The sequence below is a fragment of the Pseudomonas sp. K2I15 genome, assembly GCF_002204795.1.
Lineage (GTDB): Bacteria > Pseudomonadota > Gammaproteobacteria > Pseudomonadales > Pseudomonadaceae > Aquipseudomonas.
Genome location: NZ_NIXO01000019.1, coordinates 55,736 through 100,987, shown reverse-complemented (window position 1 = coordinate 100,987; position 45,252 = coordinate 55,736). Strand labels below are relative to the sequence as shown.

Here is a 45,252-nt window from a genome sequence, read left to right as displayed (position 1 = left end):
TACCTGCGCTACGGCGGCAAGGGCCCGGCGCTGATCCTGATTCCCGGCATCACCAGCCCGGCGATTACCTGGGGTTTTGTAGCGGAACGCCTGGGCCTGCATTTCGACACCTATGTGCTGGACGTGCGCGGTCGCGGCCTGTCATCCACCGGCCCGGAACTGGACTACAGCGCCGATACCTGCGCCGATGACATTGGCGCCTTTGCCGACGCCCTGAAGCTCGACAGTTATCACCTGGTAGGCCACTCCATGGGCGCGCGATTTGCCGTGCGCAGTGCGGTGCGCCATCCGCAAGGCGTCAACCGCGTGGTGTTGATCGACCCGCCGGTGTCTGGCCCAGGTCGCCGCGAATACCCGAGCAAATTGCCGTGGTACGTCGACTCGATCCGCCAATCATTGGTGGGCATGGATACGGAGGCGATGCGCGCTTTCTGCGCCACCTGGACCGATGAGCAACTGCAACTGCGCGCCGAATGGCTGCATACCTGCTACGAGCCGGCCATCGTTCGCGCCTTCAATGACTTCCATACCGTCGACTTCCATCAGGACCTGCCGCGCCTGGAGGCACCTGCCCTGTTAATTGTGGCCGGACGCGGCGGTGTAATTCAGCCCGAAGATGTCGAGGAAGTCCGGCAGTTACAGCCAACCCTGCAGGTCGCCCATGTCCCGAATGCAGGGCACATGATCCCTTGGGACGACCTTGAAGGCTTTTTCGCCGCCGTCGGCGACTTCCTCGGCCAGCCCCTGACTGCATAACGGAGACCACCATGCTCAAGCCTTACCGCATCGGCCAGATCGTGCCGAGTTCCAACACCACCATGGAAACCGAGATCCCGGCGATGCTCAACGCACGCCAGGCGATCCGCCCGGAGCGTTTCACCTTTCACTCCAGCCGCATGCGCATGAAGCAAGTGCGCAAGGAAGAGCTGGCAGCAATGGACGGCGAGTCCGACCGTTGCGCCATCGAACTGTCCGACGCCAAGGTCGACGTACTGGGTTACGCCTGCCTGGTGGCGATCATGGCCATGGGGTTGGGGTACCACCGCAACTCCGAGCAGCGCCTGCGCAAGGCCACCGCCGACAACGACGCCAACGCCCCGGTGATCACCAGTGCCGGCGCCTTGATCGAAGGCCTGAAAGTAATGGGCGCCAAGCGCATCGCCATCGTCGCACCGTACATGAAACCGCTGACCGAACTGGTAGTGAACTACATCCGCGAAGAAGGCTTTGACGTGGTGGACTGGCGTGCCCTGGAAATCCCCGACAACCTCGAAGTGGCCCGCCACGACCCGGCCAACCTGCCGGCCATCGTCGCCGGGATGAACCTTGAAGGCGTCGACGTGATCGTTCTGTCGGCCTGCGTGCAAATGCAGTCGCTGCCGGTGGTCGCCAAAGTCGAAGCCCAAACCGGCCTGCCGGTACTGACTGCCGCCATTGCCACCACCTACGCCATGCTCAAGGCCCTGGACCTGGAACCCATCGTGCCCGGCGCCGGCGCCCTGCTCTCCGGCGCCTACTAAGCACGCTTTTGTGGCGAGGGAGCTTGCTCCCGCCGGGGTGCGAAGCACCCCCAAAAACTGGGCCTGCTCCGCAGTCCAACGGGAGCAAGCTCCCTCGCCACAGGGTATGTGCATTGGCCATGATCGAGGACTGAAAGATGACCGAACAATCCGCCGACGCCAACTATCAGGGCGTCTGGGGTAACCGAATCGGCTTCGGCAAAAAATCCGCGCTGCTGATGATCGACTTCATGCAGGGCTACACCACCGAAGGCGCGCCGCTGTTTGCCCCCGAAGTGCAAATCGCCGTCGCCGAAAGCGTCGAACTGCTGGCCTGCGCCAGGCAACACGGGATTACCGTGGTGCACACCAATATCCGCTACCATCCCGGCCATTTCGCCGACGGTGGTATTTGGGTAAAAAAGGCCCCGGTGATGAAAGACATGGTCGAAGGCAACCCCATGGCAGCCTTCTGCCCCGAGGTCTTGCCCCTGGCCAATGAAGTGGTGATCACCAAACAATACGCCAGCGCGTTTTTTGGCAGCAGCCTGGCCCCGATGCTGCACGCCCAAGGCATCGACACCGTGGTGCTGGCCGGCTGTTCCACCAGCGGCTGCATCCGGGCCACCGCCGTAGATGCGGTGCAACATGGCTTTCGTACCATCGTCGTGCGCGAATGCGTCGGCGACCGCCACCCGGCGCCCCATGCCGCAAACTTGTTTGATATCGACAGCAAGTACGGCGACGTGGTCAGCAAACAGGAGGCAATGAGCAAGTTCAAGGAGCAATAACGCTTCACCAGGAACCGCGCCAAAGAGCGTGGTCCGGAAAAAACTGAGCGCCCACTTTGGAATGCAATCGAATGTGGGAGCGGGCTTGCTCGCGAAAGCGGTGTATCAGGTGTCACCTATGTAACTGACACATCGCTTTCGCGAGCAAGCCCGCTCCCACACTTGAGCATCTCCAGCAGAGCCACCTCAGTCTTCTGTCACTGCCTTTGGAAGTCGCTCTCACAGCACTCCGAAGTGCTGAAAAAAAGCGGCTGTATAAAAACCATAAGTCACCGCCAGGAGACACCCCAATGCCCATTGCGAATGCAGCGCCCGCGACTACCGTCGCCGACCCGGTCCACACGCTCTACCAAAAAATCACCTGGAAGCTGATTCCGTTCCTGTGTTTCTGCTACCTCGCCGCCTACCTGGACCGCATCAATATCGGCTTCGCCAAACTGCAAATGCTCGACCAACTGCACTTCAGCGAAACCGCGTTCGGCCTAGGCGCCGGTCTGTTTTTTGTCGGCTATATCCTCTTCGAAGTACCCAGCAACCTGATCCTGGAAAGGGTCGGCGCGAAGATCTGGATCGCCCGCATCATGATCACCTGGGGCCTGCTCTCGGCGTGCACCATGCTGGTCACCTCCACCACCCAGTTCTACATCCTGCGGTTCCTGCTGGGCGCGGCCGAGGCCGGGTTCCTGCCGGGAGTCCTGTATTACCTGACCACCTGGTTTCCCACCCACCGCCGGGGCCGCATCATTGCCCTATTCATGATCGGCCTGCCGCTCTCCAGCGTGATCGGCGGCCCATTGTCCGGCTGGATCATGGGCCACTTCGACAACATGGGCGGCCTGCGCGGCTGGCAGTGGTTGTTCCTGATCGAAGCGGTGCCCAGCGTGCTGCTGGGTATCTGGACGTTCTGGGCGCTGCCCAACTCCTACCAACAAGCCAAATGGCTGTCGCCGGAAGAAAAGACCCTGCTGGAAAGCGAACTGCGCAAGGACGACGCCGACGGTGCCGACAGCAAGCACAGCTTCCGCGACGGTTTCTTCAACCTCAAGGTGTGGATGCTCGGCGGTATCGACTTCTCGATCCTGCTCAGCGCCTATGCCATGGGCTTCTGGATGCCGACGTTCATCCGCAACGCCGGCATCACCGACACCTTCCACATCGGCATCCTCACCGCCCTGCCAAGCGTGGCCGCACTGCTGGGCATGCTGCTGATCGGCGCCAGCTCCGACAAACACCGCGAGCGCCGCTGGCACATCATCGTGCCGTTTTTCATCGGTGCAGCAGCAATGGCAACCAGTACTTTCTTCACCCATAACGTGGTCGCCACCGTGGCCCTGTTTGCGATTGCCTCGGCGGCGATCATTGGTGCGGTGCCGGTGTTTTTCAGCCTGCCGGCGACCTTTCTCAAAGGCACCGCAGCGGCCACCGGTTTTGCCCTGGCCTGTTCGCTGGCGAACATCGCAGGCCTGGTGAGTAACTCATTGATGGGGGTTGCGATTGACGTCACAGGCAGCAGTGCCGGAGCCTTGTGGTTTTTCGCCGGCTGCCTGATTCTCAGCAGCTTCCTGGTCATCGCCTTGCCGGCGAAACTGGTGAACCGTTAATAACAACAATTTCCTGGTCAGGTGGCCAACCGTCAACATCTTCCGCTGACCGCGCCGGAACTTGAGGGGCTGTGGTTTAATTGCGCGCTTTTGCCCAGCCCTTCAAGGAATCCATTGTTGATGAATCAGCCCGCCACCAAAGTCCTGGTCATTGGCTACGTCTGGCCAGAGCCCCGATCTTCGGCGGCCGGCGGGCACATGATGCAGATTCTGGAGAGTTTCCTGGCCCAAGGTTGGGACATAACCTTCAGCAGCCCGGCCGTCACCGGCGAACACAAGGCCGACTTGCCCGCCCTGGGCATTCGCGAATGTGCGATCGAGCTGAATAACAGCAGTTTCGACGAGTTTATCCAGCAGTTGGCACCCGATATCGTGCTGTTCGACCGTTTCATGATGGAAGAACAGTTCGGCTGGCGCGTGGAAAAGTCCTGCCCGCAGGCCCTGCGCGTCCTGGAGACGTGCGACCTGCAAAGCCTGCGGGATGCCCGTCAGCAGCGCCTCAAGGATTTCCTTAAAGCTCAACCCGACGCCGACGACTTCAGCCCTTTGTTCAGCCCGGACCTGGCGACCGAATTCGCTTACATGGCCGACACCGACGTGGCCAAACGCGAGATAGCGGCGATTTACCGCTGCGACATCAGCCTGATGATCTCCGACGTGGAAAGCCGCTTGCTGACCGAACACTTCAAGGTGCCGGCTGCCCTGCTCCACGGGTGCCCGCTGATGCTGACACCGCCCACCGAAGCCTTCGTGCCGTTTGAAGACCGTGCGCACTTCCTCAGTATCGGGAATTTCCGCCATGCGCCGAACTGGGATGCCGTGCTATGGATGAAGAACAGCGTCTGGCCGCTGATTCGCCAGCAACTGCCCGGTGCTCAACTGCATGTTTATGGCGCCTACACGCCGCCCAAGGCTACCGCCCTGCACAACCCGGCCCAGGGCTTTCATGTGATGAACTGGGCCGAGGACGCGTTGCAGGTAATGACCGCCGCGCGTATCTGCCTGGCGCCGCTGCGGTTTGGCGCAGGCATCAAGGGCAAGCTGGCCGATGCGATGCTCTGTGGCACACCGAGCGTCACCACACCGGTGGGCGCCGAAGCCATGGGTGAACCGTGGCCCGGTGTGGTCGAAAACAGCGCCAGCACCCTGGCCAAGGCTGCCGCCGCCCTGTATCAGGACCGCGAACGTTGGGTTCAGGCCCAGGAAGCGGGCCGCGAGTTACTGGTGCGCCGCTATGCACAGGACGTACACGGCCCGGCGCTGGTGCAACGCCTGGAGCAGTGCCGCAACGAACTGACCGAGCACCGCCGCAACAATTTCACCGGCAGCATGCTGCGCCACCACCTGCACAAAAGTACCCAGTACATGGCGCAGTGGATCGAGGCGAAAAACCGCAGCCTATAAACACCGACGCTGGCGAGGTGGCGCGCAAGGGGGCATTATCCTTTTCGCAACCACAATAAAGCGACTGCAGCATGACCCGAGCAGCGAGAATCACCGACCCGTCCTACGAGCTGATGGACGATCACAACGGTCTGTCCATCATCTATCGCCAACACGGCTTCCCGTGCCCGTTGGTGCGCTGGCATTTCCACAAGGAATACGAGCTGCACCTGATCGTCGCCAGCTCCGGCAAGGTGTTTATCGGCGACTACATCGGCAACTTCTACCCGGAAAGCCTGTTCCTCACCGGCCCCAACTTGCCCCACAACTGGATCAGCCAGGTGGCCGAGGACGAAGTGGTGCCCAAGCGCGACATGCTGGTGAACTTCACCGACGAGCTGCTCGATGGCGGCAGCCATATCTTTGCCGAACTCAAGACCCTGACGCCGTTGCTGGAGCGGGCGCAATACGGCATCGAATTTCGCTGCAAAAAGACCATCGCCCAGGCCATGACCCTGATGCAGCGCATCGAGGACGCCCAGGGCATGGCGCGCCTGGGGCACTTCTTCATCCTGATGGAAGTGCTCAGTGCCTGCGAGGACTACCAACTGCTCTCAGGCGTGACCACCCCACAACTGGCGGACGAACACAGCATCGACCGCACCAACCGGGCGGTGGACTACATCTTTGCCCACTACGCGCGGGAATTGTCCCTGGAAGAAGTAGCTGAATACCTCGGCATGAAGCCCACCTACTTCTCCCGCGTGTTTAAACAAGCCACGGGCCGCACCTTCATCGAATTTGTCAATCGCCTGCGCATCAGCAAATCCTGCGAGCTGCTGGCCGATGGCGACAAAGCCGTGACCGACGTGTGCTTCGAGTCGGGCTTCAACAACATCTCCAACTTCAACCGCCGGTTCCAGCAGCTCAAGGGCATGACCCCTTCCCACTACCGCCGCCTGGCGGTACAGCGCCTGACCGAACAAAACCTTGCTTAAAAACGCGCGCTCCTGTGGGAACCCGCTTGTGTGGGAGCGGGCTTGCTCGCGAATGCAGTGTGTCAGCCGGCGCAAATGTCGGCTGATTCACCGCCTTCGCGAGCAAGCCCCCACATTTGCATCGCGTTCACGCAGGAAGCCGATCGCACCCAGCGAATCGTTTCAGCGCTTTTCAGACCGAGTGCAAAAAAGTATCAGTAGCAGTGCTCCCAAGGATTTGTCAGCACGCCAATTGAAGGCTGTAATCAACGCACACTCTTCCAGCTCTCGTGGAAGACACAACAACAATAACTGTCCTTCTGTAGCCCCTGGGCGCAGAAATGGAGTGCGCGATGAAGTTCACAGCTAAAGCTCTGCTTGCCTGTACCTGTATGACCCTCAGTGCCGTCAGTCTTGGCGCGCAAACCCTGACCATTGCCACCGTCAACAACAGCGACATGATTCGCATGCAAAAGCTCTCGAAAACCTTCGAGACCGAGCATCCGGAGATCAAGCTGAACTGGGTGGTACTCGAAGAAAACGTCCTGCGCCAACGCCTCACCACCGACATCGCCACCCAAGGCGGACAGTTCGACGTGCTGACCATCGGCATGTACGAAGCTGCACTCTGGGGCGCCAAAGGCTGGCTGGAACCGATGAAGGACCTGCCTGCTTCCTACGACCTGGACGACGTTTTCCCGTCCGTACGTGACGGCCTTTCCGTCAAGGGCTCGCTGTACGCCCTGCCGTTCTACGCCGAAAGCTCCATCACCTACTACCGCACCGACCTGTTCAAGGACGCCGGGCTGACCATGCCTGAGCACCCAACCTGGACGCAGATCGGCGAGTTCGCCGCCAAACTCACCAACAAAGACAAAGAGCAGTATGGCCTGTGCCTGCGCGGCAAAGCCGGCTGGGGCGAGAACATGGCGCTGATCACCACCCTGGCCAACGGTTACGGTGCGCGCTGGTTCGATGAGAAGTGGCAGCCTGAATTCAACGGGCCCGAGTGGAAAGACGCGCTGAATTTCTACGTCGACAACATGAAAAAATCCGGCCCGCCGGGCGCTTCCAGCAACGGTTTCAACGAAAACCTGGCGCTGTTCAACAGCGGCAAGTGCGCGATCTGGGTCGACGCCAGCGTCGCCGGCTCGTTTGTCACCGACAAGACCCAAAGCAAAGTGGCTGACCACGTCGGCTTCACCTTTGCACCGCACGAGAAAACCGAGAAAGGTACTTCGTGGCTGTACTCCTGGTCCCTGGGTATTCCGGCCAGTTCCAAAGCCAAGGACGCCGCCAAGGTCTTCACCACCTGGGCCACTTCCAAGGAATACAGCCAGTTGGTCGCCAAGACCGACGGCATTGCCAACGTACCGCCAGGTACCCGCAAGTCGACCTACAGCGACGAATACATGAAGGCTGCACCGTTTGCCAAGGTGACGCTGGAATCGCTGAAAGTCGCCGACCCGAAAGACCCGTCGGCCAAGCCGGTGCCATATGTAGGCATCCAGTTGGTGACCATTCCTGAATTCCAGGCGATTGGTACCCAGGTCGGCAAGTTCTTCTCCAGCGCACTGACCGGTGGCTCGACGGTAGACAAAGCCCTGGCGGATTCGCAGACCTTCACCGAACGCGAAATGAAGCGGGCCGGTTATCCCAAATAACCCCCACTACCTGTAGGAGCGAGCTTGCTCGCGAAAAAGGTACATCCGACGCCGCAATGCGCCTGGAATACCTTCGCGAGCAAGCCCGCTCCCACAGGGGCTTTGCGTACCTGCCTCTAATCGGTCCTGATCACCATGAATACCACCACTGCCCAAGTGCAAACCGCTACGCCGGACAAGCCGCGTAAAAGCCGCCTGATCAACCCCGGCTGGTTCCTCGTCAGCCCCTCGGTGGCTTTGTTGCTGCTGTGGATGATCGTGCCGCTGGGCATGACCCTGTACTTCTCGCTGATTCGCTACAACCTGCTCTACCCCGGCGAAAACCAATTCGTGGGGCTGGAGAACTTCACCTACTTCATCACCGACTCGGGCTTCCTGCCCGGCGCCACCAACACCCTGTTGCTGGTGGGCAGCGTGCTGCTGATCAGCGTGGTGTTTGGCGTACTGATCAGCGCCCTGCTGGAAGCCAGCGAGTTCTTCGGTCGCGGCCTGGTGCGGGTGTTGCTGATTTCACCGTTCTTCATCATGCCCACCGTCGGTGCGCTGATCTGGAAGAACCTGATTTTCCACCCGGTGTCGGGAATTCTCGCCTACGTGTGGAAGCTGTTCGGCGCCCAGCCCGTGGACTGGCTCGCCCATTACCCGTTGCTGTCGATCATTATCATCGTGTCCTGGCAATGGCTGCCCTTCGCGATCCTGCTGCTGATGACCGCCATGCAGTCCCTCGACCAGGAACAAAAGGAAGCCGCCCGCCTGGACGGTGCCGGCGCCATCGCGATCTTCTGGCACCTGACCCTGCCGCACCTGGCGCGCCCGATTGCCGTGGTGGTGATGATCGAAACGATCTTCCTGCTCTCGGTGTTCGCTGAAATCTTCACCACCACCAACGGTGGCCCCGGCTACGCGTCGACCAACCTCGCCTACCTGATCTACAACCAGGCGCTGGTGCAGTTCGATGTGGGCATGGCCTCGGCCGGCGGCTTGATTGCCGTGGTCATCGCCAATATCGCGGCGATCATCCTGGTGCGGATGATCGGCAAAAACCTGACTGACAAGCCTTGAGGGCCGCGCCATGACGCTTCAACAATCCCGCCGCCTGCAAAGCGTGCTGCTCGGCACCCTGGCCTGGGCCATCGCGATCCTGATTTTCTTCCCGATCTTCTGGATGGTGCTGACCAGCTTCAAGACCGAAATCGACGCGTTCGCCACCCCGCCGCAGTTCATCTTCACGCCGACGCTGGAGAACTACCTGCACATCAACGAGCGCAGCAACTACTTCAGCTACGCCTGGAACTCGGTGCTGATTTCCTTCAGCGCCACCGCCTTGTGCCTGTTGATCTCGGTACCGGCCGCCTACTCCATGGCGTTCTACGAGACCAAGCGCACCAAGGGCACGTTGCTGTGGATGCTCTCCACCAAGATGCTGCCGCCGGTGGGCGTGCTGATGCCGATCTACCTGCTGGCCAAGACCTTTGGCCTGCTGGACACGCGCATCGCGTTGATCATCATCTACACGCTGATCAACCTGCCGATCGTGGTCTGGATGGTTTACACCTACTTCAAGGACATCCCCAAGGACATCCTCGAAGCCGCTCGCCTGGACGGCGCCACCCTGTGGCAGGAAATGGTCCGGGTGCTGCTGCCGATCGCCAAGGGTGGCCTGGCTTCCACAGTGTTGCTGTCGCTGATCCTGTGCTGGAACGAAGCGTTCTGGTCGCTGAACCTGACCTCGTCCAACGCCGCGCCGCTGACCGCGTTGATCGCCTCCTACTCCAGCCCCGAAGGCTTGTTCTGGGCCAAATTGTCTGCCGTGTCGACCCTGGCCTGTGCGCCGATCCTGATCTTTGGCTGGATCAGCCAGAAACAGCTGGTCCGCGGTTTGTCCTTCGGCGCCGTGAAGTAACGGCTCCTTCAAAAATATTTAGAAGCGGAGGCCCATCATGGCCAACCTGAAAATCAAGAATCTGCAAAAAGGCTTCGAAGGTTTCTCCATCATCAAGGGCATCGACCTTGAAGTGAACGACAAGGAATTCGTGGTGTTCGTCGGCCCGTCGGGCTGCGGTAAATCCACCCTGCTGCGCTTGATTGCGGGCCTGGAAGAAGTCAGCGAAGGCACCATCGAACTGGATGGCCGCGACATCACCGAAGTCACCCCGGCCAAGCGCGACCTGGCGATGGTGTTCCAGACCTACGCCCTGTACCCGCACATGAGCGTGCGCAAAAATATGTCGTTTGCCCTGGACCTGGCCGGCGTCGACAAGAAGATTGTCGAGAGCAAGGTCAACGAAGCAGCGCGCATCCTGGAGCTGGGCCCTTTGCTTGAGCGCAAGCCCAAGCAGTTGTCTGGCGGCCAGCGTCAGCGTGTAGCGATCGGCCGCGCGATTGTGCGCAACCCGAAGATTTTCCTCTTCGATGAACCGCTGTCCAACCTCGATGCCGCCCTGCGCGTGCAAATGCGCCTGGAGCTGTCGCGCCTGCATAAAGAACTGCAAGCCACCATGATCTACGTGACCCACGACCAGGTCGAAGCCATGACCCTGGCCGACAAGGTGGTGGTGCTCAACAGCGGCCGTGTGGAACAGGTGGGCTCGCCGCTGGAGCTGTATCACCAGCCGGCCAACCTGTTTGTCGCAGGCTTTTTGGGCACGCCGAAAATGGGCTTCCTCAAAGGCAAGGTTACCCGTGTTGACGCACAGAGCTGCGAAGTCGAACTGGACGCCGGCGGCCGTATCGCTCTGCCCCTGAGCAGCGCGACCTTGAGCCTTGGCAGCGCGGTGACCCTGGGCATTCGTCCGGAGCATCTGGAAATCGCCTCGCCGGGGCAAGCCACCCTGACCGTCACCGCCGACGTCGGCGAACGCCTGGGCAGCGACACCTTCTGCCACGTCATCACCGCCAGCAAAGAGCCGTTGACCCTGCGTATCCGGGGCGACATGGCCAGCCAATATGGCGAAACCCTGCAGTTGCACCTGGACCCGACCCAATGCCATCTGTTCGACGCTGACGGTGTTGCCGTGGCCCGTCCGCTGCGCGCCGCCGCCTGATTTCGCGAGAATTTCCTGATGAAACTGAACAAGCAAAACCTCACGCAACTGGCCCCTGAAGTGCAACTGCCCACCTATGCGGTTGCCAACACCAGCCAGGGCATCGCGCACATCGGCGTCGGCGGATTCCACCGCGCCCACCAGGCGTATTACACCGATGCCTTGATGAACACCGGCGTGGGCCTGGACTGGAGCATTTGCGGCGTTGGCCTGCGCGGTGAAGACCGCAAGGCCCGGGACGACCTGGCCGGCCAGGACTACCTGTTTACCCTGTATGAACTGGGTGATACCAACGACACCGAAGTGCGCGTTATCGGCTCCATCAGCGACATGCTGCTGGCCGAAGACGGTGCCCAGGCGCTGATCGACAAGCTGGCCAGCCCACAGATTCGCATCGTCTCGCTGACCATCACCGAAGGCGGCTACTGCATCGACGACAGCAACGGCGAGTTCATGGCCAACCTGCCGCAGATCCAGCATGACCTGGCCAACCCGGGCTCGCCGAAAACCGTATTCGGCTTTATCTGCGCCGCGTTGACCCAGCGCCGTGCCGCCGGGGTTGCGGCATTTACTGTGATGTCCTGCGATAACCTGCCTCACAACGGCGCCGTGACCCGCAAGGCCCTGCTGGCCTTCGCCGCACTGCATAACCCTGACCTGCAGGAGTGGATCAAGGCCAATGTGAGCTTCCCGAATGCCATGGTCGACCGCATCACGCCGATGACCAGCACCGCGCATCGCCTGCAACTGCACGACGAGCACGGCATCGACGACGCCTGGCCGGTGGTGTGCGAGCCGTTTGTGCAGTGGGTGCTGGAAGACAAATTCGTCAATGGTCGCCCGGCGTGGGAGACGGTGGGCGTGCAGTTCACCGATGACGTGACGCCGTACGAAGAAATGAAGATCGGCTTGCTCAACGGCAGCCACCTGGCGCTGACGTACCTGGGTTTTCTGAAGGGTTATCGCTTCGTCCACGAGACCATGAACGACCCGTTGTTCGTGGCCTATATGCGCGCCTACATGGACCTGGACGTCACGCCAAACCTGGCGCCGGTACCGGGTATCGACCTGACCGAGTACAAGCAGACCCTGGTGGACCGCTTCTCCAACCAGGCGATTGCCGATCAGTTGGAGCGCGTATGCTCCGATGGCTCGTCGAAATTCCCCAAGTTCACCGTACCGACCATCAACCGGCTGATTGCCGATGGGCGCGAGACCGAGCGTGCGGCGCTGGTGGTTGCGGCGTGGGCCCTGTACCTGAAAGGCGTGGATGAGAATGGCGTGATCTTCCGGATTCCGGACCCCCGTGCGCAGTTTTGCCAGGGGCTGGTAACTGAGGATGCGTTAATCAGCAAACGGCTACTGGGCGTGGAAGAGATTTTTGGTACGGCTATTCCCAACTCACCCGAGTTTGTGGCAGCGTTTGAGCGGTGTTTCGAGAGCCTGCGCGACCACGGCGTAACCAAGACTCTGGAACAACTGCTAGCCAATATCCACTGACGGAACCCAATCAAAATGTGGGAGCGGGCTTGCTCGCGAAAGCGGTCGATCAGCCAGTAATTAAGTGACTGATACACCGCTTTTGCGAGCAAGCCCGCTCCCACACTGACCGAGTTCTCCCTCCACAAAAAATGCTGAGCGACCTACCATGACCCAGCAAAACCTCTACCTCGGCATCGACTGCGGCACCCAGGGCACCAAGGCCATCGTGCTGGACGCCACCAGCGGCAAAGTCCTGGGCCTGGGCGCTGCCAGCCACACGCTGATCAGCGGCGCCAACGGGCGCCGCGAACAGCACACCCAGGAGTGGCTGGACGCCTTTACCGAAGCCACCCACCGCGCCTTGCAACAGGCCGGCGTGGACGGCCAGGACATCCTCGCCATCGGCGTTTCCGGCCAGCAGCACGGCCTGGTACTGCTCGATGACCAAGGCCAGGTGCTGCGCCCCGCCAAGCTGTGGTGCGACACCGAAACCGCGCCGGAAAACGATCGCCTGCTGCAGCACCTCGGCGGCGAAAGCGGCTCCCTGGAACGCCTCGGCGTGGCCATCGCTCCGGGTTACACCGTGTCCAAGTTGCTGTGGACCCGCGAACAGCACCCGCAGATTTTCGCGCGCATCGCCCATATCCTGCTGCCCCACGACTACCTCAACTACTGGCTCACCGGGCGCGCCTGCGCTGAATACGGCGATGCCTCAGGCACCGGTTATTTCAACGTACGCACTCGGGAATGGGACCTGGCGCTGTTGCGCCACATCGACCCCGAAGGGCGCCTGGAAGCCGCGCTGCCCGAGTTGATCGAGGCCAATCAGCCAGTGGGCACCATCCTGCCGGCCATCGCCGAGCGCCTGGGCATCAACCCGAATGCGCGGGTTTCCAGTGGCGGCGGCGACAACATGATGGGCGCCATCGGCACCGGCAATATCGCCCCCGGCGTGATCACCATGAGCCTCGGTTCATCCGGCACCGTGTATGCCTTTGCCGATCAGGCCAACGTCAGCCCGCAGGCGTCGGTAGCGACGTTCTGCTCCTCCAGCGGCGGCTGGCTGCCGTTGATCTGCACCATGAACCTGACCAACGCCACCGGGGTTATCCGCGAGCTGTTCGACCTTGACCTTGCGGCCTTCAACGCGCTGGTGGATCAGGCGCCGATTGGCGCCGACGGCGTGAGCATGCTGCCGTTCCTCAACGGCGAACGGGTGCCCGCCCTGCCCAACGCCACCGGCAGCCTGCATGGTTTGACCATGACCAACCTGACCCGCGCCAACCTGTGCCGCGCGGTGGTCGAAGGCACCACCTTTGGCCTGCGCTACGGCCTGGACCTGTTGCGCCAGACCGGCCTGCAAAGCCAGAGCATCCGGCTGATTGGCGGCGGCTCGAAAAGCCCGGTGTGGCGGCAGATGGTTGCCGATATCATGAACACCGAAGTGATCTGCACCGAACAAAGCGAAGCCGCTGCCCTGGGCGCGGCGATCCAGGCAGCGTGGTGCCAGTCCGGTGAGAGCCTGGCGCAGCTGTGCCAGCGTTGCGTCAGCGTCGACGCGGGCAGCCGCACTGTGCCGGATGCCGGCAGCGTCAGCGCCTACCAGCAGGCTTATGAGCGTTATCAACAGCACGTGGCATCCCTTTAAGAGCGAACGAATATGTATTTGGTATGTGGCGAAGCGCTGTTTGATTTTTTCAGCGAGGACGATGCCAGCGGCAAGGCATCCAGGGTCAATTACAAGGCGATTGCCGGTGGCTCGCCGTTTAACGTCGCGGTAGGTTTGCGTCGCCTGGGAATCGATGCGGGCTTTTTCGCCGGGATCTCCGACGACTATCTGGGCCGGCGCCTGTTGCAGGTGCTCAAGGATGAAGGCGTGCGCGAGGATTTCCTGCTGGAATTCGCCGCACCCACCACCCTGGCGATGGTGGCCGTGGGTGCCAATGGCTCACCGCAATACAGCTTTCGCGGTGAAGGTTGCGCCGACCGCCAGTTGCAGCTTGAACACCTGCCAGCATTGGCCGACGACGTGCGTGGCGTGCACATCGGATCGTTCTCACTGGTGGTGCAGCCGATTGCCGACACCTTGCTGGCCCTGGTCCGCCGGGAAAGCGGCAAGCGCCTGATCAGCCTGGACCCCAACGTACGCCTGAACCCGGAGCCGAACATCGAGCTGTGGCGCGCCCGCGTGGCCGAGCTGGTCAAGCATGCCGACCTGATCAAGGTCAGCGATGAGGACCTGCACCTGCTGTACCCCGGCCAAACGCCGGAAAGCGTCCTGCAAGGCTGGTTGCAGCACCGTTGCCAACTGGTGTTCCTGACCCGTGGCGGCGATGGCGCGACGGTGTTCAGCCGTCAGCACGGCACCTGGTCGGCGCCGGCGGTCAAAGTCGTCATGGCAGATACCGTCGGTGCCGGCGATACGTTCCAGGCCGCGTTGATCACCTGGCTGACCGAGCAGCAACTGGACTCGGTCGAGGGCCTGCAACAGCTGTCCCGCGAGCAGATCAGCAGCATGCTGGTGTTCGCCATTCGTGCAGCTGCATTGACCTGCAGCAAGACGGGTCCGGACTTGCCTTATCGTCATCAGCTGGACTGACGAACACCTCATAAAAACCAATGTGCCAGCATGGAGGCCGCGTAGTACGTGGCCTCCAGCCTTGCGGTCACCTGTCCGAAACCCCTGCATTGTGTACAAAACTGTACTAGACCCAAAAGCACGTACGGTTTTTTATAACAAAAGCAGGACCGATCCATGGGCAATAAACGGACCTTTCGCAAACGCGCCGTTTTAGCTGTCGGCATCCTCTCACTGCATTACCTGCCCTCCCAACACGCCCAGGCAGCTTGCGTGCTCACCCCGGGCCCGGGCAACGACACCTACACCTGTGACAGTGGTAGCAACACGGGCCTCACCGACCTGCTGGGCAACAACACCCTGATTTTGCCCGCAGGTGGCACTGGCACCATCAATGGCGGCGTAACCTTTGGCGCCGGCCAGGACGCGGTGCAAATCCGCTCAGGCCTGATTACCGGCGCGGTCCAACAAGGCGCCGGCATCGACGACTTCGTGATGAGCGGCGGGCAGATTCAATCCCTCGCCCAGGGCGATGGCCGCGACACCTTCTTCATGAGTGGCGGCACCATCGTCGGGGCGTTCGAGGACGGCGACGTGGCGCAGCAAACCGGTGGCACCATCGGCCGGGTCGACATGAAGCTCGACAACAACCTCTATGACATGTCCGGTGGAGCGATCCTCGGCAACCTGGTGACCGGTTTTGGCATTGACCGAATCACCGTCTCCGGCGGCACTATCGGCGGCAATATCAGCACCAGTGGTGGCGATGACAGCATCAGCGTCAGTGGCGGTGTGATCGATGGCGAGATTCGCGCCAGTGTCGGCAATGACACCTTCAACTGGACCAATGGCGGCCAGATCAAGTCCGCCGTACTGATGGGCGATGGCAATGACACCGCACTGCTCAGTGGCCTCAATGAAACCCTGCTCAGCAGCGCGCCCTCGATTGACGGCGGCCTGGGTACCGATCAACTGACCTTCGACAACACCACCTCCAGCACCGCCGCGCGCTATATCGGGTGGGAGACGGTCAACCTCAATAACAATTCGCACTTCGACCTGGCCGGGGACTTTTTCCTCGGCGACAGCGCCAGCAGCACCGGTACGTTCAACATCGATGGCAGCAGCTCCCTGGGCGTGATCCAGGGCAGCATCCGCCCCTACACCGCAGGCCAGTTGGCGACCCTCAACAACGCCGGCACCATCGACATGACCACCGGCAGCAACAGCGCCTCCGATGCGCTCATGGTGTATGGCAACTACGTCGGCAACAATGGCCAGCTGTGGCTGCAGTCTGTGCTGGGTGACGACAGCTCCGCCAGCGACAAGCTAGTGGTTTCCGACGGGACCATCAGCGGCCATACCCAACTATCCGTAAGCAACCTCGGCGGCGCGGGCGGGTTCACGCAAAATAACGGGATAGAGGTGGTGCAGGCACTCAACGGTGCCGTCAGTAGCACGGACGCCTTTGCCCTGAAAGGCTCGGTGTCTGCCGGGGCCTATGAGTATCTGCTGTTCAAGGGGGGTGTCACCGCCGGCACGGAAAACAACTGGTATTTGCGTTCCTCGGTGGTCGCCGTGCAACCGCCGGCGGTTCCACCTGTTCCACCGACGCCGCCAGTGGTGGTGCCGGTACCACCGATCCCGCCGGTGCCTCCGGTAGTGGCGCCGGATGAACCGCCCGTGGAGCCACCCACTTCACAGCCCGTCGCACCGGTCGAGGCCCCTGCTCCACCGCCCAGCCAGGTAGCGGCCGCAAACTCGCCGGAGTCGGCGGCGAGCAACCCGGTGTTGCCAACTGCCATCGCCGGTGCCGAGCCGATTCCGTTGTATCGACTGGAAGTGCCGGTGTACTCGGTCGTCGTACCGGCCGCGCAGTTGATGACGCTGCAAGCCCTGGGCACCTTCCATGACCGCCAGGGCGAACAAAGCCTGCTGAGTGAAACCGGCTCCGTGCCGGCAGGTTGGGGCCGCGCCTATGGCAGCGACTTCAACAAGAGCTGGTCGGGCACGGTGTCGCCGAGTTTCGACGGTTCCATCAAAGGTTATCAGGTGGGCCACGACCTCTACGCCGCCGAGACCAGCGGCGGGCAGACTCAACGCTTTGGCCTGTTCATCGGCCAAAGCCGCCTGCAAGGTGACATCAAAGGCTTTGCCATGGGGTTTGAGGACACACGCTCCGGGCAGGTGAAACTCGACGGCGACAACTTCGGCGCCTACTGGACCCTTACTGACCCCAAAGGCTGGTACGTGGACCTGGTGGCCATGGGCACGCGCTTCGACGGCGAAAGCAAATCCGAGCGTGACGTGAAAATCGACAACAAGGGCCACGCACTGGCGTTGTCAGCGGAGGCCGGTTATCCCATAGACGTGTCCGATAATTGGGTGGTGGAACCCCAGGTGCAGGTGATCAACCAACACATTGACATGGACAGCCAGAACGACGGCATCTCCAAGGTCTCATTCGACTCTCAGGACTACTGGTCCGGCCGCCTGGGCGCTCGTTTCAAGGGCCGTTACCTGGTGCAGAACACGCCCATCGAGCCGTATGTGCGGGCCAACGCATGGCGCACGTTCGGCGGCAGCGACACGGTGACCTACGCGGATGTCGACCGGATTAAAACCGATCACAAGTCATCCACCGCCGACCTGGGCGTTGGGGTTGTCGCCAAGCTGTCGTCCACCGTCAGCGTGTACCTGGCGGCGGACTACAACACCCAACTGGACAGCAATGCCTTTGAAGGTTTCAGTGGCAATGCCGGGGTGCGGGTCAGTTGGTAGGCGCGGACGCTTTAGGGCAGGTCACTGCCCGGGCAACGATGGCGCCCACTGCAGCCCCGACGATCGGCGCCACCCAGAACAACCACAGTTGCATCACGTACTCCCCCCCGGCAAACAACGCCGGCCCCGTGCTACGGGCCGGGTTGACCGAGGTATTGGTGACAGGGATGGCCACCAGGTGGATCAACGTCAGCGTCAGGCCAATCGCAATCGGCGCAAACCCCGCAGCCGAGCCAGGGCCGGTGACGCGCATGATGATGAACACAAAAAAGAACGTCGCCACCGCCTCAACCACCAACGCAGCCAGCAGGCTGTATTGCCCCGGGCTCAGTGGGCCATAACCATTGGCGGCGAAAGCACCCATTTCAAAACCCGGCCGGCCGCTGGCAATCAGCGCCAACACGGCGGCGGCGACAATCGCGCCGGCCACCTGGGCAATGATATACGGCACCACATCAACGCCCGGTACGCGGCGCCCCACCCACAGGCCAATGGTCACCGCCGGGTTGAAGTGCGCACCGGAAATACCGCCCACCGCGTAGGCCATGGTCAGCACCGTCAAGCCAAAGGCCAGGGCGACGCCGGCAAAGCCGATGCCCAACTCCGGAAATGCCGCCGCCAGTATCGCGCTGCCACAGCCGCCGAAAGTCAGCCAGAACGTTCCCAGAAACTCTGCTGCGATTTTCTTTTGCAAACTCAACTCCACCTAGTGCAAACGCCATCCGATTGATGGACCCGGCGGCGACGGTAGCAAGAGGGGTTAACCGGCTCGTATCAGACTTTTCCGGTTAATGGCGGCGAGATAACGACGGCGCTGAAGATGAAGCTTTTGTCAGTAAAGGCGCACTTAATCCATGGTTAATCCCCCGGGACGAGAGTTTGATCGACCGCACTCGCACGGCCTTCGCCGTTGCCCAGGGCGGCCGCGGCTCATCACTTTGTTGAGCCTGCGAACGACTTGCGGAGAAACACCATGAAACTGCGTACGTTAATGCTCGGTGCTGCACTTGCCCTGACGGCTGTAACGGGGATGGCGCAGGCTGACACCACGCCGGTGGTGCCCTATCACTACGGCATGCCACTGAATGTGGCCAAGGTGCTTGCGATGAACGAAACGCCGACCAATGAATGCAAGGTCATCAAGGCCGACATGAAGTTCGTGGACAAGGCCGGGAAAGTCGAAGACGTGAGTTATCACAAACTGTCCGAGGCGTGTGACTTCCAGAATTGACCCAATGCACTTTGTTGTAGGAGCAAGCTTGCTCGCGAAGGTCATCAACGATGACGCTGGCATCCTGAATAAACGCGGTGCCTTTGCGTTCTTCGCGAGCAAGCTCGCGCCTACAAAGGTATCCTTGCGCACTCGTTAAGGCTGAAAGGATTCGCCATGAAATTGCACTTCCGTCCCCTCGCGACCTTCACCGCCCTGCTGTGCTTTGCCCTTGCGCTGATTTGGGGGTTGCGCCCCGACCTGCTCCTGTGGGTGTGGAGTGTCGAATACTCCAGCGCCACTGGCCTGGTCGCTCGCCGCAACGCCGCGCTGTTCCTGGCCATCGGCATCATGTTTTATCGCGCCCGCCATTCCCCACCTGATGCCACACGACACGCCATGACCACAGGCTTTGTGACCGGCTGTTTTGTACTGGCGATATTGGGTATCAGCGAATGGATCAGCGGCCACTCGGGCCCGGGGATTTTGCTGGCGGTGATCACGGAAACGGCGTTGGGCCTGGCGTTTATCCAGGCCCGCAAGTCTTCACTGACTGAAGCTCAGCCGTCCGTTTAATAGAAGGGACGTGCTCCGGCTCTCTTGAGTGCCGGGGCTTGGGTATGGGTGTGCTTGAGGTCTTCGCGCAACTCGGTAATCAAGTTGCAGATCGCCCGACTGCTGTCGAGCTTGTTGGCGCAAATGCCGGTAACCACCAGGTCGACCCGGTCATGGTCGATCTCGTGATAAACCTTGACCGTCAGCGAGGCGTCTGACGCCTTGGTGACTTCACAGCGCTTAGGCAGGAAACTTCCTTCAATAATGCCGCGTAGTTCCAGATCCGAAAGCATGGCCGACCTCTCCTTTTATGAGATTGCCAATCGATTGTTATGACTATTCGTACTGCTGGCGGCCGTGGTTAAACGTTCGCCGTTTGCGCCTTACCAACCCTGGAAGACGACTTTACTCACCCAGCCTACTAGGCTCGTTCGAGATGCGTTGGATCCTTTCCTCATAAGCAGCAACGCTACTTATATAAGTTACGTGGCAGACCGCCATTAACCCATCCGTTCGAGGGGGCAGTGGCTGTATTTATGACTCATTCAGAGTTGTAACAAGATCTTATAAAGCATTAAACATGCCGCCGGGCGCGGCCCGGTGCGCCCCAGACAAATCGGCGTATTCGGACAAAAAACATTGCGCCGGCTCATGCATCCTGCAACAAGCCCCGTTTGGCATCATGCAATTTGAAAGACTGACCGTTATAAGTGCGTGAATGGCACTTTTTACATATTAAAAAAAAGCTATCCAAACGAGTGTCCCTGACCAAATTAAACATTCGTTAGATTAAACGTTTAACCTGCCTGAGCCGCCACTCGCTCTGCAACATGTCGCAAACTATCGAAGTTAATATTGGCCCCCGAGTTGATCGCCACCCATGTTTGCCCCGCGATACCGGTCATCGCGACATGCTTGCAGATGCCGGCTACCGCCAGTGCACCTGAAGGCTCGGTGATCGACCGCGTATCGTCGTAGATCAGCTTGATGGCGCTGCACAGTTCGTCATTGCTGACGGTGATCACCTCATCCACGTGGTGCCGACAGATTTCAAAGCCATAGGCGCCGATCTGCGCGACGGCGGTGCCATCGGCAAAGCTGTCGACACTCGGCAGCACCAGCCGATTACCTGCGCGCATGGCTGCCAACAGGCAACTGGAGCCTTCGGGCTCGACGCCGATGATGCGCACTTCAGGGCGCAGGTATTTGACATAGGCCGCGATACCCGAGATCAACCCGCCGCCGCCCACCGGTACAAAGATCGCATCCAGCGGGCCTTGTTGCTGGCGTAACACCTCCATGGCCACCGTGCCCTGCCCGGCAATCACATCCGGGTCGTCGAACGGCGAAACAAACGTGCTGCCCGTGGCCTCGGCCAACTGCAACGCATGGGCCAGGGCAAACGGAAAGCTCGCCCCGTGCAACACCGCCTCGCCGCCTCGGGAGCGCACCCCGAGCACCTTCAGTTCGGGGGTGCTGCACGGCATGACGATCGTCGCCTTGATCCCCAATTCCCGCGCCGCCAATGCCACGCCCTGGGCATGATTACCGGCCGACGCGGTGATCACGCCCCGGGCCTTTTGCGCGTCGGTGAGTTGCACCAACTTGTTGTAGGCGCCGCGAATCTTGAAGGAAAAGGTCGGTTGCAGGTCTTCACGCTTGAGCAGGACCTGATTGCCCAGCAACGCCGAAAGCGCCGGCGCCGCCTGCAACGGCGTACGCACCGCCAGGTCGTAGACCGGGGCGGCGAGGATCTTCTTCACGTAGTGTTCAAGCAATCCCGAATCTTGGGTCTGGCTCGCCGGGCGGGTGCTCATGGGTGTCTCCTGGGGGTTTACGGGGCCCTGGCGACGGAAAAACAAAACCCGCCTCTAGGGCGGGTTTGGGTGCAGCCGAGCGCTATCCCGCCAAATGAGGAATGGCGGTAATAATGCTTGGCTGGCAACGAAAGGTTTGAAATGTCATGAATCAAAATTAACCGCCGCTGCCGGGCAAGTCAATCGCGAAACGCCAGGCTTTACTCCAAGCATACGAAACGTATACGCTTTGTATATCAACCCAGCACAGTGAAGCTCATGGGCATCGTCAAGATCACCGACCAATTGCACGAACAACTCCGTCTGGCCAGCGCCACCATGGACCGTTCCATCAACGCCCAGGCCGAGTTCTGGATCAAGATCGGCCTGCTCGCCGAACTCAATCCGCACCTGGCCTATAACGACCTGATCAACAAGCTGTTGCTGGACAAGCCCGACCTGATCCGGGGGCGCAGCTAATGATCAAGACCGCCGAACAACTCGTCGTGATGCGCGAAGCGGGCCGCCTGTTGGCCCAGGTGTTTACCATGCTCGATGGCTTTGTCGCGGCCGGCCAGTCGACCCTGGAGATCGACAGCGCCGTCGAAGCCTATATCCGCAATGACCTGCAATCGCGGCCCGCGAGCCTGGGCCAGTACGACTACCCCTTCTGCATCAACACCTCGATCAACGAGGTGGTGTGCCACGGCATGCCCGACGCCAAGGCCGTGCTCAAGGACGGCGACATCGTCAACATCGACATCACCCTGGAAAAAGGCGGCTTTATCGCCGACTCCAGCAAGATGTACATGATTGGCAACGTCGCGCCCAAAGCCCGGCGCCTGGTGGAAATGACCTTTGAAGCCATGTGGGCCGGCATCCGCCAGGTCAAGCCCGGCGCGCGCCTGGGGGACATCGGCTACGCCATCCAGAGCCACGCCCAGAGCAACGGCTACAGCGTGGTGCGCGAATATTGCGGGCACGGCATCGGCCGCGAGATGCACGAAGACCCGCAGATCCTGCACTTCGGCCGCCCCGGCACCGGCCTGGAGTTGCGCGAAGGCATGGTGTTTACCATTGAGCCAATGCTCAACCAGGGCAGCGCCAAGGTGCGCAGCTTGAAGGATGGCTGGACGGTGGTAACGCGGGATAACAGTCTGTCGGCGCAGTGGGAACATACCGTGGCGGTGACGCGGGACGGGTTTGAGGTGTTGACGTTGCAACACAGCGCCGGCGAATGACCTGTGGCGAGGGAGCTTGCTCCCGCTGGGCTGCGCAGCCGCCCCCAAAAAAACAGGAGCGCTGCGCACTCCAGCGGGAGCAAGCTCCCTCGCCACAGCAAGCTCCCTCGCCACAACAAGCCCCCTCGCCACAAATAACTTCCCGAATGTAGTCACACCGCCTTATCGCCATTCCCCGCAATCCGCTTCAACCCCAACACCATCAACCCCGCCCCCAGCCCCATCGCCGCCATAAACAACGGATACGAAACCCACCACGGCGTGCCCGCCGTCATCATGCTGAACTCCGACATCCCGCCCACACTGGCAATCAGGTTCAACGGCAAGAACACCACGTTGATCAACGTCAGCTTGCGCAGCAGGTTGTTCATGCTGTTGTTCATCAGGTTGCCCCGGGCATCGATCAGCCCGGAGAACACGTTGGAGTAAATCTCCGCCTGCTTGTAGCACTGGTTGTTCTCGATGATCAGGTCATCGATCAGGCCCAGTGTTTCAGCGCTGAAATGTTCCTTTTCCCCATGGTTACGCAGGCGCGTCAGCACCGCGCCGTTGCTGTGCAGGGCGTTGATGTAATAGATCAGGCTTTCGCTGAGGCTGAACATCTGCATCAGGTGGCGGTTACTCATCGAGGCGTTGAACTGCTGCTGCAACTCCCGGGCGACCATCTTGATCACCTTGAGGTGGCCCAGGTAGTGGTGGATGTTGTTAAGCAGCAGGTCCAGCAACACATCCAGTGGCGTGCGTAACGGCCGGCGCGCACCCAGCCCGGAAAGCTGGCTGTCGTCGGTGGCGATCACCAGCAACTGATCCCCGGAAAACAACAAGCCGCAGGACGCCACTTCAAACACCAGGTTGCCGCCGCCGGAATAGTTCTCCGGGCGCTTCCAGATCAAAAACAGGTTATCCGGGTGAAACTCGATGCGCGACACTTCGTCCGGGTCCAGCGCCGAGGCCAGGGCATGCTCATCGAGCTTGTAGCAATCGCGCAGGTACTTGCGCTCGTGGGCGTCCGGATTGCTGAAGAGCAGCACATTCCCGTCATCCCCCAGGCTGTTGTACAACTTGCCATCGGCTAATTCAAAGCGCTGGATCATCGCGCGTCACCACACCTGGCCTTGACGCTTCAACTCCAGGCGTCGTACGAACTCCTCCAGTACCAGGGAATACAAATCGTCTTGCAGGTAGGCGTCTTCGATGCCGGCGTCCATGTTGGGGTTGTCGTTGACCTCGATCACCACCACCTTGTCGCCGGATTGCTTGAGGTCCACGCCGTACAGGCCGTCGCCGATCAGGTTGGCGGTTTTTACCGCCAGTTCCACCACCGCCTTGGGGGCCTCATGGACCGCCAGGGTGCGGCATTCGCCGTTGATGTCCTGGCCGATCGCCTTGTGGTTGTAGATCTGCCAATGGCCCTTGGACATGAAGTACTGGCAGGCAAAGATCGGTTTGCGGTTGAGCACGCCAATGCGCCAGTCGTACTCGGTGTAGAAAAATTCCTGGGCCAGCAGCAACACAGAATGCTCGAACAACTCAGCGGTGGCGGTCAGCAGCGCTTGCTGGCTTTCGACCTTGATCACGCCACGGGAGAAACACCCGTCGGGGATCTTCAGCACCAGCGGGAAGCCCAGGCGCTCGCCCACCCGTTCGAAATCTTCGGGTCGCTCCTTGTACAGAATTTCGGTCGCGGGCATGCCCAGTTGATGGCTTTTGAGCAGGTCCGTCAGGTAGACCTTGTTGGTGCAGCGCAGGATCGACGCCGGGTCGTCCATCACTACCAGCCCTTCACTCTCGGCCTTTTTGGCGAAGCGGTAGGTGTGGTTGTCGACGCTGGTGGTCTCGCGGATCAGCAAGGCGTCGTATTCGGCCAGGCGGGCGTAGTCCTTGCGTTCGATCAGCTCGACATCGATACCCAGGCCCTTGCCGACCCGTACGAAGTTGTCCAGAGCGCGGGCGTTGGAAGGCGGCAATTGTTCCTGCGGGTCGTGCAGGATCGCCAGGTCATACCGGGCCAAACGTCGGGACCGCGGTTGACGCCAGATCTTGCGGCTGAAGTTGTCCAGCGCATTGGCGAATTGATCTTCCTGGTCATCGCGCAACTTGTGCAACACGCCAGACTTGATGCCTTCGATGTGCCAGCCGTTATTCTTGCGAAACTCAACTAACAGGATCGGACAGGGAAACGCTTCAAACAACTGCCGGGCCAAATCCTGCAAGGGTTCAATATTGGTTCGGCCAAAGTAAAGTGTCAGGGTAAAGCCTTCGGTGTTGCTGTAGAGATGATGACTCAAGGCTTTATCAAGGGTTTTATCCAGGTCATCCAGGGCCAGGCCATACAGGGACTTCTTGGTCAATTCGCTGATGGTGCGCACCGACGGAATTACCTTGTGGCCTCGCGCCTCGGCCAGCAGCGAGCAGTAGTAGCCGTGGCCCAGGTACTTGTAGCTGCGGCACAGGTTGATCACCTGCACGCGCTTGCCCGTCTCGTTTTCCCGGGTTTGCTCAAGGTATTCCTGGGCGGTGACGATGTCTTCGCTGGGGAAGTACGACGCCCAGTCTTCTTTGCGTTCGACAATGATCACGACTTGGCTTGCACTCTTCGGAGGGCTGGAAAAATAACCGTTGGAAGTTATTGTCGCCGCCACTGTTTGCTCGGATACTTCACGCCAATGACCTTGTACCGCTGACATATTGATTGATCCGCTTTAGAGAACTAGACCTTTTCTATTAAGCACGATCTTTTAGAGAAGTCCCGTTTCGTTACGCAACTTTTACGGCGGTCACATGGCTCTTTCCTTTCGCGTTGCGACACCCGAAGACGTGCCCCAATTGGTGGCATTGGAACAGCACTGTTTCACCACGGACCGGCTCTCCACCCGCAGCTTCCAGTGGATGGTCAGCCGCGCCCACGGGCAACTGCTGGTAGCGGAAAAACACGGCGATTTGCTCGGCTACGCCCTGGTGCTGTTCCACCGTGGCACCTCCTTGGCGCGCCTGTATTCGATCGCTATCGCCGAGTCCTCCCGGGGCCTGGGTTTGGGCAAGCAACTGCTGACGCGCATCGAAGCCTGCGCCGTGGAACATGACTGCGCGTACCTGCGCCTGGAAGTGCGCACCGATAACCCCGGCGCCATCGCCCTGTACGAGCGCAACGGCTACCGGCGCTTTGCCCTGATCAACGACTATTACGAAGACCACGCCGCCGCCCTGCGCCTGGAGAAGCGCATCCTCCAACACCAGGATGTGCGCGCCCTGAGCGTGCCCTATTACCAGCAGACCACCGACTTCACCTGCGGCGCCGCCAGCCTGCTGATGGCCATGGGCGCCCTGGAACCTGCGCGGGTCGCCCAGCGCCGCGAAGAGCTGCAGATCTGGCGCGAGGCAACCACCGTGTTCATGACCGCAGGCCATGGCGGTTGCAGCCCGCAAGGCCTGGCATTGGCCGCCTGGCGCCGGGGCTTTCGGGTGCGCATGCAGGTGAATGTGCGCGGGCCGTTGTTTCTTGATGGGGTGCGTGATGAGCATAAAAAAGACGTCATGCGCCTGGTGCATGACGCCTTTGAGGAAGAGCTGGCATTGAGCGACGTTGAGCAAGTACTCGGCGGCCCGCTGGATTTACCCCAGGTACTGCGCGACGGCGGGCAGCCGCTGGTGTTGATCAGCAGCTACCGGCTGACCCGCTCCAAGTCGCCCCATTGGGTGATCGTCACCGACTGCGACGAAGATTTTGTGTACCTGCATGACCCGGATGTGGACCACAGCCAGCATCGCCAACCCATGGACTGCCAGCACCTGCCAGTCAGCCACGGGGAGTTCGAGCGAATGTGCCGGTTCGGCAACAACAAATTGCGCGCGGCGGTGGTGGTATTCAGGCGACCTGCTTGATCCCGGCCTTGGCCTCCAACTCACGCACCAGCGGCAGCACGCGCTGGCCGAAGTACTCGACTTCTTCCTGGAAGTGCAGGAAGCCGGCCAGCACCAGGTCCACGCCTACCGCCTTCAAGGCGACGATGCGCTCGGCGATCTGCTGCGGGGTGCCAATCAGGTTGGTCTTGAAGCCGTCGTTGTATTGCACCAAATCCTCAAAGGTCGACTTGGCCCAGTTGCCCTCGCCTTCCGGTGATGCCTTGCCCGCCTGTTTCGCTGCGTCGCCAAACGCATTGACGGCTTCCGGGTCGGCCTGGTCGATGATTTGCGCGAGCACGGCGCGGGCTTCTTCCTCGGTGTCGCGGGCGATCACAAACGCGTTGACGCCGACTTTTACCGAGTGATTGTTGGCCGCCGCCTTGGCACGAATGTCGTCGACCTGGGCCTTGATGCCTTCCGGGGTATTGCCGTTGGTGAAGTACCAGTCCGACACGCGCGCCGCCATGTCCCGCGCCGCCCGCGAACTGCCGCCCTGGAAGATTTCCGGGTGTGGCTCGCCCAGTGGTTTGGGTTTGAGGCTGTAGTTGTTGAAGCGGTAGAAATCACCCTTGAAGGTGAAATTGTCCTGGGTCCAGATGCCTTTCAGGGCACGGATGAATTCTTCGGAACGCCGATAACGTTCGTCGTGCTCCAGCCAGTGTTCGCCGATGGCCTGGAACTCGCCCTTGAACCAGCCGCTGACGATATTGACCGCCACGCGGCCATTGGTGAGTTGGTCGATGGTCGCCAGTTGCTTGGCCGCCAGGGCCGGTTGCCAAGGGCCAGGCAGGATCGCCGCAATTACCTTGAGCGTGGTGGTGGCCGCCAGCAGCGCATGGCTGAACGCGACGGACTCATGCTGGTATTCGGCGCCATAGCCGGCGGTGAAACGAATCTGCGTGAGGGCGTATTCAAAACCCGCTTCCTCCGCCAACTGCGCCAGCTTGCGGTTGTAGTCGATGCCCCAGTGGGTGCGCTGTTCGATCTTGCTGACCACCAGCCCACCGCTGACGTTGGGCACCCAGTAGGCAAATTTGACGGCTTGCTGACTCATTGAACTGTACCTCGCACTTTGGGATGTACAGGTTATGGAGCAGCAAGTGTGCCAGTGGCAGTGAGACGCCCGCGTCACAAGGCTTTGAGCGGTGAAATGGGCGATGGACACGCTGCACAGAGGTGTTATGGATTGCAGCTGTTTGTCGTTTCACTGTTGCAGGAGCAACAGTTGAATCCGCTTCACGCCCGTAAACACGCGCTTTTACACCCGGCATGGACTGTGCAATGGCTCCAGTATCCAACTGCCCAGGAGCCGTCCCCATGACCGAACACCACGTGATCAATCCACTGTCCACCGGCGTCGATTATCAAGCCTTGGCCGAACGCTTCCGGCCGATTTTCCAGCGCATCGCCGAGGGTGCCGTAGAGCGTGAACAAACCCGCGCCCTGCCGAACGAGCCCATTCAGTGGCTCAAGCAAGCCGGCTTCGGCGCCGTGCGGGTGCCGGTGGAATACGGTGGCGGTGGCGCCTCCCTGCCCCAACTGTTTGAACTGCTGATCGAGCTGGCCGAAGCCGACTCCAACGTGCCCCAGGCCCTGCGCGGGCACTTCGCGTTTGCCGAAGACCGCCTGAATGCCGCACCGGGCGCGGCGCGGGACATCTGGTTCAAGCGCTTTGTCGACGGCGATATCGTCGGCTGCGCCTGGACCGAAATCGGCAGCGTGGCCATCGGCGATGTGGTGACCAAAGTCAGCCCCGACGGCGACAAATGGAAGCTCAACGGTGAGAAGTTCTACAGCACCGGCAGCCTGTTTTCCGACTGGATCGACGTCTACGCCCAACGCAGCGACACCGGCGGCGACGTGATTGCCGCCACCCGCACCCGCCAGCCCGGCGTGGTGCAAAGCGATGACTGGGACGGCTTTGGCCAACGCACCACCGGCAGCGGCACCTCGCGTTTTACCGATGCCGTGGTGGAAGCCGAAAACGTCATCGACTTTGCCACCCGCTTCAAATACCAGACTGCGTTTTACCAGTTGGTGCTGCTCGCCACCCTGGCCGGTATCGGCCGCGCGGCCGTCAGGGATGTGGCGCACCAGGTGCGCAGCCGCAAGCGAATCTACAGCCACGGCAATGCGGCCCATGTGAGCCAGGATTCGCAGATTCAACAGGTGGTGGGCGAAGTCGCGGCGCTGGTGTATGCCGCCGAAGCCAGTGCGTTGAAGGCAACCATTCCCGCGCAACGGGCTTACGTGGCGAGGTTCGGTGGGGATGATGCGGTGGAGCGCGAAGCCAATGTGGCCGCCGAAATCGAATCAGCCACGGCGCAGGTGGTGGTCTCGGAACTGATCCAGCGCGCCACCACTGAACTGTTCAACGCGCTGGGCGCATCCGATGTGCGCCAGGGTAAATCCCTCGATCGGCACTGGCGCAACGCGCGCACGGTGTCGTCCCACAACCCGGTGATCTACAAGGCAAGGATTGTCGGCGACCGGGTGATCAATGGCACCGAGCCGCCGTTTGTGTGGCAGATCGGTAACGGGCCGGCGCGTTAAAACGCCAACTTGTAGCCGATCATCACCAGCATGAACGCCAGGCACGGGCGCAATATCCCGTCCGGGACTTTACCGGCCATGTGGCTGCCGACATAAATCCCCGGCAGCGAGCCCATCAACAGGAAGCCCAGCAGGTGCCAGTCCATGTTGCCCATGCTCGCGTGCCCCAGGCCTGCGACCAGGGTCAGCGGTACGGCGTGGGCGATTTCCGTGCCCACCAGGCGCTTGGTGGCCAGGAACGGGTACAGGATAAACAGCGCCACGGTGCCCAGGGCGCCGGCACCGATGGAGGTCAGGGCAACCATGGTGCCGAGGACCGCGCCGGTGAGGATGGTCAGCGCATTCAGGTTGCGCGGTTTCATATGGTAGTCGTCGCCCGCATGACGCTGGGCGAAGGCCAACAGCTTGCTCTTGAACAGAATGGCGGTGGCCGTCAGCAACAGCACCACGCCAAGCGCCTGCTTGATCACCGCGTTCATGGCGGTGGGGTCAGTGTCCAGGCTCTTGAGGAACCACAAGGTCAGCAACACCGCCGGCACGCTGCCCAGGGTCAACCAGCCGGTAATGGTCCAGTCGATATTGCGATTCTTGCTGTGAACCAGCACGCCACCCGACTTGGTGATGGCCGCATACAACAGGTCGGTACCCACGGCAGTCGCCGGGTTGATACCGAACCACAGCAGGATCGGCGTCATCAACGAGCCCCCGCCTACACCGGTCATGCCAACGATAAATCCAACGATCAGGCCAGCAACCACGAAACCAAAATTACCCACATCCATTACAACTACCTGCGGCCTTATAAATTTCTGGCCGCAGCATAGCGATTTTTCTTATAACGACTTATATCAATACGATCTGACTTTATGCTTTTTTCGTCAGTCGCTGACTGCGGTAGGCCTGGGTCTGATACGGGAAGGCCACCGTGTCACGCCCACGCAGGGCCGGATGGGTGTCGATCAGGGTGTGCAATTGCTCGGTGACCCGCGCCTTTTGCGGCGCTGCCAGCGAAGCGATAAAGCTCACGGAGAGGAAGCGATCCATGATCACTTCCTGAGGGCTGCCCACATGGCTGTAGGGGAAGCAGGTCATTTCGGGGGCGGAAAAATACTCGCCGGTGAACGCCTCGCGCCAACGCCCGGTGTGAAAACGCGGGGTGTCGCCCTCGTAGGGGGTGATGATTTCGGTGATTGCCGCGACCCAGTCCACCGATTCGTCCCGCACGTTCCAGATCAACCCCAGACGCCCGTCCGGCTTGAGCACCCGGTGAATTTCCGCCAGGGCCGCTTCCGTGGAGAACCAGTGGAACGCCTGGGCACACACCAGCGCATCAGCGGTGGCTGCTTCAAGAGGGATGGCTTCGGCGGTGCCCGACAGCAGACGTACATTGGGCAGCAGTTTTTTCAACTGCGCGCCCATCGCCTCCACCGGTTCGACCGCAATCAGCGTCGGCGCCACGGTATTGAGCAACCGGGTGAACTTGCCGGTGCCGGCGCCCAGGTCGATGACCGTGGAATGTGCATCGATCTGCAGCGCGTCCGTCAGCCAGCCCGTGAGTTGTCGTGGATAGTCCGGTCGGCCCTGGGCATAAGTGGCGGCCTGCGTAGAGAAACCCTGTTGAGCAGACTTGTGAACACCGGTCATCGCCAATCTCTCCTCTGGTAGTGCGGGGGCCACAGTGTGCGCCCTTGCCGATTTATTTTCTAATCGCTGCATCCGTTTGCGCGTGCCGTGGGTAGTACCGGTAGCAGCGCCTCGCTGCTCCTATGGAGAGACACCGATGAACGCCAAAGCCTTGTTCTGCGTGACCTGCCTGTTCGCTGCTGCACCGACCGCCTTTGCCCAGACCGGTTTACCCGACAGCATCAAAGTGCCGGACGGTCACAAGGTGGCGATGGAAACCACCGGAGTCGGCGAAATCACCTACGAATGCCGGGACAAAGCCAACGCCGTAGGCCAGACCGAATGGTTTTTCGTCGGGCCCAAGGCGGTGCTCAATGACCGCAGCGGCCAGCAGGTCGGCAGCTACTTCGGCCCACCGGCCACCTGGCAGGCCAAGGACGGCTCGAAAGTCACCGGCACCCAGTTGGCGGTGGCGCCGTCCAGTGCCGGCAACCTGCCCTATCAACTGGTCAAGGCCAACCCCGCCGAAGGCAAGGGCGCGATGAGTGGCGTTGCGTACATTCAACGGGTTGCCCTAAAGGGTGGCGTAGCGCCGAGCACCGAATGCACGGCGGCCAACAAGGGCAAGCAGGAAGTGGTGAAGTACCAGGCCGACTACATCTTCTGGGCGGCCAATTAACCAAAGTCGTCTACGCTGCTGCGAAAGCGCCCCGGGCTCACCGCCGGGGCATCCACCTGGAACCTTGTCCTTGCCTGAAGCCGTTTTTGACTATGAAGCCTGCCTGCTGGCCTGCGCTCGTGGCGAACAATTGGCCCTGCGCCGGCTGTATCAACAGGAAAGCAGCCGGCTGCTGGGCGTCGCCCTGCGCATCATGCGCGACAAGGCCGTGGCCGAAGACATCGTGCATGACGCCTTTATCAAGATCTGGAATGGCGCCGCCAGCTTTGACCCGCACAAAGGCTCGGCCCGCGGCTGGGTGTACAGCGTGACCCGGCACCTGGCGCTCAATGCCATGCGCAGCAGTGGCCGCGAAGTGCCCCTCAGCGAAGAGCATGAAAGCGCAGAACACACCGACACCTTCGACTATCAGGCGCGCTCGGGGCGAATCTACAGCTGCCTCGAACAACTGGACCCGGCCCGGCGCAACTGCATCCTGCATGCTTATGTAGACGGTTATTCCCACAGCGAAATCGCGCACAAACTCGGCGCCCCGTTGGGCACCGTGAAAGCGTGGATCAAACGCAGCCTCGCGGCATTGCGTGAGTGCATGGCATGAACAGCATCGACGAATTGGCCAGCGAATACGTGCTGGGTACCTTGCCCGCCGAGCAGCGTGCCGAGGTGGAGCAGCGCCTGGCAACCGATGCCCAATTGCGCGCGGCGGTTGACGCCTGGGAACAACGCCTGCTGCCATTGACCGAACAGGCCGAGCCCGCGACGGCATCGGTATATTTATGGCAACGCATCGAGCGCAGCCTGGGGCATTCAGCCACCCAGGACTCGCCGGTCTCGTGGTGGAACAGGCTGGCCTTGTGGCGCGGGCTGGCCGGTGCCGGCATTGCGGCGAGCCTTGTCTTGGCGACGCTGTTGCTGACCCATACGGCTACCGTCAACCCGACCGCTTATGTGGTGGTGCTGGTCGCCCCGCAAAACCAGGCACCCGGCTGGGTGATTCAGGCGAGTAATCATCAGGAAATCCAGCTGATACCGCTGGGTATCATGGAAGTACCGGCGGACAAGACCTTGCAGTTCTGGACCAAGGGCGAAGACTGGCAAGGCCCGGTGTCGCTGGGTTTGGTAACGCCTGGGCAATCGTTGTCGGTGCCCCTGGACAAACTCCCGCCGCTGGCACCCAACCAGCTGTTTGAGCTGACCCTGGAAAACCCCGGCGGGTCGAAAACCGGCAAGCCGACAGGTCCGATTCAGGCAATCGGCCGGGCCGTTAAAGTAATCTGAACGTAATGCAATGTTGTGGAAGACCAGTTCGCGCACTTGCATTACATCTCGGGGCTATAGCGTCCCCATTGCGCTATAGAATCGGGCTCGAAAACCCGGCTCCCTGGACCCTTCATGCCCTCAAAAACCCGTTCGCTGCTGATTCTCGCCCTTGTGGTCATCTTCACTGGCATCGGCGCAGGCATCGGCGGCATGCTCCTGGCCTTGCTGCTGCACGGTATCCAGCACCTGGCCTACGGCTACAGCCTGGACAGCCTGATCAGCCACGAAACCTTTTTGCTCGGTGTCACCGCAGCGTCACCCGAACGCAGGGTGTTGGTGCTGACGAGCTGCGGCCTCATCGCAGGCCTCGGTTGGTGGCTGATCTACCGCTATGGCCGCCCGTTGGTGAGCATCAAGCAGGCGGTCTCGGCCCAGGCGCCGATCATGCCGCCCAAGACCACCCTCGCCCACGCCGTGCTGCAAATCATCACCGTGGCCCTCGGCTCGCCGCTGGGCCGTGAAGTGGCGCCAAGGGAAGTCGGCGCGGTGGCCGCCACCTGGCTGTCACAGCGGGCACGCCTGGCGCCGGACATGCACCGGCTGATTGTCGCCTGCGGTGCCGGCGCCGGGTTGGCGGCCGTGTACAACGTGCCGTTGGGTGGCGCGGTGTTTGTGCTCGAAGTGTTGGTGGGTGTGTTCACTTGGCCGGCGGCGGTGATTGCCCTGGCCACCTCGGCCATCGGCGCGTCGGTGGCCTGGATCGGCCTGGGGGCGGAGTCGCAATACGTGATACCGCACTTTGTGCTCAGCCCAGGCTTGGTCGCCTGGGCGCTGGCTTGCGGGCCGGTGTTTGGCGTGGCCGCCTACGGGTTCACCCGCCTGACCGGCGCGGCCCGCAGCCATGCCGCCCGTGGTTGGCGGCTGCCGGTGCTGTCGTTGATCAACTTCACGATCATCGGTGGCCTGGCCATTTTCCTGCCGCAGATTCTTGGTAATGGCAAAGGCCCGGCGCAGCTGGGTTTCGACAACGAGTTGACCATCGGCCTCGCCGCCGTGCTGCTGGTGGTCAAGGTGCTGATCACCGCCAGCACCCTGCGCGCCGGTGCCGAAGGCGGCCTGTTGACGCCAGCGCTGGCCAATGGCGCCTTGCTGGCAGTCATCCTCGGCGGCGCCTGGAGCCTGCTGTGGCCCGGTGTGCCGCTGGGGGCGTTCGCGATTATTGGCGCGGCGGCGTTCCTGGCTTCCAGCATGAGCATGCCGCTGACGGCGATTGTGCTGGTGGCGGAATTCACCCGCATCGACCACGACTTCCTGGTGCCGATCATTCTCGCGGTGGCGGGTTCGATGTGCATGAGCAAGTTGTGCGTGTTGTGGGAAAAGCGCTGAAGAAGCTGGATTAAAACCCCGGCACGCGCCATCCTCCGCGCTTTAAGCCGCCCCATCAGCGGCGTTCTACGCACAAAGGATATGCCCATGCACGACCAACCCCTCGCCCCTGCCGACTTCGAGTTCATCGACGAAACCCTGCTCAAGTACGGCGACGACCATTCGGTGCTGAACCTGGCCGAGCTCGACGGCTACTTCACCGCGCTGGTTTCAAGCCCTGCGCAGGTGGACGTTGCCGAGTGGTTCCCCGGTATCTTTGGCGGGCAGAACCCTGACTGGGAAAGCCCGGAAGAAGCCAAGCAGTTCCTTGAACTGAGCGTGCGGCACATGAACGCTATCGCCACGCAACTGGCGACCGATGCGCAAGGCTTTAAAGCACGTTTTGAAGAAACCGAGCATCAGGGCCAGCCACTGACCCTGGCGGAAGAATGGTGCTTTGGCTATATCCGTGGCGCGGCCATTGGCAACTGGCCAGAGCTGCCCGCCGAACAGGCCGGGCAACTGGAGAAGATTTCCTGGTGCGCTGAGCAGGACAACTTTGAACTGCCGGCAGACCTGGATGTTGATGCTCATCAACAGCGGGTGGCCGCGATCGAGCCGGCCGCCCGTGCATTGCACGATTACTGGTTGGCCCAGCGCTGATTTATCTCGTGTCTGAATACAATACCTGTGGCGAGGGAGCTTGCTCCCGCTGGGGTGCGAAGCGCCCCTGATTTTTAGGGCTGCTGCGCAGCCCAGCGGGAGCAAGCTCCCTCGCCACATCATGTGTTCCCTCCCGTTTCAGTTGGCGCTATTTGAAATCGACGTCAAACGCCTGATAGAACGCATTGCCGGTGTTGGCCACGATCCACATCAGCACCAGCACATGCCGGCCCTTCTTGCCCTTGGGCAACGTCACGTGGTGTTCCACCTTGGCCTTCAGTTCGGCCGAGTGCTGGTAGTACGGCACTTGGGTGTAAAAGTCCTCGTAGAACGGCTTGGCCTCCAACTGAGCGCGGCTGATGCGCTGCGTCGCGTCCCAGCCATCCTTGGTGATCAACCAGCGATAGCCACGGGTCACGTGCGCGGCGGTGTAGTCCCACTGCACCTTGAACACCTGGCCGGCTTCAACATTCAGCAATGGCCAGTTGAATGGGGTGTTTAGCTTCTTGCTCATTTCATCGTCAGTGAAGTTCACGCAGTCGCGGGCATCGGTCTTGCCGCCACTGAGAATGTGCCCGTCGGCGGGCGGCGTGACGCTTTGATCGTCGGTCTCAAAAGGCACCGGAAATGGCCCGGCGCTGAGGGCCGGGAAGTTCTTGCCGCCTTCCATTTCGTTGACTTGCCAGTTTTCCAGCAGCCCGCGTTCTACCGCCACCGAGCCACGGCTGGCCGGAGTCACGACGCGACCATGCCTGAGTTGAGTCTGGGGTTTGTTCATTTCAGTCACTCCTTGATTGAAGGCTTCCCGTCATGGGAAGCGCCTTGAACTTAGCCCACCCCGCCGGGTTGTCTACCCGACAGTTCTGTCAGACAAATCGCGCCATGTCCTTGTTTTGCGGCGTTTTCACAGTAGTCCTGCAGCGGGCCTATCGCCGGTCCTACCCTGCGACAGGCGATCGGACTACAGCTGCCGTCCGTGAACACCCGGCTTCAGGTGTTGAGGATCATCTCAAAGCCGCCATAAATCATGCGTTGCCCATCAAACGGCATCGGGTTGGCGTCCGCCTTCAGGCGCGGGTCCTCCATCACCTTGCGCATCCCGGCATCACGCACCTGCCGTGACGGCCACACGATCCAGGAAAACACCACGGTTTCATCGTCCTTAAGCTTCACCGCCATGGGCAGCGACGTCACCTGCCCCTGGGGCACATCGTCGCCCCAGCACTCAACGATATTGAGCGCACCGTGCTCCTTGAACACCACGGCGGCGGCCTTGGCGTGCTGGATAAATCGTTCGCGGTTTGCGGTGGGTACTGCGATCACACAGCCATCTACGTAAGACATGATCATTCTCCTGATTCGACGGGTTGTTCTGCTTGTAGTCGATCAATCAGGCGCTCAATCGACATCAACGTGGGAAATGTCGACCAGCGGTGTTTTACCGATTGCGAGGCCGGGTCGATTCTTGATATGACAGGCGCCTTCAATAACAAAACCCGCTCAAAGGACTGACTCACCATGACCGCCCACGCCAACGCATTCCACGCCCTGCACCATGCCCACTTGTTGATCCTGCCCAACGTCGCCGATGCGGGCGGTGGGCGCCTGGTGGCGCAACTGGGCAGCCAGGCCGTCGCCACCAGCAGCGCGGCCGTTGCCTGGACCCACGGCTACAAGGACGGCAATCAACTGCCGCTGCCTTTGCTGGTGAGCACCGTGCACTCCATCGCCCGCGTCATTGATGTGCCGCTGAGCGTGGACATTGAGGCGGGTTATTCCGACGACCTGGAGCAAGTGAGCCGGGTGATCAAGGCCGTGATCGACGCGGGCGCCGTCGGCATCAACATTGAAGACGGCGCCGGCACACCTGAACTGCTGGCGCGCAAGATCGAAGTCGCACGCCGGGTGGCGGACAGTTGTGGGGTGAAGCTGTTTATCAACGCCCGTAGCGACGTGTATTTGAAAGGGTTGGCGCCTGAGCCACAGCGCCTTGAAGAACTTCTCAAGCGCGCCGCGTTGTATCAGGGCGCAGGCGCCGACGGATTGTTTGCCGCCGGTATCCACCTGGAACACGAAATCCGGCAGCTCTGCCAGGCGACCACCTTGCCGGTCAACGTTCTGGCGTGGGCCGGCTTGCCCGCTCCCGAGACACTGCAAGCCTTGGGCGTGCGCCGCCTGACGGCAGGTTCGAGCATCGCCGAATTCCTGTACGGCGCCATGCACAGCCTGGCCGAAGGCTTCCTGCGTACCGGAACACTGGATAGCCATGACCTGAAGGCGTTCACCTATGGCGACTTGAATGGCCGCATGGCGCCATAACCCGCGACGCCCAACGATCCCCGCTCGACAACGGTAGCGTGTTTGGCCGATTATTCGTGTCCGCCAAACGCCACCCGCCTTGAAGCAGGAGCCTTGTACCTTGAGTTCGCAGAAAACCGTGACCGTTACACCGCCCAACTTTCCATTGAACGGCAAGGTAGCGCCCCCCGGCTCCAAATCCATTACCAACCGTGCCCTGCTGCTGGCCGCCCTGGCCAGGGGCACCAGCCGCCTGAGCGGCGCGTTGAAAAGCGATGACACCCGCCACATGTCGGTGGCCCTGCGGCAGATGGGCGTGGTGATTGATGAACCGGACGACACCACGTTCGTCGTCACCAGCGTTGGCAAGCTGCAATTGCCGGCGCAACCGCTGTTCCTCGGTAATGCCGGCACCGCGATGCGCTTCCTCACCGCGGCCGTGGCCACCGTGCAAGGCACCGTGGTGCTGGACGGCGACGCCTACATGCAAAAACGCCCGATCGGCCCGCTGCTCGCGACCCTCGGCCAGAATGGCATCAAGGTCGACAGCCCTACCGGCTGCCCTCCCGTAACCGTCCATGGCACCGGCCGCGTGCAGGCCAAGCGTTTCGAGATCGACGGCGGCCTGTCGAGCCAGTACGTGTCGGCGCTGCTGATGCTGGCGGCGTGCGGCGAAGCCCCGATTGAAGTGGCCCTGACCGGCAAGGACATTGGCGCCCGTGGCTATGTCGACCTGACCCTGGACTGCATGCGCGCCTTCGGTGCCCAGGTGGACATCGTCGATGAAAGCACCTGGCGCGTGGCCCCCACCGGCTACACCGCACACGACTACCTGATCGAGCCTGACGCTTCCGCCGCCACCTATCTGTGGGCCGCCGAAGTGCTGACCGGTGGCCGCATCGACCTCGGTGTCGCCCCGCAGGATTTCACCCAGCCCGATGCCAAGGCCCAGGCAGTGATCGCGCAATTCCCGCAGATGCAGCCGGTGGTCATTGGCTCGCAGATGCAGGATGCCATTCCAACCCTCGCCGTACTGGCCGCGTTCAACAACACGCCGGTACGCTTCACGGAGTTGGCCAACCTGCGGGTCAAGGAATGTGACCGGGTGCAGGCGTTGCATGACGGCCTGAACGAAATTCGCCCGGGCCTGGCGACCATTGAAGGTGATGATTTGCTGGTGGCCAGCGATCCGGCCCTGGCGGGCACCGCGTGCAACGCGCTGATCGACACCCACGCCGACCACCGCATCGCGATGTGCTTTGCCTTGGCGGGCCTGAAGGTGTCGGGGATCAGGATTCAGGACCCGGACTGCGTCGGCAAGACCTATCCTGAGTACTGGAAAGAGCTGGAAAGCCTTGGCGTCCAACTGACCTGGTAAGCCGTCGGCGCCGGTAACGGGAGGGAGACTTCATGACGATTCGCCAACCCTGCCCACCCGGCGCCTGCGACTGCAATCGCGACCAACTGCTCGACCTCCCCGGCGCCGATGCACGCATCCTGCACCTGACGCGCCAGGAAGAAAAACGCCTGCTCGAACGCCTCGAAAACCTGCAAAGCCTGCCCGACCTTGAGCGCATGCAACAGCTGATGCACCAGCAATTGGGCATCCGCGTGCACATCGCGCCCGGTCATACGGAAGTCAAAAGCATGCGCGGGATTCAGATCGTTATCGATGACTTGCCGGGGTTGTGTCGCAAGACCCGGCAGTCGATTCCGGCAGCGATTCGCAAGGGCCTGGAGAAGCGGCCGGAGATTGCGTATCGGTTGCTGGATGCTCATGACTTGTTTCGGGAGGGTTGAAGCCCCCCGGGGTTGCGCTGCTTTTCGAGCAATACAGCCACGCTGCCACGGGTTCAGGCCTACGTCACCAGATGAATGTGCCACCTCCCTTCATCTTGAATTCCGTGCCATGTCCGGCCAATAGGTCTTTGAGGCTCATGTCGGGAAATCTCTTTAGCCGCTCTAGTTGCTCGTCATTCAGCTGCTTGACCTGCTCAGGAGTTACCCTCGAGAAACGCGGCGTTTCACCCGTCTTGAGCTCGTTATTATTGAGTGCCTGATCAGATGCAGGCTTGTCTTTGGGCGTATCGATCATAGGGGCAGAAGTTGCCCCACCGGCAGTAATGGTCGACATCGTATTTTCTCCATGGCTCAAGTTGGGCTGCCCGTATGGACAGCCATCCGCTCTGTGGCCCGAATCAAAAAACGGTTCCACCTTCCTCAAAGCAGGTTCGCCGCCGAGCTAATTGCCTCTTCCCCCCGCAAACGACCACTCATCCGCCGCCGTCGTCGTAATCACCACCATCACGTCCTCAGGGCTCAGCCCTATGGCGGCCTCCAACCGCTCCACCAGCACCCGGTAGAGATGGCGTTTGGTCTCGGTATCACGGCGTTTGCCTCCAGTGATCGCGATCAGTACATAGTCGTGGCTGCGTGGGCCGCCCAGGTAGTTGGGGTCGATGATCATTTCGCCCACTTCGTGCTGGTGGATCACGTGGAAGCGATCCGCTTCAGGAATCTTGAAACTTTCAACCAGGGCGTCATGCAGTCCCTGGGAAAGCGCTTGCAGATACTCTGGAGATTTCCCGCGATGCAGGGAGATTCGTGCGTAGGGCATGGTGGTTACTCCGCAGGATCGATGGCTGCCAACAGGTTCAACGCCGACGCCGCCGTCGGCCAACCGGAATAAAACGCCAGGTGTGTGATCACCTCGCCCAGCTCATCGACGCTCAAGCCATTGCCAACAGCCCTCTGCAAGTGAAACGGCAATTGCTCCAGACGATACATCGCCACCAACGCGGCCACAGTGATCAAGCTGCGCTCCCTGGGTGACAGGCCGTCACGCTCCCAGATATCGGCGAACAGCACATCGCGGGTCAGCTCGGTAAATTTGTTGCTCATGGGCTCTCGCTCCGACAATTCAGTTGACGGGCAAAAACTAGCAAGCCAGGATCGTTCCGAATATCAGATTAAACAGCACCAATCATCCCAATTTTATGGACTGTAAAATGCGCCGCCCCACCTTCGACCTAGATGTACTGCGCACCTTTGTCACCGGCGTTGAGTTGAACAGCTTCGCCAAGGCGGCAGATCGCCTGGGCCGTTCGACCTCTGCCGTCAGTGCGCAATTGAAGAAACTCGAAGAACAGGTCGGCACGCCGGTGCTGAGCAAATCCGGGCGTGGCCTGGTGCTGACGCCAGTGGGTGAAGCGCTACTCAGTCACGCCAGGCGGCTGCTGGACCTCAACGACAGCGTCTTCAGCAGCCTTCACGAAACCCAAACCGCAGGCACCTTGCGCCTCGGCTTGCAGGAGGATTTTGGCGAGCATGTGCTCAGTGACATCCTGCGGCGCTTCGCCAGGCTGTATCCGATGATCAGCCTCGAAGTGCGGATTGGCCGCAACGCCGAACTGCTTGCACTGATCGACAGTGCCGGCCTGGACTTGGCACTGACCTGGGAAACCGGCCGCACCTCGACCGGCTCCACACGCCTTGGGCAAACACCGATGCACTGGATCGGCCCCCGGGACAAGCCGCAACTGCCGCGTGCCGAAGATGCGCCGCTGCCACTGGTGATGTTCGAGGCGCCCTGCGTATTGCGCAGTGCTGCCACCGAAGCGCTGGACCGCGCCGGCATTGCCTGGCGCATTGCCTTGACCAGCCCCAGCGTCGGCGGAATCTGGGCCGCCGTCGACGCCGGGTTGGGCGTGACGTTGCGCACCCGCATCGGCTTGCCGGCGCGCCTGCGGGTGCTCGACGGGCTGCCGCCGGTGCCATCCCTTGGCTATGAACTGCATTGCAGCCATCCAGCGCCAGGCGCGGCAATGGCACAGTTGGCTACGCTCATACAGAGCAGCCTCGAACAGCAGGTGGTTTAGGCGGTTTCGCAGGGTTCCAGGGCAGCAACAAACAACTGTCGCCCCAACTTCGCCACCGTCTCCAGATGCTGCTCCGCGGCGCCGCTCTCCGAGTCCAGCAACAGCTCGGATGTCAGCACTTTCGCCCCACAGTAATCAAAAATCCCGTGGTCGATTTGCGTGCGCATGGCGTTAGCATAGCCATGGCGTTCAAACACGCCTTCATCCGCCCCGCCGACGCCCAGCAAGTGAACCTGCAGGTGGCCGAGTTTTTTCACCACCTTGGTTTCAAGGCTGTAGTCGATCGCCCAACCGTTGACGAACACCCGGTCGATCCAGCCCTTGAGCAACGCTGGCATCGACCACCAGAAGATCGGGTACACCAGCACCAAGGCGTCGGCGCGGTCGAGCCGGGCCTGTTCCGCCAGCACGTCGGCCGGCGGCGTGGCGCGGGTGCGGTGTACTTTATGGTCGGCGGCGCCGTAGCGCGGGTCGAAGCCTTCGGCGGTGAGGTCAGCGATTTCGAAAGTGTGGCCGGCGGCAGTGATGCCTGCAGCGGCCTGTTTGGCGAGGTTGTGGGTCAGGGAATGAGGGTCGTGGTGAGCAACAACGATCAGCGCGTGCATGGCAGTGACTCCTACGGGGGTAGCGACGGGAAGGCAAATTGAGTAGGCTTGAGCTAAGTTACCGTTGGTAAGTTACTTTTGGTATATAAGCATGTCAAGCAGTCAATCCCCTCGCCGTCGCCTGTCCCGGGATGACCGGTTACGCCAGTTGCTCGACGTGGCCTGGCAATTGGTGCGCGAAGAAGGCACCGACGCCCTGACCCTGGGGCACCTGGCCGAGTTGGCCGGCGTCACCAAGCCGGTGGTGTATGGCCATTTCGGCGATCGCGCGGGGCTTCTGGCCGCGCTGTATGAAGATTTCGACGCCCGTCAGAACCAGGTGTTTGCCGCCGAAATAGAGGCCAGCACACCTACCCTGGAAGACCGCGCCTGGGTGATCGCCTCGTGTTATGTCGACTGTGTGTTGTTACAGGGGCGTGAGATTCCGGGCGTGATTTCAGCCCTGGCCGGCAGCCCGGAACTGGAAGCCATCAAGCGTGAATACGACGTGATTTTCCTCGGCAAGTGTCGGGATGCCCTGGCCCCGTTTACCCCGTCCGGCGACATCAGCCAGGCCGGCTTGCGCGGGATGCTCGGCGCGGCCGAGGCGCTGTCTCATGCAGCGGCCAGCGGCGAGATAAGCCCTGTGGAGGCGCAAGAGGAATTGTTTGCGAGCATCAAGGCGGTGGTGAGTCGAGGGGCGGCGCGTTAGCCCAGCCTTTCGCGTACGAACACCCGTGCTTTGTGGGTCATCTGGTCGAAGTGACGATCACGCTGTTTTTCGGCATCGACCATCGCCCGCTTGCCGTGCTTTTGCAGCAGGTAGGTGTGGATCTGGCGCACCTCCAGCGAGCTGTAGATCGACGCCACATCCAGCAAACCCATCAAGCCGTCGGTGCTGTAGTCGCGGGTGTTCATCAGCACCTGGGTACCGCGCACGCCGCGTAGTTGAAAGCCCATGGACTCGAACGCCGGCACCTTCTCCACCGCACAGGTCAGTTCGGCATGGGGGTAGCGGGCCAGCATGTCCTGCATCATCGCCCGCGCCACGCCTTTGCGCCGATGGCTGGCGTGCACCGCCATATAGGCCACGCCGCACGCCTCGGGATCGTCCTTCACCGGCAGGTACAGCAGGAAGCCGATCACCTGCTCTTGCGCGTCCAGCGCCACGATCAATTCAACCGCAATACCCTTGGACCCGCCCAGCGCTTCCAGATACAGGTGCACCTCGTAGCCGATCGCGTACTGGTAGACGTTGTACAGCAGGTTGCTCGGCGGGATGGCGACCATGCTGATGTCGGTCAGGTAGTCGACCACCATCTGCAGGATCTGCGCGTTGATCGGCTCGGGGCATGGGGTTTCGTAACGGATAAGGCTGAACATTCGAATTCCTGGTGTTTCGTGTCATGACCGCGCGGATTGTACCTGTTGAAAGGCTGTCGTGGACCCAGAGCGACTTGCCTCAGTCCTATTGTGGCGAGGGAGCTTGCTCCCGTTGGGCTGCGTAGCAGCCCCATTAAGCACACCGCGTTCTTTCTGCTAGAAACAGGATGCAGGTTTTGGGGCCGCTTCGCCGCCCAACGGGAGCAAGCTCCCTCGCCACCGGGGGTCGGTGCTTTCCAAATTGGTGATCCAGGCTCGGCTCACTGCACACACACCTCCCGCAGGCAACTGCGCAGCCAGCGATGGGCCAGGTCGGCGTCCAGGCGGGGGTGCCAGAGCATCGACACGGTGAAGTCCGGGAACGCAAACGGCAGCGCAAAACGATGGAGATCGCTGTGCAGGTTGGCGGTATGGCGCTCCGGCACGCTGGCGATCAGGTCGGTGCTGCGGGCCAGCGCCAGGGCCGTCGAGAAACCGGCGACGATGGTCACCACGTCCCGCGTCAGCCCCAACGCTTCAAGGGCTTGATGAATCTGGCCCTGATCATGGCCGCGTCGGGACACGTAGATGTGCTGGCCTTTGGCGAAGCGTTGCGGTGTGACTTCGCCCTCACTCAGCGGATGCCCCTTGCGCACCACGCCAATAAACCGGTCGCGGAACAGCGCCTGGGTCAGCACCTCGGGGCTGGCACTGCTGTCGACCACGCCCGTTTCCAGGTCGACGCTGCCGTCGCGCAGTGGCGTGCTGGCCTTGTCCGGCTTGTGCACGAAACGCAGGCGTACACCGGGCGCTTCCTTGGCGATACGCGCCAATAGCGCCGGGCCGAAGTTTTCAACAAAACCGTCGCTGGTGCGCAAGGTGAACGTACGCACAAGTTGGCTCGGGTCCAGCGTCGCAGCCGGCCGCAATACCGCCTCGGCATCCTGTACCAACTGGCTGACCTGCTCGCGCAACGCCAGGGCTCGCGGTGTTGGCACCAGGCCACGGCCGGCGCGCACCAATAACGGATCGCCGGTGGTTTCCCGCAGTCGCGCCAGCGCCCGGCTCATTGCCGACGGGCTCAGGCGCAAACGTTGGGCGGCGCGGGCGACGCTGCCTTCGGCGAGCAACACATCCAGGGTGATCAGCAAATTCAAATCCGGTGTTGACACGGCAAACCTCACATGGCGTTTGGCGCACGTATAAAGTGCAAATGCTGCGCCTTCCGCCATGTTAGGTGACGGCGTAGATTTCTGACAGCGGTCAAACCCAGGAGCCTCTTGATGAAATCACCTACACCCCGTGGCGCCCTCGCCGCCCTGTCACTGTCCATGCTGCTGGCGTCCTTGGGCACCAGCATCGCGAATGTCGGCCTGCCGAGCCTGGTGCAGGCGTTTGATGCATCCTTCCAGGCTGTGCAGTGGGTGGTGCTCGCTTACTTGCTGGCGATCACCGCCGTGATCGTCAGCGTTGGGCGGCTGGGTGACTTGATGGGTCGCAGCCGCCTGCTATTGACCGGGTTGTTACTCTTCACCGCTGCCTCCGCCTTGTGTGGCATGGCTCCCTCCCTCGGGCTTTTGATTGCTGCCCGGGCCCTGCAAGGCCTGGGCGCGGCGATCATGATGGCGATGACCATGGCGCTGGTGGGCGAAACCGTGGCCAAGGAACGTACCGGCCGTGCCATGGGGTTGCTGGGCAGCATGTCGGCCATGGGTACCGCGCTGGGGCCAAGCATTGGCGGCGTGTTGATCGCGGGGTTTGGCTGGCGTGCGCTGTTCTGCATCACCGTGCCGCTGGGGTTGCTGACCTTTGCCCTCGCCCGCCGTTACCTGCGAGTCGACCGTCGCGAACAACAACCCACGTCATCAGGCTTCAGTTTCTTGTCGACGCTGCGGGATTCAACCCTAAGCGCCGGCCTGGTCATGAGCGCGCTGGTGTCGGCGGTGATGATGGCGACGTTGGTGGTCGGGCCTTTCTACCTGACCCACGGCGCAGGCCTCGACCCCGCCTGGATGGGCCTGACGATGGCAGTGGGGCCGTGTGTTTCGGCATTGATGGGCGTACCTGCGGGCCGTTTGACCGACCGTTTCGGCAGCGGCCCAATGACCATTGCCGGGTTGCTGGCGATGCTTGTCGGCTGCCTGTTGCTGTCACTGACGCCGTTGAATCTCGGTATTGCCGGGTACATCGGCCCGCTGATAATCCTCACCCTCGGCTACGCGCAGTTCCAGGCCGCCAACAACACTGCGGTGATGAGCGACGTACTGGCGGACCGGCGCGGCGCGGTTGCGGGCCTGCTCAACCTGTCGCGCAATCTGGGGCTGATCGCGGGTGCCTCGGCATTGAGTGCGGTGTTTGCGCAGGTGTCCGGCGACCTCGCAACGGCCAGTCCCGCAGACGTGGGAAGCGGGATGCAAACTACATTCAGCGTGGCGTCGGTCCTCATCATCGCGTCCCTGCTTGTGGTGGTGTTCGCCTTGTG

General features: G+C 61.3%; 47 protein-coding genes (1 of these 47 running past the window's edge). 31 read left to right on the top strand and 16 right to left on the bottom strand.

Features of this window, described 5'->3' with window-relative positions; translation table 11 throughout:
- From CEC48_RS14045 to CEC48_RS13980, 14 genes are all read left to right on the top strand, one after another.
- On the top strand, positions 1 to 756 hold a 756-nt coding region (locus CEC48_RS14045; RefSeq protein ID WP_088424309.1), incomplete at its 5' end, for an alpha/beta fold hydrolase.
- 11 nt (positions 757 to 767) lie between these two features.
- Complete coding sequence (locus CEC48_RS14040; RefSeq protein WP_088424308.1) at positions 768 to 1,520, top strand: Asp/Glu racemase; 753 nt, start codon at positions 768 to 770, stop codon at positions 1,518 to 1,520.
- 137 nt (positions 1,521 to 1,657) lie between these two features.
- Positions 1,658 to 2,290, top strand: coding sequence for an N-carbamoylsarcosine amidohydrolase (locus CEC48_RS14035; RefSeq protein WP_088424307.1), 633 nt, complete (start codon positions 1,658 to 1,660; stop codon positions 2,288 to 2,290).
- A gap of 290 nt (positions 2,291 to 2,580) precedes the next feature.
- Positions 2,581 to 3,891, top strand: coding sequence for an MFS transporter (locus tag CEC48_RS14030; RefSeq protein ID WP_088424306.1), 1,311 nt, complete (start codon positions 2,581 to 2,583; stop codon positions 3,889 to 3,891).
- 120 nt (positions 3,892 to 4,011) lie between these two features.
- On the top strand, positions 4,012 to 5,295 hold the full coding sequence (locus CEC48_RS14025) for a glycosyltransferase (RefSeq protein ID WP_088424305.1): 1,284 nt from the start codon (positions 4,012 to 4,014) through the stop codon (positions 5,293 to 5,295).
- 71 nt (positions 5,296 to 5,366) lie between these two features.
- Positions 5,367 to 6,272, top strand: a complete 906-nt coding sequence (locus CEC48_RS14020) for an AraC family transcriptional regulator (protein ID WP_088424304.1) — start codon at positions 5,367 to 5,369, stop codon at positions 6,270 to 6,272.
- A 332-nt stretch (positions 6,273 to 6,604) separates the two neighbouring features.
- A complete protein-coding gene (locus tag CEC48_RS14015) occupies positions 6,605 to 7,915 on the top strand; it encodes a sugar ABC transporter substrate-binding protein (RefSeq protein ID WP_088424303.1) in 1,311 nt (436 codons plus the stop codon).
- 135 nt (positions 7,916 to 8,050) lie between these two features.
- A complete protein-coding gene (locus tag CEC48_RS14010; RefSeq protein ID WP_003215314.1) occupies positions 8,051 to 8,977 on the top strand; it encodes a carbohydrate ABC transporter permease in 927 nt (308 codons plus the stop codon).
- 10 nt (positions 8,978 to 8,987) lie between these two features.
- A complete protein-coding gene (locus CEC48_RS14005) occupies positions 8,988 to 9,818 on the top strand; it encodes a carbohydrate ABC transporter permease (RefSeq protein WP_088424302.1) in 831 nt (276 codons plus the stop codon).
- Between the two features lie 37 nt (positions 9,819 to 9,855).
- A complete protein-coding gene (locus CEC48_RS14000) occupies positions 9,856 to 10,959 on the top strand; it encodes an ABC transporter ATP-binding protein (RefSeq protein WP_088424301.1) in 1,104 nt (367 codons plus the stop codon).
- Between the two features lie 18 nt (positions 10,960 to 10,977).
- On the top strand, positions 10,978 to 12,459 hold the full coding sequence (locus CEC48_RS13995) for a mannitol dehydrogenase family protein (RefSeq protein WP_088424300.1): 1,482 nt from the start codon (positions 10,978 to 10,980) through the stop codon (positions 12,457 to 12,459).
- A gap of 148 nt (positions 12,460 to 12,607) precedes the next feature.
- The gene (gene xylB, locus CEC48_RS13990) at positions 12,608 to 14,089 is read left to right on the top strand and encodes a xylulokinase (protein WP_088424299.1); all 1,482 of its coding nucleotides are present in this window, start codon (positions 12,608 to 12,610) and stop codon (positions 14,087 to 14,089) included.
- Between the two features lie 12 nt (positions 14,090 to 14,101).
- On the top strand, positions 14,102 to 15,040 hold the full coding sequence (locus CEC48_RS13985; RefSeq protein ID WP_088424298.1) for a carbohydrate kinase: 939 nt from the start codon (positions 14,102 to 14,104) through the stop codon (positions 15,038 to 15,040).
- A gap of 156 nt (positions 15,041 to 15,196) precedes the next feature.
- Complete coding sequence (locus CEC48_RS13980; protein ID WP_088424297.1) at positions 15,197 to 17,800, top strand: autotransporter outer membrane beta-barrel domain-containing protein; 2,604 nt, start codon at positions 15,197 to 15,199, stop codon at positions 17,798 to 17,800.
- On the opposite strand, the gene aqpZ is transcribed toward CEC48_RS13980, so the two are convergent.
- Positions 17,790 to 18,494: an aquaporin Z gene (gene aqpZ, locus CEC48_RS13975; protein WP_088424296.1), complete on the bottom strand. Its 705-nt coding sequence runs from the start codon at positions 18,492 to 18,494 to the stop codon at positions 17,790 to 17,792. The genes CEC48_RS13980 and aqpZ overlap by 11 nt on opposite strands.
- A 279-nt stretch (positions 18,495 to 18,773) precedes the next feature.
- Here aqpZ and CEC48_RS13970 point away from each other — a divergent pair, with 279 nt between their 5' ends.
- Both CEC48_RS13970 and CEC48_RS13965 read left to right on the top strand, forming a co-directional pair.
- Positions 18,774 to 19,031 carry a DUF2790 domain-containing protein gene (locus tag CEC48_RS13970; RefSeq protein ID WP_088424295.1) on the top strand — a complete coding sequence of 86 codons (258 nt, stop codon included), beginning with the start codon at positions 18,774 to 18,776 and terminating at the stop codon, positions 19,029 to 19,031.
- 156 nt (positions 19,032 to 19,187) lie between these two features.
- Positions 19,188 to 19,586, top strand: coding sequence for a hypothetical protein (locus CEC48_RS13965; RefSeq protein ID WP_088424294.1), 399 nt, complete (start codon positions 19,188 to 19,190; stop codon positions 19,584 to 19,586).
- Here the strand turns inward: CEC48_RS13965 and CEC48_RS13960 are convergent.
- Together CEC48_RS13960 and ilvA are read right to left on the bottom strand one after the other, a co-directional pair.
- On the bottom strand, positions 19,583 to 19,858 hold the full coding sequence (locus CEC48_RS13960; RefSeq protein ID WP_003215295.1) for a DUF1652 domain-containing protein: 276 nt from the start codon (positions 19,856 to 19,858) through the stop codon (positions 19,583 to 19,585). The genes CEC48_RS13965 and CEC48_RS13960 overlap by 4 nt on opposite strands.
- 504 nt (positions 19,859 to 20,362) lie before the next feature.
- On the bottom strand, positions 20,363 to 21,382 hold the full coding sequence (gene ilvA / locus CEC48_RS13955; protein WP_088424293.1) for a threonine ammonia-lyase, biosynthetic: 1,020 nt from the start codon (positions 21,380 to 21,382) through the stop codon (positions 20,363 to 20,365).
- 258 nt (positions 21,383 to 21,640) lie between these two features.
- Here ilvA and CEC48_RS13950 point away from each other — a divergent pair, with 258 nt between their 5' ends.
- Both CEC48_RS13950 and map read left to right on the top strand, forming a co-directional pair.
- Positions 21,641 to 21,841, top strand: coding sequence for a ParD-like family protein (locus tag CEC48_RS13950; protein WP_088424292.1), 201 nt, complete (start codon positions 21,641 to 21,643; stop codon positions 21,839 to 21,841).
- Complete coding sequence (map, locus tag CEC48_RS13945; protein WP_088424291.1) at positions 21,841 to 22,602, top strand: type I methionyl aminopeptidase; 762 nt, start codon at positions 21,841 to 21,843, stop codon at positions 22,600 to 22,602. Before CEC48_RS13950 ends, map begins: the two co-directional genes overlap by 1 nt.
- A gap of 152 nt (positions 22,603 to 22,754) precedes the next feature.
- Here map and CEC48_RS13940 read toward each other — a convergent pair whose 3' ends face one another.
- Together CEC48_RS13940 and CEC48_RS13935 are read right to left on the bottom strand one after the other, a co-directional pair.
- The gene (locus CEC48_RS13940) at positions 22,755 to 23,696 is read right to left on the bottom strand and encodes a magnesium transporter CorA family protein (protein WP_088424290.1); all 942 of its coding nucleotides are present in this window, start codon (positions 23,694 to 23,696) and stop codon (positions 22,755 to 22,757) included.
- A 6-nt stretch (positions 23,697 to 23,702) separates the two neighbouring features.
- Positions 23,703 to 25,289 carry a RimK family protein gene (locus tag CEC48_RS13935; RefSeq protein WP_088424289.1) on the bottom strand — a complete coding sequence of 529 codons (1,587 nt, stop codon included), beginning with the start codon at positions 25,287 to 25,289 and terminating at the stop codon, positions 23,703 to 23,705.
- 94 nt (positions 25,290 to 25,383) lie between these two features.
- On the opposite strand from CEC48_RS13935, the gene CEC48_RS13930 reads away from it, so the two are divergent.
- Positions 25,384 to 26,484, top strand: a complete 1,101-nt coding sequence (locus tag CEC48_RS13930; RefSeq protein WP_088424288.1) for a GNAT family N-acetyltransferase/peptidase C39 family protein — start codon at positions 25,384 to 25,386, stop codon at positions 26,482 to 26,484.
- On the opposite strand, the gene sfnG is transcribed toward CEC48_RS13930, so the two are convergent.
- Positions 26,468 to 27,559 carry a dimethylsulfone monooxygenase SfnG gene (gene sfnG / locus CEC48_RS13925; RefSeq protein ID WP_088424287.1) on the bottom strand — a complete coding sequence of 364 codons (1,092 nt, stop codon included), beginning with the start codon at positions 27,557 to 27,559 and terminating at the stop codon, positions 26,468 to 26,470. The genes CEC48_RS13930 and sfnG overlap by 17 nt on opposite strands.
- Before the next feature lie 263 nt (positions 27,560 to 27,822).
- Here sfnG and CEC48_RS13920 point away from each other — a divergent pair, with 263 nt between their 5' ends.
- Complete coding sequence (locus CEC48_RS13920; protein WP_088424286.1) at positions 27,823 to 29,058, top strand: acyl-CoA dehydrogenase family protein; 1,236 nt, start codon at positions 27,823 to 27,825, stop codon at positions 29,056 to 29,058.
- On the opposite strand, the gene CEC48_RS13915 is transcribed toward CEC48_RS13920, so the two are convergent.
- On the bottom strand, positions 29,055 to 29,840 hold the full coding sequence (locus CEC48_RS13915) for a sulfite exporter TauE/SafE family protein (RefSeq protein WP_088424285.1): 786 nt from the start codon (positions 29,838 to 29,840) through the stop codon (positions 29,055 to 29,057). The genes CEC48_RS13920 and CEC48_RS13915 overlap by 4 nt on opposite strands.
- An 82-nt stretch (positions 29,841 to 29,922) precedes the next feature.
- On the bottom strand, positions 29,923 to 30,702 hold the full coding sequence (locus CEC48_RS13910) for a class I SAM-dependent methyltransferase (protein WP_088424284.1): 780 nt from the start codon (positions 30,700 to 30,702) through the stop codon (positions 29,923 to 29,925).
- A gap of 136 nt (positions 30,703 to 30,838) precedes the next feature.
- On the opposite strand from CEC48_RS13910, the gene CEC48_RS13905 reads away from it, so the two are divergent.
- From CEC48_RS13905 to CEC48_RS13885, 5 genes are all read left to right on the top strand, one after another.
- The gene (locus CEC48_RS13905) at positions 30,839 to 31,360 is read left to right on the top strand and encodes a DUF3455 domain-containing protein (RefSeq protein ID WP_088424283.1); all 522 of its coding nucleotides are present in this window, start codon (positions 30,839 to 30,841) and stop codon (positions 31,358 to 31,360) included.
- 70 nt (positions 31,361 to 31,430) lie between these two features.
- Entirely contained in the window at positions 31,431 to 31,958 is a 528-nt protein-coding gene (locus CEC48_RS13900; protein WP_088424282.1) for a sigma-70 family RNA polymerase sigma factor, read from the top strand.
- The gene (locus tag CEC48_RS13895) at positions 31,955 to 32,638 is read left to right on the top strand and encodes an anti-sigma factor domain-containing protein (RefSeq protein WP_088424281.1); all 684 of its coding nucleotides are present in this window, start codon (positions 31,955 to 31,957) and stop codon (positions 32,636 to 32,638) included. The genes CEC48_RS13900 and CEC48_RS13895 overlap by 4 nt, the downstream gene beginning before the upstream one ends.
- Before the next feature lie 114 nt (positions 32,639 to 32,752).
- Positions 32,753 to 34,006: a chloride channel protein gene (locus tag CEC48_RS13890; RefSeq protein WP_088424280.1), complete on the top strand. Its 1,254-nt coding sequence runs from the start codon at positions 32,753 to 32,755 to the stop codon at positions 34,004 to 34,006.
- A gap of 87 nt (positions 34,007 to 34,093) precedes the next feature.
- Complete coding sequence (locus CEC48_RS13885; protein WP_088424279.1) at positions 34,094 to 34,648, top strand: UPF0149 family protein; 555 nt, start codon at positions 34,094 to 34,096, stop codon at positions 34,646 to 34,648.
- Between the two features lie 148 nt (positions 34,649 to 34,796).
- On the opposite strand, the gene CEC48_RS13880 is transcribed toward CEC48_RS13885, so the two are convergent.
- Together CEC48_RS13880 and CEC48_RS13875 are read right to left on the bottom strand one after the other, a co-directional pair.
- Positions 34,797 to 35,426 carry a lytic polysaccharide monooxygenase auxiliary activity family 9 protein gene (locus CEC48_RS13880; protein ID WP_088424278.1) on the bottom strand — a complete coding sequence of 210 codons (630 nt, stop codon included), beginning with the start codon at positions 35,424 to 35,426 and terminating at the stop codon, positions 34,797 to 34,799.
- Between the two features lie 212 nt (positions 35,427 to 35,638).
- Positions 35,639 to 35,992, bottom strand: coding sequence for a DUF1428 domain-containing protein (locus CEC48_RS13875; RefSeq protein ID WP_088424277.1), 354 nt, complete (start codon positions 35,990 to 35,992; stop codon positions 35,639 to 35,641).
- A 174-nt stretch (positions 35,993 to 36,166) separates the two neighbouring features.
- On the opposite strand from CEC48_RS13875, the gene CEC48_RS13870 reads away from it, so the two are divergent.
- The 3 genes from CEC48_RS13870 (at position 36,167) to CEC48_RS13860 (ending at position 38,746) form a co-directional block, all read left to right on the top strand.
- Complete coding sequence (locus CEC48_RS13870) at positions 36,167 to 36,967, top strand: isocitrate lyase/phosphoenolpyruvate mutase family protein (protein WP_088424276.1); 801 nt, start codon at positions 36,167 to 36,169, stop codon at positions 36,965 to 36,967.
- Between the two features lie 100 nt (positions 36,968 to 37,067).
- Positions 37,068 to 38,324 carry a 3-phosphoshikimate 1-carboxyvinyltransferase gene (aroA, locus tag CEC48_RS13865; RefSeq protein ID WP_088424275.1) on the top strand — a complete coding sequence of 419 codons (1,257 nt, stop codon included), beginning with the start codon at positions 37,068 to 37,070 and terminating at the stop codon, positions 38,322 to 38,324.
- Positions 38,325 to 38,356: 32 nt separating this feature from the next.
- Positions 38,357 to 38,746, top strand: coding sequence for a hypothetical protein (locus CEC48_RS13860; RefSeq protein ID WP_088424274.1), 390 nt, complete (start codon positions 38,357 to 38,359; stop codon positions 38,744 to 38,746).
- 64 nt (positions 38,747 to 38,810) lie between these two features.
- Here the strand turns inward: CEC48_RS13860 and CEC48_RS13855 are convergent, their stop codons facing one another.
- The 3 genes from CEC48_RS13855 to CEC48_RS13845 all read right to left on the bottom strand — a co-directional run bounded on the left by CEC48_RS13855 (position 38,811) and on the right by CEC48_RS13845 (position 39,847).
- Positions 38,811 to 39,080 carry a hypothetical protein gene (locus CEC48_RS13855; RefSeq protein ID WP_088424273.1) on the bottom strand — a complete coding sequence of 90 codons (270 nt, stop codon included), beginning with the start codon at positions 39,078 to 39,080 and terminating at the stop codon, positions 38,811 to 38,813.
- 108 nt (positions 39,081 to 39,188) lie between these two features.
- Positions 39,189 to 39,563, bottom strand: coding sequence for a tautomerase family protein (locus CEC48_RS13850; protein ID WP_088424272.1), 375 nt, complete (start codon positions 39,561 to 39,563; stop codon positions 39,189 to 39,191).
- Between the two features lie 5 nt (positions 39,564 to 39,568).
- Positions 39,569 to 39,847 (bottom strand): carboxymuconolactone decarboxylase family protein, encoded by a 279-nt coding sequence (locus CEC48_RS13845; protein WP_088424271.1) that lies wholly within the window; start codon positions 39,845 to 39,847, stop codon positions 39,569 to 39,571.
- 107 nt (positions 39,848 to 39,954) lie between these two features.
- Between CEC48_RS13845 and CEC48_RS13840 the strand changes: the two genes are divergently transcribed.
- On the top strand, positions 39,955 to 40,824 hold the full coding sequence (locus CEC48_RS13840; RefSeq protein ID WP_088424270.1) for a LysR substrate-binding domain-containing protein: 870 nt from the start codon (positions 39,955 to 39,957) through the stop codon (positions 40,822 to 40,824).
- Here the strand turns inward: CEC48_RS13840 and CEC48_RS13835 are convergent.
- The gene (locus CEC48_RS13835; RefSeq protein WP_088424269.1) at positions 40,821 to 41,429 is read right to left on the bottom strand and encodes an NAD(P)H-dependent oxidoreductase; all 609 of its coding nucleotides are present in this window, start codon (positions 41,427 to 41,429) and stop codon (positions 40,821 to 40,823) included. The two genes, CEC48_RS13840 and CEC48_RS13835, sit on opposite strands and share 4 nt — an antisense overlap.
- 91 nt (positions 41,430 to 41,520) lie before the next feature.
- Here CEC48_RS13835 and CEC48_RS13830 point away from each other — a divergent pair, with 91 nt between their 5' ends.
- Positions 41,521 to 42,120, top strand: a complete 600-nt coding sequence (locus CEC48_RS13830) for a TetR/AcrR family transcriptional regulator (protein WP_371917765.1) — start codon at positions 41,521 to 41,523, stop codon at positions 42,118 to 42,120.
- Here the strand turns inward: CEC48_RS13830 and CEC48_RS13825 are convergent.
- Complete coding sequence (locus CEC48_RS13825) at positions 42,117 to 42,791, bottom strand: GNAT family N-acetyltransferase (protein ID WP_088424268.1); 675 nt, start codon at positions 42,789 to 42,791, stop codon at positions 42,117 to 42,119. The genes CEC48_RS13830 and CEC48_RS13825 overlap by 4 nt on opposite strands.
- Positions 42,792 to 43,051: 260 nt before the next feature.
- Positions 43,052 to 43,942, bottom strand: coding sequence for a LysR family transcriptional regulator (locus CEC48_RS13820; protein ID WP_088424312.1), 891 nt, complete (start codon positions 43,940 to 43,942; stop codon positions 43,052 to 43,054).
- A gap of 111 nt (positions 43,943 to 44,053) precedes the next feature.
- Here CEC48_RS13820 and CEC48_RS13815 point away from each other — a divergent pair, with 111 nt between their 5' ends.
- Positions 44,054 to 45,252 carry the 5' portion of an MFS transporter gene (locus CEC48_RS13815; protein ID WP_088424267.1) on the top strand. Its footprint extends 37 nt past the window's final position, so the window shows 1,199 of its 1,236 coding nt (coding positions 1–1,199); the start codon lies at positions 44,054 to 44,056; its stop codon lies beyond the right edge, outside the window.

Coding starts and splice junctions, on each gene's coding strand:
- CEC48_RS14040 (WP_088424308.1), top strand. CDS start 768: ATGCTCAAGCCTTACCGCATCGGCCAGATCGTGCCGAGTTCCAACACC.
- CEC48_RS14035 (WP_088424307.1), top strand. CDS start 1,658: ATGACCGAACAATCCGCCGACGCCAACTATCAGGGCGTCTGGGGTAAC.
- CEC48_RS14030 (WP_088424306.1), top strand. CDS start 2,581: ATGCCCATTGCGAATGCAGCGCCCGCGACTACCGTCGCCGACCCGGTC.
- CEC48_RS14025 (WP_088424305.1), top strand. CDS start 4,012: ATGAATCAGCCCGCCACCAAAGTCCTGGTCATTGGCTACGTCTGGCCA.
- CEC48_RS14020 (WP_088424304.1), top strand. CDS start 5,367: ATGACCCGAGCAGCGAGAATCACCGACCCGTCCTACGAGCTGATGGAC.
- CEC48_RS14015 (WP_088424303.1), top strand. CDS start 6,605: ATGAAGTTCACAGCTAAAGCTCTGCTTGCCTGTACCTGTATGACCCTC.
- CEC48_RS14010 (WP_003215314.1), top strand. CDS start 8,051: ATGAATACCACCACTGCCCAAGTGCAAACCGCTACGCCGGACAAGCCG.
- CEC48_RS14005 (WP_088424302.1), top strand. CDS start 8,988: ATGACGCTTCAACAATCCCGCCGCCTGCAAAGCGTGCTGCTCGGCACC.
- CEC48_RS14000 (WP_088424301.1), top strand. CDS start 9,856: ATGGCCAACCTGAAAATCAAGAATCTGCAAAAAGGCTTCGAAGGTTTC.
- CEC48_RS13995 (WP_088424300.1), top strand. CDS start 10,978: ATGAAACTGAACAAGCAAAACCTCACGCAACTGGCCCCTGAAGTGCAA.
- xylB (WP_088424299.1), top strand. CDS start 12,608: ATGACCCAGCAAAACCTCTACCTCGGCATCGACTGCGGCACCCAGGGC.
- CEC48_RS13985 (WP_088424298.1), top strand. CDS start 14,102: ATGTATTTGGTATGTGGCGAAGCGCTGTTTGATTTTTTCAGCGAGGAC.
- CEC48_RS13980 (WP_088424297.1), top strand. CDS start 15,197: ATGGGCAATAAACGGACCTTTCGCAAACGCGCCGTTTTAGCTGTCGGC.
- CEC48_RS13970 (WP_088424295.1), top strand. CDS start 18,774: ATGAAACTGCGTACGTTAATGCTCGGTGCTGCACTTGCCCTGACGGCT.
- CEC48_RS13965 (WP_088424294.1), top strand. CDS start 19,188: ATGAAATTGCACTTCCGTCCCCTCGCGACCTTCACCGCCCTGCTGTGC.
- CEC48_RS13960 (WP_003215295.1), bottom strand. CDS start 19,858: ATGCTTTCGGATCTGGAACTACGCGGCATTATTGAAGGAAGTTTCCTG.
- ilvA (WP_088424293.1), bottom strand. CDS start 21,382: ATGAGCACCCGCCCGGCGAGCCAGACCCAAGATTCGGGATTGCTTGAA.
- CEC48_RS13950 (WP_088424292.1), top strand. CDS start 21,641: ATGGGCATCGTCAAGATCACCGACCAATTGCACGAACAACTCCGTCTG.
- map (WP_088424291.1), top strand. CDS start 21,841: ATGATCAAGACCGCCGAACAACTCGTCGTGATGCGCGAAGCGGGCCGC.
- CEC48_RS13940 (WP_088424290.1), bottom strand. CDS start 23,696: ATGATCCAGCGCTTTGAATTAGCCGATGGCAAGTTGTACAACAGCCTG.
- CEC48_RS13935 (WP_088424289.1), bottom strand. CDS start 25,289: ATGTCAGCGGTACAAGGTCATTGGCGTGAAGTATCCGAGCAAACAGTG.
- CEC48_RS13930 (WP_088424288.1), top strand. CDS start 25,384: ATGGCTCTTTCCTTTCGCGTTGCGACACCCGAAGACGTGCCCCAATTG.
- sfnG (WP_088424287.1), bottom strand. CDS start 27,559: ATGAGTCAGCAAGCCGTCAAATTTGCCTACTGGGTGCCCAACGTCAGC.
- CEC48_RS13920 (WP_088424286.1), top strand. CDS start 27,823: ATGACCGAACACCACGTGATCAATCCACTGTCCACCGGCGTCGATTAT.
- CEC48_RS13915 (WP_088424285.1), bottom strand. CDS start 29,840: ATGGATGTGGGTAATTTTGGTTTCGTGGTTGCTGGCCTGATCGTTGGA.
- CEC48_RS13910 (WP_088424284.1), bottom strand. CDS start 30,702: ATGACCGGTGTTCACAAGTCTGCTCAACAGGGTTTCTCTACGCAGGCC.
- CEC48_RS13905 (WP_088424283.1), top strand. CDS start 30,839: ATGAACGCCAAAGCCTTGTTCTGCGTGACCTGCCTGTTCGCTGCTGCA.
- CEC48_RS13895 (WP_088424281.1), top strand. CDS start 31,955: ATGAACAGCATCGACGAATTGGCCAGCGAATACGTGCTGGGTACCTTG.
- CEC48_RS13890 (WP_088424280.1), top strand. CDS start 32,753: ATGCCCTCAAAAACCCGTTCGCTGCTGATTCTCGCCCTTGTGGTCATC.
- CEC48_RS13885 (WP_088424279.1), top strand. CDS start 34,094: ATGCACGACCAACCCCTCGCCCCTGCCGACTTCGAGTTCATCGACGAA.
- CEC48_RS13880 (WP_088424278.1), bottom strand. CDS start 35,426: ATGAACAAACCCCAGACTCAACTCAGGCATGGTCGCGTCGTGACTCCG.
- CEC48_RS13875 (WP_088424277.1), bottom strand. CDS start 35,992: ATGTCTTACGTAGATGGCTGTGTGATCGCAGTACCCACCGCAAACCGC.
- CEC48_RS13870 (WP_088424276.1), top strand. CDS start 36,167: ATGACCGCCCACGCCAACGCATTCCACGCCCTGCACCATGCCCACTTG.
- CEC48_RS13860 (WP_088424274.1), top strand. CDS start 38,357: ATGACGATTCGCCAACCCTGCCCACCCGGCGCCTGCGACTGCAATCGC.
- CEC48_RS13855 (WP_088424273.1), bottom strand. CDS start 39,080: ATGTCGACCATTACTGCCGGTGGGGCAACTTCTGCCCCTATGATCGAT.
- CEC48_RS13850 (WP_088424272.1), bottom strand. CDS start 39,563: ATGCCCTACGCACGAATCTCCCTGCATCGCGGGAAATCTCCAGAGTAT.
- CEC48_RS13845 (WP_088424271.1), bottom strand. CDS start 39,847: ATGAGCAACAAATTTACCGAGCTGACCCGCGATGTGCTGTTCGCCGAT.
- CEC48_RS13840 (WP_088424270.1), top strand. CDS start 39,955: ATGCGCCGCCCCACCTTCGACCTAGATGTACTGCGCACCTTTGTCACC.
- CEC48_RS13835 (WP_088424269.1), bottom strand. CDS start 41,429: ATGCACGCGCTGATCGTTGTTGCTCACCACGACCCTCATTCCCTGACC.
- CEC48_RS13830 (WP_371917765.1), top strand. CDS start 41,521: ATGTCAAGCAGTCAATCCCCTCGCCGTCGCCTGTCCCGGGATGACCGG.
- CEC48_RS13825 (WP_088424268.1), bottom strand. CDS start 42,791: ATGTTCAGCCTTATCCGTTACGAAACCCCATGCCCCGAGCCGATCAAC.